Origin of the sequence: Pseudomonas sp. NGC7 (assembly GCF_047159675.1) — a bacterium.
Classification (GTDB): domain Bacteria; phylum Pseudomonadota; class Gammaproteobacteria; order Pseudomonadales; family Pseudomonadaceae; genus Aquipseudomonas; species Aquipseudomonas kermanshahensis.
On the sequence record NZ_BAAFZY010000001.1, the window covers coordinates 4,325,987 to 4,379,745 of the forward strand.

General features: G+C 62.3%; 61 protein-coding genes and 3 tRNA genes (1 of these 64 cut by a window edge). 39 read left to right on the top strand and 25 right to left on the bottom strand.

Annotated features, from left to right (window positions below):
• Positions 1 to 22, top strand: the end of a protein-coding gene (locus ACMCNM_RS19315; protein WP_099428869.1) for a RidA family protein. 401 nt of this gene lie to the left of the window's left edge; 22 of the gene's 423 nt are visible here — the last part of the coding sequence; its start codon lies beyond the left edge, outside the window; it ends in the stop codon at positions 20 to 22.
• 52 nt (positions 23 to 74) lie between these two features.
• The gene (locus ACMCNM_RS19320) at positions 75 to 1,370 is read left to right on the top strand and encodes an NAD(P)/FAD-dependent oxidoreductase (protein ID WP_186703295.1); all 1,296 of its coding nucleotides are present in this window, start codon (positions 75 to 77) and stop codon (positions 1,368 to 1,370) included.
• Between the two features lie 8 nt (positions 1,371 to 1,378).
• Here ACMCNM_RS19320 and ACMCNM_RS19325 read toward each other — a convergent pair whose 3' ends face one another.
• Complete coding sequence (locus ACMCNM_RS19325; RefSeq protein WP_412765195.1) at positions 1,379 to 2,149, bottom strand: SDR family NAD(P)-dependent oxidoreductase; 771 nt, start codon at positions 2,147 to 2,149, stop codon at positions 1,379 to 1,381.
• Between the two features lie 81 nt (positions 2,150 to 2,230).
• A complete protein-coding gene (locus ACMCNM_RS19330) occupies positions 2,231 to 3,064 on the bottom strand; it encodes a transporter substrate-binding domain-containing protein (protein ID WP_099454652.1) in 834 nt (277 codons plus the stop codon).
• A gap of 431 nt (positions 3,065 to 3,495) precedes the next feature.
• Between ACMCNM_RS19330 and ACMCNM_RS19335 the strand changes: the two genes are divergently transcribed.
• The 9 genes from ACMCNM_RS19335 to ACMCNM_RS19375 all read left to right on the top strand — a co-directional run bounded on the left by ACMCNM_RS19335 (position 3,496) and on the right by ACMCNM_RS19375 (position 12,196).
• Positions 3,496 to 4,317 (top strand): amino acid ABC transporter ATP-binding protein, encoded by an 822-nt coding sequence (locus ACMCNM_RS19335; protein WP_099454653.1) that lies wholly within the window; start codon positions 3,496 to 3,498, stop codon positions 4,315 to 4,317.
• A 10-nt stretch (positions 4,318 to 4,327) separates the two neighbouring features.
• Positions 4,328 to 4,999: an amino acid ABC transporter permease gene (locus tag ACMCNM_RS19340; protein WP_099454654.1), complete on the top strand. Its 672-nt coding sequence runs from the start codon at positions 4,328 to 4,330 to the stop codon at positions 4,997 to 4,999.
• A gap of 10 nt (positions 5,000 to 5,009) precedes the next feature.
• Positions 5,010 to 5,675 carry an amino acid ABC transporter permease gene (locus tag ACMCNM_RS19345; RefSeq protein WP_099454655.1) on the top strand — a complete coding sequence of 222 codons (666 nt, stop codon included), beginning with the start codon at positions 5,010 to 5,012 and terminating at the stop codon, positions 5,673 to 5,675.
• A gap of 36 nt (positions 5,676 to 5,711) precedes the next feature.
• Positions 5,712 to 6,587, top strand: coding sequence for a dihydrodipicolinate synthase family protein (locus tag ACMCNM_RS19350; RefSeq protein WP_186680028.1), 876 nt, complete (start codon positions 5,712 to 5,714; stop codon positions 6,585 to 6,587).
• A gap of 126 nt (positions 6,588 to 6,713) precedes the next feature.
• A complete protein-coding gene (locus tag ACMCNM_RS19355) occupies positions 6,714 to 7,994 on the top strand; it encodes an NAD(P)/FAD-dependent oxidoreductase (protein WP_339551282.1) in 1,281 nt (426 codons plus the stop codon).
• Positions 7,991 to 9,472 (top strand): aldehyde dehydrogenase family protein, encoded by a 1,482-nt coding sequence (locus ACMCNM_RS19360; RefSeq protein WP_412765196.1) that lies wholly within the window; start codon positions 7,991 to 7,993, stop codon positions 9,470 to 9,472. The genes ACMCNM_RS19355 and ACMCNM_RS19360 overlap by 4 nt, the downstream gene beginning before the upstream one ends.
• Before the next feature lie 9 nt (positions 9,473 to 9,481).
• The gene (locus ACMCNM_RS19365) at positions 9,482 to 10,507 is read left to right on the top strand and encodes a proline racemase family protein (RefSeq protein WP_412765197.1); all 1,026 of its coding nucleotides are present in this window, start codon (positions 9,482 to 9,484) and stop codon (positions 10,505 to 10,507) included.
• A gap of 54 nt (positions 10,508 to 10,561) precedes the next feature.
• On the top strand, positions 10,562 to 11,323 hold the full coding sequence (locus tag ACMCNM_RS19370) for a GntR family transcriptional regulator (RefSeq protein ID WP_238348894.1): 762 nt from the start codon (positions 10,562 to 10,564) through the stop codon (positions 11,321 to 11,323).
• 117 nt (positions 11,324 to 11,440) lie between these two features.
• The gene (locus tag ACMCNM_RS19375) at positions 11,441 to 12,196 is read left to right on the top strand and encodes an SDR family NAD(P)-dependent oxidoreductase (RefSeq protein WP_186680041.1); all 756 of its coding nucleotides are present in this window, start codon (positions 11,441 to 11,443) and stop codon (positions 12,194 to 12,196) included.
• 118 nt (positions 12,197 to 12,314) lie between these two features.
• Here ACMCNM_RS19375 and ACMCNM_RS19380 read toward each other — a convergent pair whose 3' ends face one another.
• A complete protein-coding gene (locus tag ACMCNM_RS19380) occupies positions 12,315 to 14,438 on the bottom strand; it encodes a TonB-dependent receptor family protein (RefSeq protein WP_412765198.1) in 2,124 nt (707 codons plus the stop codon).
• Between the two features lie 219 nt (positions 14,439 to 14,657).
• Between ACMCNM_RS19380 and ACMCNM_RS19385 the strand changes: the two genes are divergently transcribed.
• Together ACMCNM_RS19385 and ACMCNM_RS19390 are read left to right on the top strand one after the other, a co-directional pair.
• Positions 14,658 to 14,900 carry a DUF1654 domain-containing protein gene (locus ACMCNM_RS19385; protein ID WP_027596110.1) on the top strand — a complete coding sequence of 81 codons (243 nt, stop codon included), beginning with the start codon at positions 14,658 to 14,660 and terminating at the stop codon, positions 14,898 to 14,900.
• A gap of 6 nt (positions 14,901 to 14,906) precedes the next feature.
• Positions 14,907 to 15,599 carry an endonuclease gene (locus tag ACMCNM_RS19390; RefSeq protein ID WP_099454663.1) on the top strand — a complete coding sequence of 231 codons (693 nt, stop codon included), beginning with the start codon at positions 14,907 to 14,909 and terminating at the stop codon, positions 15,597 to 15,599.
• A 3-nt stretch (positions 15,600 to 15,602) separates the two neighbouring features.
• Here the strand turns inward: ACMCNM_RS19390 and ACMCNM_RS19395 are convergent, their stop codons facing one another.
• Together ACMCNM_RS19395 and ACMCNM_RS19400 are read right to left on the bottom strand one after the other, a co-directional pair.
• Complete coding sequence (locus ACMCNM_RS19395) at positions 15,603 to 16,028, bottom strand: GTP pyrophosphokinase (RefSeq protein WP_027596108.1); 426 nt, start codon at positions 16,026 to 16,028, stop codon at positions 15,603 to 15,605.
• 177 nt (positions 16,029 to 16,205) lie between these two features.
• Complete coding sequence (locus ACMCNM_RS19400) at positions 16,206 to 16,775, bottom strand: SPOR domain-containing protein (RefSeq protein WP_027596107.1); 570 nt, start codon at positions 16,773 to 16,775, stop codon at positions 16,206 to 16,208.
• Between the two features lie 341 nt (positions 16,776 to 17,116).
• Between ACMCNM_RS19400 and ACMCNM_RS19405 the strand changes: the two genes are divergently transcribed.
• The 5 genes from ACMCNM_RS19405 to ACMCNM_RS19425 are packed head-to-tail and all read left to right on the top strand — an operon-like array spanning position 17,117 to position 21,621.
• Positions 17,117 to 17,635, top strand: a complete 519-nt coding sequence (locus ACMCNM_RS19405; RefSeq protein WP_027596106.1) for a TRAP transporter small permease — start codon at positions 17,117 to 17,119, stop codon at positions 17,633 to 17,635.
• Positions 17,635 to 18,918, top strand: a complete 1,284-nt coding sequence (locus ACMCNM_RS19410) for a TRAP transporter large permease subunit (protein ID WP_027596105.1) — start codon at positions 17,635 to 17,637, stop codon at positions 18,916 to 18,918. Before ACMCNM_RS19405 ends, ACMCNM_RS19410 begins: the two co-directional genes overlap by 1 nt.
• A gap of 27 nt (positions 18,919 to 18,945) precedes the next feature.
• A complete protein-coding gene (locus ACMCNM_RS19415; protein WP_085273087.1) occupies positions 18,946 to 19,941 on the top strand; it encodes a TRAP transporter substrate-binding protein in 996 nt (331 codons plus the stop codon).
• Between the two features lie 50 nt (positions 19,942 to 19,991).
• Complete coding sequence (locus ACMCNM_RS19420; protein ID WP_085273086.1) at positions 19,992 to 20,795, top strand: carbon-nitrogen hydrolase family protein; 804 nt, start codon at positions 19,992 to 19,994, stop codon at positions 20,793 to 20,795.
• A gap of 25 nt (positions 20,796 to 20,820) precedes the next feature.
• Positions 20,821 to 21,621: an HpcH/HpaI aldolase family protein gene (locus ACMCNM_RS19425; RefSeq protein ID WP_027596102.1), complete on the top strand. Its 801-nt coding sequence runs from the start codon at positions 20,821 to 20,823 to the stop codon at positions 21,619 to 21,621.
• 63 nt (positions 21,622 to 21,684) lie between these two features.
• Here ACMCNM_RS19425 and ACMCNM_RS19430 read toward each other — a convergent pair whose 3' ends face one another.
• Complete coding sequence (locus tag ACMCNM_RS19430; RefSeq protein ID WP_027596101.1) at positions 21,685 to 22,584, bottom strand: LysR family transcriptional regulator; 900 nt, start codon at positions 22,582 to 22,584, stop codon at positions 21,685 to 21,687.
• A 112-nt stretch (positions 22,585 to 22,696) separates the two neighbouring features.
• On the opposite strand from ACMCNM_RS19430, the gene ACMCNM_RS19435 reads away from it, so the two are divergent.
• Genes ACMCNM_RS19435 through ACMCNM_RS19450 form a run of 4 tightly spaced genes read left to right on the top strand, consistent with a single transcriptional unit; the run spans position 22,697 to position 26,386 of the window.
• Positions 22,697 to 23,365 carry an RraA family protein gene (locus ACMCNM_RS19435; protein ID WP_412765199.1) on the top strand — a complete coding sequence of 223 codons (669 nt, stop codon included), beginning with the start codon at positions 22,697 to 22,699 and terminating at the stop codon, positions 23,363 to 23,365.
• Between the two features lie 47 nt (positions 23,366 to 23,412).
• The gene (locus ACMCNM_RS19440) at positions 23,413 to 24,480 is read left to right on the top strand and encodes a TRAP transporter substrate-binding protein DctP (RefSeq protein WP_186703305.1); all 1,068 of its coding nucleotides are present in this window, start codon (positions 23,413 to 23,415) and stop codon (positions 24,478 to 24,480) included.
• Positions 24,477 to 25,112, top strand: coding sequence for a TRAP transporter small permease subunit (locus ACMCNM_RS19445; RefSeq protein ID WP_412765200.1), 636 nt, complete (start codon positions 24,477 to 24,479; stop codon positions 25,110 to 25,112). Before ACMCNM_RS19440 ends, ACMCNM_RS19445 begins: the two co-directional genes overlap by 4 nt.
• Positions 25,106 to 26,386 (top strand): TRAP transporter large permease, encoded by a 1,281-nt coding sequence (locus ACMCNM_RS19450; protein WP_412765201.1) that lies wholly within the window; start codon positions 25,106 to 25,108, stop codon positions 26,384 to 26,386. Before ACMCNM_RS19445 ends, ACMCNM_RS19450 begins: the two co-directional genes overlap by 7 nt.
• A gap of 46 nt (positions 26,387 to 26,432) precedes the next feature.
• Here the strand turns inward: ACMCNM_RS19450 and ACMCNM_RS19455 are convergent.
• Positions 26,433 to 26,509: transfer RNA gene (locus ACMCNM_RS19455), tRNA-Val, on the bottom strand.
• Positions 26,510 to 26,757: 248 nt separating this feature from the next.
• A tRNA-Val gene (locus ACMCNM_RS19460) sits at positions 26,758 to 26,834 on the bottom strand.
• A 201-nt stretch (positions 26,835 to 27,035) separates the two neighbouring features.
• On the opposite strand from ACMCNM_RS19460, the gene ACMCNM_RS19465 reads away from it, so the two are divergent.
• Entirely contained in the window at positions 27,036 to 28,319 is a 1,284-nt protein-coding gene (locus tag ACMCNM_RS19465; RefSeq protein ID WP_027592660.1) for an NAD(P)/FAD-dependent oxidoreductase, read from the top strand.
• 62 nt (positions 28,320 to 28,381) lie between these two features.
• Here ACMCNM_RS19465 and ACMCNM_RS19470 read toward each other — a convergent pair whose 3' ends face one another.
• Positions 28,382 to 29,125, bottom strand: a complete 744-nt coding sequence (locus ACMCNM_RS19470) for a peptidase C39 family protein (protein WP_412765202.1) — start codon at positions 29,123 to 29,125, stop codon at positions 28,382 to 28,384.
• A gap of 164 nt (positions 29,126 to 29,289) precedes the next feature.
• On the opposite strand from ACMCNM_RS19470, the gene ACMCNM_RS19475 reads away from it, so the two are divergent.
• Positions 29,290 to 29,466 carry a hypothetical protein gene (locus ACMCNM_RS19475; protein WP_412765203.1) on the top strand — a complete coding sequence of 59 codons (177 nt, stop codon included), beginning with the start codon at positions 29,290 to 29,292 and terminating at the stop codon, positions 29,464 to 29,466.
• A 128-nt stretch (positions 29,467 to 29,594) separates the two neighbouring features.
• On the opposite strand, the gene ACMCNM_RS19480 is transcribed toward ACMCNM_RS19475, so the two are convergent.
• Positions 29,595 to 30,347, bottom strand: coding sequence for a TerC family protein (locus ACMCNM_RS19480; protein WP_027592662.1), 753 nt, complete (start codon positions 30,345 to 30,347; stop codon positions 29,595 to 29,597).
• A gap of 28 nt (positions 30,348 to 30,375) precedes the next feature.
• The gene (locus ACMCNM_RS19485) at positions 30,376 to 30,615 is read right to left on the bottom strand and encodes a hypothetical protein (protein WP_027592663.1); all 240 of its coding nucleotides are present in this window, start codon (positions 30,613 to 30,615) and stop codon (positions 30,376 to 30,378) included.
• A 134-nt stretch (positions 30,616 to 30,749) separates the two neighbouring features.
• Here ACMCNM_RS19485 and nhaR point away from each other — a divergent pair, with 134 nt between their 5' ends.
• From nhaR to ACMCNM_RS19500, 3 genes are all read left to right on the top strand, one after another.
• Positions 30,750 to 31,643 carry a transcriptional activator NhaR gene (nhaR, locus tag ACMCNM_RS19490; protein WP_085273080.1) on the top strand — a complete coding sequence of 298 codons (894 nt, stop codon included), beginning with the start codon at positions 30,750 to 30,752 and terminating at the stop codon, positions 31,641 to 31,643.
• Between the two features lie 82 nt (positions 31,644 to 31,725).
• Positions 31,726 to 32,937 (top strand): serine/threonine transporter SstT, encoded by a 1,212-nt coding sequence (gene sstT / locus ACMCNM_RS19495; RefSeq protein ID WP_099428857.1) that lies wholly within the window; start codon positions 31,726 to 31,728, stop codon positions 32,935 to 32,937.
• A 134-nt stretch (positions 32,938 to 33,071) separates the two neighbouring features.
• Positions 33,072 to 33,719 carry a YceH family protein gene (locus ACMCNM_RS19500; protein ID WP_264309266.1) on the top strand — a complete coding sequence of 216 codons (648 nt, stop codon included), beginning with the start codon at positions 33,072 to 33,074 and terminating at the stop codon, positions 33,717 to 33,719.
• A 5-nt stretch (positions 33,720 to 33,724) separates the two neighbouring features.
• Here the strand turns inward: ACMCNM_RS19500 and ACMCNM_RS19505 are convergent, their stop codons facing one another.
• The 3 genes from ACMCNM_RS19505 to ahpC form a co-directional block, all read right to left on the bottom strand.
• Complete coding sequence (locus ACMCNM_RS19505) at positions 33,725 to 33,913, bottom strand: hypothetical protein (protein ID WP_027592667.1); 189 nt, start codon at positions 33,911 to 33,913, stop codon at positions 33,725 to 33,727.
• Between the two features lie 59 nt (positions 33,914 to 33,972).
• Entirely contained in the window at positions 33,973 to 35,535 is a 1,563-nt protein-coding gene (ahpF, locus tag ACMCNM_RS19510; RefSeq protein WP_412765204.1) for an alkyl hydroperoxide reductase subunit F, read from the bottom strand.
• 124 nt (positions 35,536 to 35,659) lie between these two features.
• Entirely contained in the window at positions 35,660 to 36,223 is a 564-nt protein-coding gene (ahpC, locus tag ACMCNM_RS19515) for an alkyl hydroperoxide reductase subunit C (RefSeq protein ID WP_027592669.1), read from the bottom strand.
• 34 nt (positions 36,224 to 36,257) lie between these two features.
• Here ahpC and ACMCNM_RS19520 point away from each other — a divergent pair, with 34 nt between their 5' ends.
• Positions 36,258 to 36,389: a hypothetical protein gene (locus tag ACMCNM_RS19520; protein WP_264083905.1), complete on the top strand. Its 132-nt coding sequence runs from the start codon at positions 36,258 to 36,260 to the stop codon at positions 36,387 to 36,389.
• A 117-nt stretch (positions 36,390 to 36,506) separates the two neighbouring features.
• Here the strand turns inward: ACMCNM_RS19520 and gorA are convergent, their stop codons facing one another.
• From gorA to ACMCNM_RS19550, 6 genes are all read right to left on the bottom strand, one after another.
• The gene (gorA, locus tag ACMCNM_RS19525; protein WP_412765205.1) at positions 36,507 to 37,862 is read right to left on the bottom strand and encodes a glutathione-disulfide reductase; all 1,356 of its coding nucleotides are present in this window, start codon (positions 37,860 to 37,862) and stop codon (positions 36,507 to 36,509) included.
• A 97-nt stretch (positions 37,863 to 37,959) separates the two neighbouring features.
• Positions 37,960 to 38,799, bottom strand: a complete 840-nt coding sequence (gene galU / locus ACMCNM_RS19530) for a UTP--glucose-1-phosphate uridylyltransferase GalU (RefSeq protein ID WP_027592671.1) — start codon at positions 38,797 to 38,799, stop codon at positions 37,960 to 37,962.
• A 47-nt stretch (positions 38,800 to 38,846) separates the two neighbouring features.
• Positions 38,847 to 40,208 (bottom strand): UDP-glucose dehydrogenase family protein, encoded by a 1,362-nt coding sequence (locus ACMCNM_RS19535; protein ID WP_412765206.1) that lies wholly within the window; start codon positions 40,206 to 40,208, stop codon positions 38,847 to 38,849.
• Between the two features lie 126 nt (positions 40,209 to 40,334).
• Positions 40,335 to 41,249, bottom strand: a complete 915-nt coding sequence (locus tag ACMCNM_RS19540) for a c-type cytochrome (RefSeq protein WP_412765207.1) — start codon at positions 41,247 to 41,249, stop codon at positions 40,335 to 40,337.
• Entirely contained in the window at positions 41,246 to 41,896 is a 651-nt protein-coding gene (locus ACMCNM_RS19545; RefSeq protein ID WP_186681141.1) for a c-type cytochrome, read from the bottom strand. Before ACMCNM_RS19545 ends, ACMCNM_RS19540 begins: the two co-directional genes overlap by 4 nt.
• Before the next feature lie 145 nt (positions 41,897 to 42,041).
• A complete protein-coding gene (locus tag ACMCNM_RS19550; RefSeq protein WP_027592675.1) occupies positions 42,042 to 42,401 on the bottom strand; it encodes a hypothetical protein in 360 nt (119 codons plus the stop codon).
• A gap of 160 nt (positions 42,402 to 42,561) precedes the next feature.
• Here ACMCNM_RS19550 and ACMCNM_RS19555 point away from each other — a divergent pair, with 160 nt between their 5' ends.
• The 8 genes from ACMCNM_RS19555 (at position 42,562) to csrA (ending at position 48,339) form a co-directional block, all read left to right on the top strand.
• Positions 42,562 to 42,864 carry a DUF1883 domain-containing protein gene (locus ACMCNM_RS19555; RefSeq protein WP_027592676.1) on the top strand — a complete coding sequence of 101 codons (303 nt, stop codon included), beginning with the start codon at positions 42,562 to 42,564 and terminating at the stop codon, positions 42,862 to 42,864.
• 7 nt (positions 42,865 to 42,871) lie between these two features.
• Positions 42,872 to 43,042, top strand: coding sequence for a hypothetical protein (locus tag ACMCNM_RS19560; RefSeq protein ID WP_186681143.1), 171 nt, complete (start codon positions 42,872 to 42,874; stop codon positions 43,040 to 43,042).
• A gap of 51 nt (positions 43,043 to 43,093) precedes the next feature.
• Entirely contained in the window at positions 43,094 to 44,170 is a 1,077-nt protein-coding gene (locus tag ACMCNM_RS19565) for an NAD(P)H-dependent flavin oxidoreductase (protein WP_412765208.1), read from the top strand.
• A 106-nt stretch (positions 44,171 to 44,276) separates the two neighbouring features.
• On the top strand, positions 44,277 to 45,035 hold the full coding sequence (gene modA, locus ACMCNM_RS19570) for a molybdate ABC transporter substrate-binding protein (protein ID WP_186681147.1): 759 nt from the start codon (positions 44,277 to 44,279) through the stop codon (positions 45,033 to 45,035).
• A complete protein-coding gene (modB, locus tag ACMCNM_RS19575) occupies positions 45,035 to 45,715 on the top strand; it encodes a molybdate ABC transporter permease subunit (protein WP_027592679.1) in 681 nt (226 codons plus the stop codon). The genes modA and modB overlap by 1 nt, the downstream gene beginning before the upstream one ends.
• A 1-nt stretch (position 45,716) precedes the next feature.
• Entirely contained in the window at positions 45,717 to 46,808 is a 1,092-nt protein-coding gene (modC, locus tag ACMCNM_RS19580; RefSeq protein WP_412765209.1) for a molybdenum ABC transporter ATP-binding protein, read from the top strand.
• A gap of 57 nt (positions 46,809 to 46,865) precedes the next feature.
• Complete coding sequence (locus tag ACMCNM_RS19585) at positions 46,866 to 47,888, top strand: DNA topoisomerase IB (RefSeq protein WP_027592681.1); 1,023 nt, start codon at positions 46,866 to 46,868, stop codon at positions 47,886 to 47,888.
• 253 nt (positions 47,889 to 48,141) lie between these two features.
• Entirely contained in the window at positions 48,142 to 48,339 is a 198-nt protein-coding gene (csrA, locus tag ACMCNM_RS19590; protein ID WP_023381281.1) for a carbon storage regulator CsrA, read from the top strand.
• 46 nt (positions 48,340 to 48,385) lie between these two features.
• On the opposite strand, the gene ACMCNM_RS19595 is transcribed toward csrA, so the two are convergent.
• Genes ACMCNM_RS19595 through ACMCNM_RS19605 form a run of 3 tightly spaced genes read right to left on the bottom strand, consistent with a single transcriptional unit; the run spans position 48,386 to position 51,362 of the window.
• The gene (locus ACMCNM_RS19595; protein ID WP_412765210.1) at positions 48,386 to 48,739 is read right to left on the bottom strand and encodes a response regulator; all 354 of its coding nucleotides are present in this window, start codon (positions 48,737 to 48,739) and stop codon (positions 48,386 to 48,388) included.
• Between the two features lie 11 nt (positions 48,740 to 48,750).
• A complete protein-coding gene (locus ACMCNM_RS19600; RefSeq protein ID WP_412765211.1) occupies positions 48,751 to 50,196 on the bottom strand; it encodes an ATPase domain-containing protein in 1,446 nt (481 codons plus the stop codon).
• Positions 50,197 to 50,225: 29 nt separating this feature from the next.
• Entirely contained in the window at positions 50,226 to 51,362 is a 1,137-nt protein-coding gene (locus ACMCNM_RS19605; protein ID WP_412765212.1) for a two-component system sensor histidine kinase NtrB, read from the bottom strand.
• 275 nt (positions 51,363 to 51,637) lie between these two features.
• Between ACMCNM_RS19605 and ACMCNM_RS19610 the strand changes: the two genes are divergently transcribed.
• Positions 51,638 to 51,722, top strand: a tRNA-Leu gene (locus tag ACMCNM_RS19610).
• Between the two features lie 104 nt (positions 51,723 to 51,826).
• Complete coding sequence (locus ACMCNM_RS19615) at positions 51,827 to 52,240, top strand: DoxX family protein (protein WP_099454684.1); 414 nt, start codon at positions 51,827 to 51,829, stop codon at positions 52,238 to 52,240.
• A gap of 1 nt (position 52,241) precedes the next feature.
• On the opposite strand, the gene ACMCNM_RS19620 is transcribed toward ACMCNM_RS19615, so the two are convergent.
• A complete protein-coding gene (locus ACMCNM_RS19620) occupies positions 52,242 to 52,439 on the bottom strand; it encodes a hypothetical protein (RefSeq protein WP_085273068.1) in 198 nt (65 codons plus the stop codon).
• Positions 52,440 to 53,222: 783 nt separating this feature from the next.
• Between ACMCNM_RS19620 and ACMCNM_RS19625 the strand changes: the two genes are divergently transcribed.
• Positions 53,223 to 53,474 carry a hypothetical protein gene (locus ACMCNM_RS19625; protein ID WP_027592687.1) on the top strand — a complete coding sequence of 84 codons (252 nt, stop codon included), beginning with the start codon at positions 53,223 to 53,225 and terminating at the stop codon, positions 53,472 to 53,474.
• Between the two features lie 45 nt (positions 53,475 to 53,519).
• Here ACMCNM_RS19625 and ACMCNM_RS19630 read toward each other — a convergent pair whose 3' ends face one another.
• Positions 53,520 to 53,699, bottom strand: a complete 180-nt coding sequence (locus ACMCNM_RS19630) for a hypothetical protein (protein ID WP_369124820.1) — start codon at positions 53,697 to 53,699, stop codon at positions 53,520 to 53,522.
• Positions 53,700 to 53,759 lie beyond the last annotated feature (60 nt).

Consider the following 53,759-nt stretch of genomic DNA (forward strand, 5'->3'; position numbering starts at 1 on the left):
GCTGATCCGCCTGGGCGAGTGATCCGCCAGCCTTGAACCGCAACATTCCGTTCACACTGCCGCCGAGTGAAGCCATGCCCCCCGTCATCGACCCTGTGCACACCCCTACCACCCACCCTCAGGCCACGAGCGTGGTGATCATCGGGGGAGGCATCATCGGCCTGACCGCGGCCCTTACCCTGGCCGAACGCAACATCCCTGTGGTGCTGCTGGAGAAGGGGCGCCTTGCGGGCGAGCAGTCGTCGCGCAACCTGGGCTGGGTGCGTAAGACCAACCGCCATGCCCACGATATTCCGTTGGCCCTGGCCGCCGACCAACTGTGGGCGAAAATGCCAGAACGGGTCGGCAGCGATGTCGGCTACCGGCAAGCAGGCATCATGTTCATCGGCCGCAACGACACGCAGATGGGCATGCACGAAAGCTGGCTCAAGAGCGTCGAGCACCTTGGCCTGGACTCTCGGCTGCTCAGCAACAAGGAGATTGCCAACAAGGTGCCCGGCGGCCGTGCCGACTGGGCCGGGGGCATCTACACCGCCTCGGACGCGCGCGCCGAGCCGACCCTGGCCGCCAGCGCCATCGCCCGTGCAGCGATCGCCAAAGGCGCGGTGCTCGTGGAAAACTGCGCGGTGCGCACGCTGGTCACCGCCGCTGGCAGGGTCAGCGGCGTTGTCACCGAGCAAGGCGAGATTCGCTGCGACCAGGTATTGCTAGCCGGCGGCTTGTGGTCTCGCAAGTTTCTCGGCAACCTCAATATCAACCTGCCCACCCTGCCGCTGACCTGTTCAGTACTGCGCACCCACCCGCTGGACGGCCCGACCGACATTGCCGTGGGCGCACCGGACTTTTCCTTCCGCAAACACAAGGATGGCGGCTACATCATTACCCAGCGCGGGGCGCTCGATGCATTCCTGACCCTGGATCACCTGCTGCTGGGCAGGCGTTACCTGCCGCAACTGCGGGCACAGCGTGACTTTTTGCGCATCAGCTTCGGTAAGTACTTCTTCAAGGACCTGGCCCTGGCCCGGCGCTGGAGTGCCTCCCAGGTGACGCCCTTCGAGCGCGTCAGGGTTCAGGACCCACAGGCCAACACGGCATTGAACGATGAAGCCCTGCGTAACCTGAAAGCAGCTTGGCCAGTGTTCGAGCAGGCCCGGATCGCCTCCGCCTGGGCAGGCACGATTGACGTCACCCCAGACTCAAACCCCGTGATCGGCCCGGTGCCGGCCATTCCCGGCCTGACCTTGGCGACCGGGTTTTCCGGGCATGGCTTCGGCACCTCGCCGGCAGCGGGCCAATTGGCGGCGGACTTGGTTTCGCAGTCACCCACGTTGATCGACCCGAGCCCCTATCGGTTCGAGCGCTTCGCCTAAGCGGCGCCTCATCGGATGTAACTGCCGCCGTTCATATCCAGCGTCGCGCCGTTGAGCGACGCCTGGGACGGGCGCAAAGTGAACGCCACCAGCTCGGCGATTTCAGTCGGGCTGGCCATACGCCCAAGGGGGATGTCTGCCACGGCGGCGGCTTCGCCATGTTGGGCGACAAACTGTTCCGCCATGTCGGTGCGCACCCAACCCGGGGCAATCGCCACCGCCACCACACCCTGCCCCGCCACGCTACGGGCCAGTGATTTGGTCAAGTTGATCAGCGCGGCCTTGCTGCTGCCGTAGGGCAATGCCTCGGCGGCATAACCTCGCTGGGCGGCGCGGCTGGCCATGTTGACGATACGCCCGCCGCCATGGGCACCAAAATGCGCCACTGCTTCACGGCACAAGTCGGCTGCGGCGAAGAAGTTGACTTGAAACTCGCGACGCCACGCCGCCCGCCATTGCGCTGAGGGCGCATCCAGCGGGACCTCGGTGCGGATGCCTGCGTTGTTGACCAGGCCATGGATGCGCCCACCGGCCAGCTCAAGGGCGGCATGCCACAGGGCCTCGGGGCCGGTGTCCTGGCTCAGGTCACCCTGCACGGTCCAGCCCTTGCCCGCGATCCGCTCCAACAGGGCCTCGGCACCTTTGGCATCGCGGCTGTAATGAATCAGCGGCTTGGCACCCTCGGCCGCCAGTTGTTCGACAATCGCGGCGCCAATACCCCCTGACGCTCCCGTGACCAGGACTACCTGCCCATGCAGGGGCCGTGTGCGTTCACTCATGAAGTTCACCTTCTTTCTATGCAGCCCAGAAAAATGCCGCGTGCCTGGCTGCAGGCGCGCGGCATGACGCAGTGTTACGCCCTACTTGGCAGCGTTGGCCGCCAGCGAAGCGTTGTCGACCAGCTGCTGGATTTCACCGGTGTCGCGTCGCTGCCTCAGGTAGATGTTCAGCACTTCAAGGTCGGCCGCCGTGATGTCCCGGCGTACACCGAATGAAACGCCCTGCTTGGCCAGTGCAGGCTTGGGCAGTATCTCGCGGGTCCAGTCAGGGTTGGCCAGGGCAAACAGGTGGTTGGTGTCGCTGGCATCGACCAGCACATCAGCACGTTTGGACATGACCGCCAGGCGCGCTTCGTCCATGCCGGGCAAACGCATGATCTTGCCATTGCGCACGACCGCGCTGATGGCCTTGTCCTGGGCTGTGCCAGACATCACCGCGAACGTCACGTCCGGTTTGTCGAGGGTGGCGATGTCGTCCTTCACGTCTGCGAGCTTGGGGTTGTTCTTGTTGACCAGCAGCGACACCTGATAGTCGGTTGCCGGCACGGTGAATGCGACCGCCAAGGCACGTTCCGGGGTCTGGTTCAGGGCCATAGCCAGGTCCCACTTGCTGCTTTGCAAGCCCGCCACCAGGTTGTCCCAACTGGTGTCGACGAACTCCACCTTGACCTTGAGCACCTTCTCGCCGAAGTCCCGGCATAGGTCGACGAAGTAGCCGCTGTAGGCGCTAGTGCTGGCGTCTCGCATCACGTACGGCGCTGCCACGGCGGCGCCACAACGCAACACCCCGGCTTTTTGCACGTCTTGCCACAGCGAAGTCTCAGCGGCCTGGGCCGGCGCTTGAGCCAGCAGTGCGGCACAAAGGCTGGCACTGGCCAACAGCGCGTTGAACGAAGAGCGGACGGAAACAACCATTTTTGACCTCACTGATAATCATTGTTGTTGGCAGGAAGGTAAGGCGTTTATCTGCATGCTTGTATGTATGCAATGCTGTACTCACAGTAGAAAGGGTTGAGCTGGCCTGTCAATAGCCGTTTGGAATGCTGATGAAAAATTTTCCGCTTACGCATGTGTTGACAGGCTCAGCGAAATCACACTAGCCTGAATACAACGCTGCATACATAGCGGCACTCATTAGAATTATCGCGCTCTTTTTTGCTTGCTCTTCTGCCTACAAAAACAATCACCGGAGAGACTCAAAATGCCACGCCCCCCTTTCCCCGCCGTCCCGTGTCTCGCTGCAATTCTGCGGCTGCTGCCTAAAACACAGCGGGCCTGAAAGCCCGGTAACGCCTGCTGACATGCCGAGGGCCCTGGCCAGGGGCGACCTCGCGGAGACGACTGTCATGAACACGCCTCATTTAGTGGCTGCCCAGCCACTGACTTCGCTCACCCCGAATTCCGTCAACGGCGGTGATTTCATCCAGCTGCGTGACGTTCGCAAGGCCTATGGCGAGCAACTGGTGGTGATGGACCAGATGAACCTGGACATGCGCGCCGATGACCGGCTGGTGATCATCGGCCCATCCGGCAGCGGTAAAAGTTCGTTGCTGCGGGTGTTGATGGGCCTGGAAGGTATCCAGGGCGGCACCATCCGCTTCCAGGGCAAGCCCTACATCGATGGCTGCCGCAAGCAAGGCAAGCCGCTGGATGAAACCCTGCACAAACAGATCGGCATGGTGTTCCAGCACTACACCTTGTTCCCGCACCTCTCGGTGCTGGGCAACCTGATCCTCGCCCCGGTCAAGGTGCATGGCCTGAGCAAGGCCGAGGCCACCGAAAAAGCCCGCGCCTACCTCGCCCGGCTGGGCCTGGAAAGCAAGCTGCACGCCTACCCCAGCCAGCTTTCCGGTGGCCAGAAACAACGTGTGGCCATCGCCCGCGCACTGATGCTCGAACCGCGGCTGATGCTGTTCGACGAAGTCACCTCGGCACTCGACCCGGAAATGGTCATCGAGGTGCAGAACGTGATGCTGCAGCTGGCCGAACAGAAGATGGCGATGGTCATCGTCACCCACGACATGCACTTCGCCCGCCACATCGCCACCCGCGTGGTGTTCTGTGCCAACGGCAAGGTCGTCGAGCAGGGCCACCCAGACCAGCTCTTTACCGCCCCGCGCGAACCCCGTACCCGCGAGTTTCTGGAAAAAGTCCTGCACCTGGACTGAGGGCGCTCCGATGAACTACCAATTTGACTTCCACTTCCTCAATGGCAGCCTGCCGGCCCTGCTCGACGGCCTCAAGGTCACCCTCGAGCTGGCCCTGGTGTCCAACCTGATCGGGCTGGTGTGCGGTTTCGTGCTGTGCCTGATGGCCCTGAGCCGATGGTTCTTCATCCGCTGGCCGGCGCAGCTGTTCATCGAGTTCTTCCGCTGCACCCCGGCGCTGTTGCAGATCGTCTGGTTCTTCTACTGCGTTCCGATGCTGTTCGACGTGTTCATCGACCCGATCGCCATGGGCTTCCTGGCCCTGGGCTTGAACCTTACGGCATTCAATGCCGAGGCCTACCGCGCGGGCGTTCAAGCGGTACCGCGCGAGCACCTCGATGCCTGCGTGGCACTGGGCCTGAAGCCCTGGCAGCGCACGCTGTACGTGGTGTTGCCGCAATCGCTGCGCAGCGCCTTGCCGGTGCTGATCACCAACGGCATCGGCACCCTGCAGCAAAGCGCGCTAGTGGCGATCGTCGCCGTCGCCGACCTGATGTACGTCGGCAAGAGCCTGGCCACCGAGGCTTATCGCCCGTTGGAAACCTACACCCTGATCGCCCTGGTCTACTTCGCCCTGTCCCTTCCGATCGCCCAGCTGGTGCAGTGGTTCGAGCGACGCCAGGACCTGGCTGCCCAGCGCTGAGGAGACAGCCATGCCACTCGATTTCTCGGTTGTTCTGAACTACTGGCCAGTGCTGTTGAAAGGCCTGGCCCTAACCTTGGCATTCACCGGTATCTGCGCCCTGCTGGGCAGCCTGCTGGGCTTTGTGGTCAGCCTGCTGCGCCAGGTCAAGACGCCGCTGCTGCGCCTGCCGCTGACCCTGTACGTGGAGTTTTTCCGCGGCACGCCACTGCTGATCCAGCTGTTCTGGGTGTTCTTCTGCTTCCCGGTGGTCTTCGGCCTGAACATCCCGCCCTATGCCTCGGTGTTGATCGCCCTGACCTTGTTCATGGGGGCAATCACCAGCGAGACCTTCCGCGGCGCGCTGAAGTCCATCGCCAGCGAACAGCACGACGCCTGCACCGCCCTGGGCCTGACGTCAAAGGTGAAGGTGCTCTATGTGATCTTCCCCCAGGCACTGCTGCGCGCCGTGCCCCCGCTGCTGTCGAACGTGGTCAGCCTGTTCAAGGAGAGTGCGTTGATCTCCTCGGTTGGGGTCGCCGACTTGATGTTCGTCGGCCAGAACATTTCCAACAGCACCGCCCGCCCGGTCGAGTTCCTCTCGGCTGTGGCCGTCATCTACTTCCTCGTGGCCTTCCCGCTGACCCGCCTGGTCGGCGTGGTCGAAGGGCGCCTGCTGCGTCGCTACGCCTACTGACCTGACTGATCTGAAACCAACCCCGGAGACGACATCATGAAACTCAACGGTATCCTGCCTGCCTTGGTCACCCCTTTCGACGCCGCGGGCAAAGTCGATCACGACACCCTGGCCTCGATCCTCGAGCATCAACTGGCCGCAGGGGTCAGCGGTTTCGTGCCACTGGGCTCGACCGGCGAATACTATGCACTGGCCAATGACGAACGCCGTCAGATACTGGCCACCGTCAAAGAGGTGGTAGGTGACCGCGGCACCCTGATCGCGGGGGCCAACGGTTCGTGCACCCGTGAAGTGCTGGAGCAGATCAAGCAGACCGTCGACGCTGGCTACACCAACCTGCTGATTGCCCCGCCGTACTATGCGCTGCCGTCCCAGGAAGAGCTGCTGGCCCACTACAACACCATCCTTCAGACCTTTCCCGAGATCAACGTGGTGCTCTACAACTACCCCATCCGCACCAACGTCGAAGTGGGCCTGGACGTGATCGCGGCGCTGCACCAACACCCGCGTGTGATCGGCATCAAGGAAAGCAGCGGCAACCTGTTGCGTGCCATCGAGATCGGTGAGAAATACAAGGGCATGCAGTTGTCCTGCGGCTCGGACGACCAAGCGCTGGACTTCTACCTGTGGGGCGCCGACAGCTGGATCTGTGGCCCGGCGAACATCTTCCCGGAGAAGGTCGTGGCCTTCCACAAGGCCTTTACGGCTGGCGATATCCGCGGTGCCCAGCAAGTGATGCGCAGTTTGTTCCCAGCCATGGCCAACCTGGAAAGCGGCAAGTTCGTGCAAAAGGTCAAGTACGGGGCGGAGCTGGCAGGCTTCAAGGTTGGCAATGCCCGTGCGCCGCTGCTGCCGCTGACCGATGAAGAAAAGGCCGAGTTCCGCACGGTATACGAAGCTTCGCAGCAATAAGTGCCAGGGGCCGCTTTGCGGCCCATCGCGGGCAAGCCCGCTCTCACAAGGAGCGGCGCAAACCTGTAGGAGCGGGCTTGCCCGCGATCGAGGGCGCAGCCCTCGCAACAACGTAGAGCCTGCACCATGAACAACCCGCACCCTTCAGCGCAACAGGCCATCGTCATCGGTGGCGGTATCGTCGGCGTCTGCTGCGCGCTGTACCTGCAGCGCGACGGCCACCGGGTCACCCTGGTCGACCCCGCCGCCCCTGGCGACAGCACCGCCAAGTGGAGCTGCGGCCAGATGGCGGTCAGCGAAGTCATCCCGCTGTCCAAGCCTGGCATCTTGATGAAAATTCCTGGCTGGCTGCTCGACCAGAAAGGCCCCCTGGCCCTGCGCCCCAGCGCACTGCCTGGCATCCTGCCGTGGTTTCTGCGGTTCCTGGCCTGCGCGCGCACCTCGAAGATCAACCAGATCGCGCAAGACATGGCCCGGCTCACCCAGCATGTCTACGACGACTATGCGCCGTTGCTGAACGCCTGCCCCGACAAGACCCTGCTAGGCGACCGCCCCATCCTTGAGGTATTCGACTCCCCGGCCGGGCTGGCCCACGAACGCCCTCACCTGGACCTGCGCAAGCAGCTTGGGTTCAAATCAGAAGAGCTGGACGGCGCGGCCATCGCTGACCTGGAGCCGGCCCTGGCGGGCAAGTTCCAGCATGGTTTGCTGTTCCCCGACTGGCGCGCCGTCAATGACACCGAAGGGTTTATCGCGGCCCTGACCACAAGTTTCATTGCCCAAGGGGGCGTGCGCGTGCGCCAAGCCGCGGTGAAGATCGACCACACCCACGACCGCGCCACCGGCGTGACCCTTGCCGACGGCACGCGCTTGCCGGCCGAGCAGGTTGTCGTCGCCGCCGGTACCGGTGCCCGCGCGTTTTTCGACACCCTTGGGGTCAACATCCCGCTGGCTGGGATTGCCGGCTACCAGGCGGTATTGCCCCAGCCTGGGGTTGAGATCCGCCATTCGGTGATCTATGCCGACGGTGGTTTCTGCTTTGCCCCCATGACCCGTGGCCTGCAGATTGGCGGCACCCTCGAGTTCGCAGCGCCAGGCGCCGAACCGAACTTCAAGCGCGCCGAGATCATCATGGAAAAGGCACGCCGGGTACTGCCGCAACTGAACACCCAAGGCATGCAGTTTGGCGTCGGCTACCGGCCCTTCCTGCCGGACACCAAACCCGTCATCGACCGCGCACCACGCCTGCACAACGTGGTCATGGCCTTCGGGCATGGCCAACTCGGCCTCACCCTCGGCGCCACCACCGGCCGCCTGGTTGCCGACCTGGTCGCGCAACGCACGCCCGCACAAGACCTGAACGCCTTCAGCGCCCGACGTTTCGCACTCATTGGAGGAGCAGCATGAATCGCTACGACCAGTTTTACATCAATGGCCAATGGGTCAGCCCCATCCTGGGCGCACGCTTCCCCTCTTTCGATCCCAGTGACGAAAGCCTGATCGCGCAGGTGGCGTCTGGCAGTGCAGAAGACATCGACGTGGCCGTCAAAGCAGCTCGCGTTGCCTTCGACGAAGGCCCATGGCCGCGCCTGAGCGGCGCCGAACGTGGCGCCTACCTGCGCAAGATCGCCGAGGGCATCCGTGCCCGCCAGGAACAATTGGCCACCCTTGAAGTGCGCGATAACGGCAAACCCTTTCCGGAAGCGATGTGGGACATTGGCGACACAGCGGGCTGTTTCGATTTCTACGCCAACCTGGCTGAAGAACTGGATGAGAAACGCGAAAAAAACGTCGCGCTGTCCGATGACCGTTTCAGCTGCGTGGCGCGCAAGGAACCCATCGGTGTTGCCGGCGCCATCGTGCCCTGGAATTTCCCGATGCTGATGGCCGCGTGGAAGATCGCCCCGGCGCTGGCGGCGGGCTGCTGCATCGTCCTCAAGCCCGCCGAGCAAACCTCGCTGACCGCGCTGGAGCTCGCGCGCATCGCCGATGAAGCCGGCTTGCCTGCCGGTGTGCTGAACATCGTCACCGGCCCCGGCACCACCGTCGGTGCAGCGCTGACCGCGCACCCCGGCGTAGACAAACTGGCCTTCACCGGCAGCGTGCCGGTCGGCAGCCGCATCATGCAAGCGGCCGCACAGGACATCAAGAACGTCACCCTGGAGCTGGGCGGCAAGTCGCCATTCGTGATCTTTGCCGACAGCGATATCGAAGCTGCGGTCGAGTGGATCATGTTCGGGATTTTCTGGAACAAGGGCGAGGTCTGCTCGGCCACGTCACGGGTGCTGGTAGAGCGTTCGGTGTACGAGCCGTTGCTGGCACGCCTTGCCGAAGAAACGCGCAAGATCAAGATCGGCAACGGCATGGAAGAAGGCGTGCTGCTCGGCCCGCTGGTCAACCGTAACCAGTACGATGGCACCCTGCGCGCCATCGCCCGGGGCCTGGAAGAAGGTGCCCGCCTGGTGGTGGGCGGCGAGCGCCCAGCACACTTGGACAAAGGCTTCTACCTGCAACCCACAGTGTTCGCCGACGTGCCGGAACACAGCTGGATCTGGAACGAAGAAATCTTTGGCCCGGTGGTGTGCATCCGCCCCTTCGACAGCGAACAGGAAGCGATCGACGCGGCCAACAACTCACGCTTCGGCCTGGGCGCCGCGGTCATGTCCAAAGACCTGGCGCGCTGTGAGCGCGTGGCCCGCAAGTTCCGCGCAGGTATTGTCTGGATCAACTGCTCCCAGCCGACCTTTACCGAAGCCCCCTGGGGCGGTTACAAGCAAAGCGGGATTGGCCGCGAGCTGGGTGAATGGGGCCTGAACAACTACCTCGAAACCAAGCAGATCACCCGCTACGACAGCGAACAGCCTTGGGGCTGGTACATCAAGTGAGGTAACGCCATGCGTTGGAAACAGACCCTGCAACTGGCCGAAGTGCACTGCGAGGGCGAAATCGGCAAGGTCATCACCGGTGGCGTTTTGGGCATCCCCGGCGCCAGCATGCTGGACAAGATGAACTACATCAACGAGGTCGACGACAGCCTACGGCGCCTGGTGACGCTGGAACCGCGTGGCTGCCTGCAGATGTCGGTGAACCTGCTGCTGCCGCCGACCCACCCTGATGCACACGCCGGGTTCATCGTGCTGCAGGCCGACAAGGCCCACCCGATGTCCGGCAGCAACTGCATCTGCGTGGTCACCGCCCTGCTCGAACTGGGCATGGTGCCGATGCAGACGCCAGAAACCACCGTGGTGCTCGACACCCCGGCCGGCCTGGTCACCGCCCGTGCCCAGTGCGCGGACGGGCGCTGCCTGAGCGTGTCGCTGGACATGGTGCCGGCGTTCGTCGAGCACCTGGACCTGGCCGTCGAGACAGAAGCGTTCGGCACGATCAAGCTCGATGTGGCGTTTGGGGGTGTGTACTACGCGCTGGTAGACGTCGAGCAGACCGGGTTGTCCATCAACCCGGAGAATGCCCGGGCGTTGGCCGACGCCGGTGTGGCGTTGAAAGACGTGATCAATCGACAGCTGAACATCCAGCACCCGTTGCTGCCGTCGGTCAACGAGGTGGCGTATGTGATGTTCCGCAATCGCCTTGATGAGCGCACCTACCAAACCTGCACGACCCTGCCGCCTGGCCGGGTCGACCGCTCGCCGTGCGGCACCGGCAGCTCGGCCAACCTGGCCACCTTGGCGGCACGCGGCCTGGTGCAGACGGGTGACGAGTTGGTGTCGCGCTCGACCATCGGCGGGCAGTTCCAGGTCACCCTGCTCGGGCATACCGAGGTCGCCGGCCGGCCTGCGGTGCTGCCGCGGGTAACCGGGCGCGCCTGGCTTTATGGGCTGCAGCAACTGGGGGTGGACCCGGATGACCCGCTGGCGGCCGGGCTCATGCTCAGCGATACCTGGGGCGCGGGGACTGCCTGAGCCGCAGCGGCCTCTCGCCGGCACGGCTGCGAAGGGGCCTGCAGCGCACTGCAGATGAAAACAACAAAGACCGGCCTGTATGATACGACCGAGCCCAACCGAGACCTGATGATGGCCAAAGACACCGAAACCGAAGGCGCGCCACGTCGCCACAGCGGTCGCTACATATACGAGGAACTGCGCAAGCAGATCCTCACCCTCAAGCTCAAACCGGGCGTGCAACTGGACGAAGTCTCACTGGCCGCGCAGTTCGGGCTCTCTCGCTCACCGGTGCGTGATGCATTGGCACGGCTCATCACCGAGGGGCTGGTGGTCATCCTGCCGAACCGCACCACCTTGGTCACCCCCTTCGAGATCGAGGAGTTCCCCAATTACATCTCGGCCCTGGACCTGATCCAGCGCGCCGTCACCCGCCTGGCTGCAACCCAGCATCGCGCAGAAGACCTGGACGCCATCCGCAACGCCGACGCGGCGTATCTGGAGGCCGTGACCAGTGGCGACTTCCAGGCCATGTCCGAGCTGAACAAGGCCTTCCACATGGCCATCGCGCAGGCCGGGCGCAACCCCTACTTCATCAACTACTACGAACGCCTGTTGAGTGAAGGCCAGCGCCTGCTGCACCTGCACTTCGACCACGTGGTCAGTTCGGCCACCGCCCACCGCCTTGGCCGTGACCACGATGAAATGATCGAGGCCATTGCCGCGCGCGATGCCGATGCCGCAGAAGCTGCGGCGCATGAACATACGATGCTGTTCCAGCGCCGGTTCCTGGATTACCTGCAGCAGAACCTGACAGCGCGCATGTCCATCGCCTGACCCCCTTATCAGCACCCGCTGACACCGCCAGGGCTGAGACCGCTCAGCCCTGTTGACACACTCACACCCTTTATCAGCCTGCATGCAAACCTGCATACATTAAATCAGGAGTCGAAAATGCAAAGATTCGTGAACAACGTGGCGATCGTGACCGGTGGCGCTGGCGGCATCGGCTCTGCCATTGCTGGCCGGCTGGCCAGCGAAGGCGCAACGGTGGTGGTCAGTGACGTCAACCTCGAAGCAGCAAAGGCAGTGGCGCAGGCCATTGAGCAGGCCGGCGGCAAGGCGCACGCCATCGCGGCGGACATCGCGTCGGGCGAGGCCTGCCGGGGCTTGGTGCAAGAGGTCGCAGCAACGTTCGGGCGCATCGATGTGCTGGTGAACAACGCCGGCATCAACCGTCGCGGCAACCTGCTGGCCTTGAGCGAAGAGGATTGGCACAGCAGCTTTGCGATCAACCTGGATGCCATGTTCCACCTGTGCCGGGCCGTGCTGCCTGGCATGATCGAAGCGGGGGGTGGCGCGATCGTCAACACGGCCTCGCAGTGGGGCCTCTACCCGGCACCTGGGCATATTGCCTACAACGTCACCAAGGCGGCGGTGGCGTCGTTTACACAAAACCTGGCGCGCGACTATGCGCCGCATAAAATCCGGGTCAATGCGGTATGCCCCGGCGAGATCCACACGCCCATGCTTGAAGCCGGCGTGCTGCGGTCGGGGCGCACCATCGCCGACCTGGACCGCATGGTCCCGTTCGGGCGCATCGGCAAACCGGAAGAGGTCGCCGCCCTGGTGGCCTTCCTGGCTTCGGACGAGGCGGCGTTCATGTGCGGCTCGCTGGTCGAGATCACGGGCGCGCAAGCGGTGGCCTGACTGCAGCATGCACCCCCAGGTTAGGAGCAGCCTTGTGCTGCGAAGTGGCCGGTAGCAGCAGTAAAGATCACTGTGCTACTACCGGCCTCTTCGCAGCACAAGGCTGCTCCTACCTCTATCAGCGGAACTGATACTCCAACCCGGCGCCCGCATACCACGAACGCCCCGGCGCAGCTTCGTAGTAGCGTGCGTTGCCGTCACCCACGATCACCGACCCCACATACTGCCGATCAAACAGGTTGTCCAGGCGGATCAACTGGTGGAACGTCCACGGCCCGGCATGCTGTTCGAAGCGCGTCCGCCAGTTGAAGACGGTATAGGCCGGCGCCGGTTTTGCGGTATTGCTGTCCTCCACATACACCTTGCTGCGGTACTGCCCTTCAACCCCCATGCTGACAAACGTCGCTGGCTTCCACACGAGCTCGCCGAACAGGTTGTCAAGCGGCACGCCCGGCAGGCGGTTGCCATCCTCGATGGTCTGCGTGCCTTGGGCGAAGTCTTCGGCGTAGCGGGCATCGGTGCGGGTGTACACCACGGTCGTCTGCCACTGATCGCTGAGGTCGCTGTGCAGGCTCGCCTCAAACCCGCGGCGCAAGGTCTTCCCGGCGTTTCGGTAACTGGTACGGCCGTCGGTGGCGCTGGCCACCACGATTTCGTCATCCGTATGGATTTCGTAAACCGCGGCGTTGAGCCGGGTACGTTCGCCGAGCCGGTATTTGACGCCCACTTCATACTGGGTGCTGGAGGCAGGCTTGAGCCCGAAGTTGAAGCGTTCAACCAGGCCAGGGGCGTAGGCCATTTCGGCCTGGGTCGGGGTCTCGAAACCCTTGCCGACACTCACGTAACCACGTACATCCGGCGTAAACGCATACATCACCGACAGCGATGGCGTGTTCTGCTGGTACGTGTTCTTGCCACTGGAATCGCCATTGGCCAGGTAGTGGTCATCGACGCGCATTTGCATCGAGCTGTGGCGCAGGCCAAGGTCAGTGGTCCAGTTGCCGAGTTCCCAATGCGCCTGGATGTAGGGGTCCAGGCTGGTGGCGGTGTCTTGCTCGTCACGCCGCAGCTCACCTTTGACGCCCAGCGTGTCGCCGCTGAAGTTCTGGAAGCCGCGGCGGTCGTCCTTGCTCTGGTCATAGTCGGCGCCAACCGTGACCGTGAGGTTGCCGGGGGCGGCTACAACCGGCTGTATCCAGCGCAAGGTGCCGCCGTGAAACGCACGGTCGAAGTCCACTACCCCACCGCCACGCTGGCTGTTGGAGGCCACTGTCTTCGGAATGGACAGGTACTGCACGACGCTACGCTGCCCCGCGTAGAGGTTGAACTGCAACGTGGCATCGCCGAAATAGCGCTCGTAGTTCATGCCCAACTGCTGATGGTCGATGCTCTTGCGGGTGTTGTAGATATCCGCCACCGCCGCGGTGGAACGAGGGTCATGTTTATAGGCGTCCCAGGTTTGCCCCAGCGGGTCTTGCGTGTTGTTCTGTTCGAGGCTGCTGTAGATCAGCGCCAGGCGCGAGTCAGCGTCGGGCCTTACGTGCACCTTGGCGAAGGTCTGGTCGCGGCGGGCGGCGCTGTGGTCACGGTAACCGTCGGTGTCCATGCGCGATGCATCGAGCAAGAAGCCGGCGGTTTCGTTGCCGCCCTCGGCCGACAGGTGATTCTTGTTGAAACCGTCGCTGCCAAAAGTGGTTTCGGCCCCTACCCTTGCAGGCCCCTGCCCGTCCCGGCTGAACATCTGGATAACGCCGCCGGCGTTGCTCCCGTACAGGGTCGCTGCGGGGCCGCGCAACACTTCGATGCGATCGGCCACATCCAGGTTGAGCGAGGCGGCCTGCCCCTGGCCGTCTGGCGTGCTGGCAGGGATACCATCGCTCAGCAGCTTGAGGCCGCGAATACCAAAGGCCGAACGTGCGCCGTAACCCCGCGATGACACTTGCAGGTCTTGCGCATAGTTCTGCCGGTTTTGCACCACCAGGCCCGGTACCTTGGTCAGCACTTCTGAAAGATTGACGCCCAACTGGCCGTCGGTCCCGTGGGAAAGGTCCACGGTATCGATCGAAAAAGGCAGGTCGAAACTGCCGGTTGGCGCGTAGGCGCCAGTGACCACCACCGGGTCGGTGATCACGACATCGACTGCCTCGGTGCTGGCATGGCTCAACGGGCTGATGCTGCCGGTCAGCAACAGGGTCAAGCCTGTGCGCAAGGGGGCAGGTCGATGCAAACGCAATGGGTACATGTGAAGCTTCCTGAAGCTTGGGCCTGACCGATTTCGCGTCATGCCCAAGGCGTCACTGCTGTGTCCAGGCACAGAGCGCGCGAATGAATGCGGAGAGGTGATGGCACAGATGGTACCAATCCTTCACCTCGGCCACACACTCTTTTGCCTCACAGGCAGTTGCGAATTTACTTACGGTGAAATACTGTACGCACATACAGCAAAAACAAGGAAATGCCTGTGGCCAGCACCTCCTCAGCAACACCGAGCAGCTATGAACAACTGGGCGTACGTATCCAGAAGATCATCAACAGCCCCACTGCCCAACGCAGCCGTGCAGCGCTGATCTTCCGCCTGGAGCAAGAGTCCCCGGATGACTGGGAGACCCTGCTCGAAGAAATCGCCGAGAACGACAACGTCACCCTCGCCCATCGCGACGATGGCGGCGTGCAGATTTTCTGGACCGTGCCCAAGGAAGACTGACTGCGCATGAGAGTTTCGCTTTTCGCTGCAGCCTGCCTGCTGTTGTCCACCCCGTTCGCCCATGCCGATGCCCCACGCACGTTCCAGGAGGCCAAAAAGGTCGCCTGGAAGCTGTACGCGCCACAATCGACGGAGTTTTATTGCGGCTGCAAGTACAAAGGCAACAAGGTCGACCTGGCCTCTTGCGGCTATACACCGCGCAAGAATGCCCAACGGGCTTCGCGCATCGAATGGGAGCACATCGTGCCGGCCTGGCAGATCGGCCACCAGCGCCAGTGTTGGCAGGACGGTGGGCGCAAGCAGTGCTCGCAGCACGATGAGGTGTACAAGCGCGCCGAGGCCGACCTGCACAATCTGGTGCCCAGTATCGGTGAGGTCAATGGCGACCGCAGCAACTTCAGTTTCGGTTGGCTGCCTCAGCAGCATGGCCAGTACGGCAGTTGCCTGACCCAAGTCGACTTCAAGGCCAAGAAGGTCATGCCACGCCCTTCGATCCGCGGCATGATCGCACGCACGTACTTCTACATGAGCAAGCAGTACAACCTGCGCTTGTCGAAGCAGGACCGGCAGCTGTTCGAAGCGTGGAGCAAAACGTACCCCCCGCAGGTATGGGAGCTGCAGCGCAACCAGCAAGTGGCCTGCGTGATGGGCCACGGCAATGCGTTTGTCGGGCCAGTGAACCTCAAGGCCTGCGGCTGAAGCTCAAGCCAGTGTCTGCAGGTAGGCGCTGGCCTCCCGGTAACGGGCCAGCCGCGCCAGGTCGGCGGGGCCAGGAACTGGGATGCGCGAGAGGTCGCTGTTATCGGCCAGGTCGGCCAGTTTGACGGTGCGCGCCAACGGGTCACCACCAAGGCGCTGGACGAAGTCTTGGTAAGACTCGCCATCACGCCGGCTCAGCGCCAGCAGCGCGGCAAGAATTTTCAGTGCAAAGCCTTCACGCGCCAAGTCGGACAGGGTCATCGGCGTGTCTTCAATTACATCATGAAGCACCGCGACGATCCGCTGCTCGGGCGTGGAAACCCGCATCATCACACGTAGCGGGTGCAGGATATAGGCCGCCCCACCCTTGTCGTATTGCCCTTCATGCGCCCTGGCAGCCACGGCAATGGCCCGCTCCAGTGTAGACATGAGGCCCTCCCCGTTCAGCTCTCCCAGTGCAAGCATAGCCCGCACGGGCATATACGCCCAGCCTTTGTAGGCGCAGCCTTGTGCTGCGAAGAGGCCGGTGCAGACGCCCTGTATTCAGGTGGCTGCACCGGCCTCTTCACAGCACAAGGCTGCGCCTACACGGTGTGGGTTGTGGGGTTAGCGCTGGGCACCATGCTGGATGACCACCGAATCGGTGCCCAGCTTGGCCATCACCTCGGCCTTGCGCGCCTCGGCCTCTTCCTTGGTCGGGAATGGCCCCATCAACACCACCGGCTTGCCGTTGCGGTATTCGACCGAAGACGGGATACCCTTCTCGATCAGGCGCGCCGTCATGTCGCTCAAGGCGCCCATGTTCGCCCCCTGCACCACTTCGACATCCCAGCCTTCCGGGGCCGGCTCACCGGCCAGCGCCTCGGCGCGGCGCTGCAAGTCGGCACCACCGCACAGCTCGCGGATACGCAGGTTGTTGCCGCTGTCGTCGACGATGATCTCGTATTGGCCATCACGCTTGATCGCCACGTAGCTGCGGTAGGCTTCGTATTGCCCGGCGTCGTCCTTGCCGCGAACCTGACCGCAGATGGTGCCATGGGTGTCGATCCGCACGTTGCCGAACTTGGCAGTCTTGGGGTTGTGCAGGTGCTCGGCCACCTGTTTGTGCACGCCTTCGACTTCGTTCTCACAGCCCGCCAGGGCGAGCACTGCCATTACCACAGCCAGTTTGCGCACGCGTGTACCTCCAGATTCGAAGAGGCGGATTCTAGCATGCCGCCCCCGGGCAAGGACCGCGACCATACGTTACACCCTGCTACCGCGATGCGCCGACCACCGCCCCCTGCGCAGCCACGGCCCGCGCACTGATCGCCATTTCTTATCCCCCTGATAAAAAACTTGAGGCAGCCGAGACCGGGCGTTTCAGACAACAATCCACGCAGTCGTACGACGACGTATGTCCAATAATAAAAAGGTGACCCCATGCCCCGCTTACACCTAAAGGTGGATGTTGCTGTCCGCGCTCTCGCACCAAGCGCTTTCGGCGCTCCCTGGGCAGCTCTGCTCCAGGAGGCGCCATGAAAACACTGATCGATAGTTACTTTCTGGTTCTGAAAACGCTGGTGATCGCCTGCCTTGTGGCCATCACCTGCCTAATTTTCACCAATGTCGTGCTGCGCTATGGCTTCAACTCGGGCCTGTTCTTCAGCGAAGAGATCTCCCGCCTGGCATTCGTCTGGCTGGTGTTTGCCGGCGCCCAACTGATGCTTCACGAAAACGGCCACATCGGTGTCGACATCGTCACCCGCCGGGTTTCGCCAGGTGTGGCCAGGTGCCTGCTGGCACTGACGCAACTACTCATGCTCTACGTGACCTGGCTGTTCCTTGACGGCAGCTGGAAGCAGACCGTGATCAACCTGCATGTCGGCGCCCCCTCCACCGGCATTTCCATGGCCTTGTTCCATGGGGCAGGCCTGGTCTTTTGCATCCTCAGCGGGTTGCTGATCTTCACCCAACTGGTCAGAAACCTGATGGGCACCCTTCCCGCGCACACCCCGGCCGAGCCCTCGGCAGCCGAACACGGAGCAGTCGAATAATGGCCCTGTCAGTCTTCGTCGGCGTGCTGATGGCCGCCATCTTGATCGGCGCCCCCATCGCCTACGCCCTGATCCTCTGCGGCGTGGCCCTGATGTGGCTGCTGGGCCTGTTCGATGGCCAGATCATCGCGCAGAACATCATCAATTCGGCAGGCAGCTTCCCCCTGCTGGCCATTCCGTTGTTCATCATCGCTGGCGAGGTCATGAACAGCGGTGGCCTGTCCAAGCGCATCATCAAGCTGGCCATCACCCTGGTCGGCCACCTGCGCGGCGGGCTCGGCTACGTCACCATCTTCGCCGGCGTGCTGCTGTCCAGCCTGTCGGGTTCGGCACTGGCCGACGCCGCCTCGTTAACCGCCCTGCTGCTGCCGATGATGGTCCTCGCCGGCTACAACCGCGACCGCTCCGGCGGCCTGATCGCCTCGGTATCGGTGCTTGGCTCAATCATCCCGCCCAGTATCGGGTTCGTCGTGCTGGGCGTCGCGTCCGGCCTGTCGATCACCAAGCTGTTCCTGGCCGGCATCGCCCCCGGGCTGATGATCGCCGCCGCCCTGGTCGTGGCCTGGTGGCTGATGTCGCGGCGCAACACTGACGTCGAATTGAGCCCGAAGGCCAGCGGCAAAGAGCGCCTCAAGGCTTTGGTCGACAGCTTCTGGGCATTGATGCTGCCGGTGATCATCGTGGTCGGCCTGCGCTTTGGCGTGGTCACCCCCACCGAGGCCGGTGCAGTGGCCAGCGTCTATGCACTGCTGGTGTCGTCGTGCATCTACCGCGAACTGAGCCTCAAGTCGCTCAATGACCTGCTGCTGCGCGCCGGCAAGACTACCGCCGCCGTGATGTTCCTGGTCGCCGCCGCCTCGATACCGGCCTGGATGATCACCATCGCCGATATCCCCGGGCAGATCATCGACCTGATCCAGCCGGTGATGGACAACCCGCGCCTGCTGATCGTGGTGCTGATGCTGTTGATCCTGGTGATCTCGATGGTCATGGACCTGACCCCGACCGTGCTGCTGCTCGCCCCCATCCTGGTACCGGTGGTGACCGCGGCGAACATCGACCCGATCTACTTCGGCGTGCTGTTCATGATCAATTGCTCGATCGGCCTGATCACCCCGCCCGTGGGCACGGTGCTCAACGTGGTCTGTGGCATCGGCAGGATGCGCTACGAAGCGCTGCTCAAGGGCACGTTCCCGTTCCTGATCGCCGAAGTCATCGTGCTGTTCCTGCTGGTCATCTTCCCCGAACTGGTCACCGTCCCTGCCCAGTGGTTTGGCCACTGATCCCCACAACAATAAAAGGTACACAGCATGAAGAAACTCGCCGTCATCGCCGCCCTGTTGCTTTCCAGCAGCCTGAGCATGGCCGCCGACTACAACGCGCGCGTGATCAAATTCGCCGCCACCAGCCCCAAGGGCACGCCACCGGCCATCGGCATGGAGCTGTTCGCCAAGAAAGTGCAAGAACGCAGCGATGGCAAGATCAAGGTGCGCACCTTCCCCAATGGCGTGCTGGGTGGCGACGTGCAGGTGCTGTCGTCGCTGCAAGGTGGCGTAGTGGAAATGATGACCTGGAACGCCGGGCTGATGATCAACCACGTCACCGACTTCGGCATCCTCGATTTCCCGTTCCTGTACACCGACACCGCCAAGGTGGATGCCATGCTCGATGGCGAAGTGGGCAAGATGCTCACCGACCAGCTGCCTGAGAAAAACCTGGTAGGCCTAGCGTTCTGGGAGCTCGGCGTGCGCAACCTGACCAACAACGTGCGCCCGGTGCAAAACCTGGAAGACATCGCGGGCCTGAAGATTCGTGCCCAGCAATCGCCGTTGTTCCTCGACGTGTGGGCGGCGTTGGGCGCCAACCCCACCCCGCTGCCCTTCACCGAGGTGCACACGGCGCTGGAAACCGGCACCGTGGATGGCCAGGAAAACCCGGCGGCGCTGATCCTCGCCTCGCGCTTCAACGAGGTGCAGAAGTACCTGAGCCTGACCCGGCACAACTACAACCCGCAGATCGTGCTAATCAGCAAAACCTTCTGGGACACCCTCAACCGCGACGAGCAGCAACTGCTCACCGAGGTCGCCCAGGAAGTGCGCCTGGAGCAGCGCCGGATCTCCCGCGAGGCCGACATCAAGGCCATCGCCGACCTGCGCAGCGATGGCATGCAGGTTAACGACCTGCCGGCCGAAGAGCTCGCACGCATCCAGGCCAAGATCCGCCCTGTGGTCGACAAGTACGCCGCCCAGATCAACCCCGAATTGGTCAGCAAGGTCTACCAGGCCATGGGCTACCAGGCGCAGTGACGCTACCCGCGCCGCCCCCGCGGCGCCCTCTATTGCCAATAAGGAACAGCATGAAAATCTCCGTCGCCCAGATTCACCCGGTGGCCGGCAACCCGGCGCGCACCCTTGAAAAAGTCGCCGAACTGGCACGCCAGACCGCCGCCGAAGGTTCACGCCTGATCGCCTTCGCAGAATGCCTGATCACCGGTGGCGCCTTCGACAGCCGCGAAGACCTCGAGCGCGGCGCCATCACCCTCGACGCCCTGGCGCCATTGCTGCAGGTATCGGCACAGAGCGGCATCCTGATCGTGGTCGGGTTCTACGAGCGGCATGAGGCCTCGGTCTACAACACCGCCGCGCTGATCGGCCCGCAGGGCATCATCGGCCTGCACCGCAAGCGCCATCTGCCATTCATGATCGGCGACCGCTTCACCGACCGCCCCAGCGAGTGGACACCGCCGGTATTCGACACCGAGATCGGCCGTATCGGCTTGGCCATCTGCTATGAAATCCGCTTCCCCGAGGTAGTGCGCACGCTGGCGCTCGAAGGCGCCGACATTGTCGTGCTGCCCGCCGCCTGGCCCGAGCAGGCGCGCATGCTGCCGGACATTTTCAGCACCGTCCGCGCGGCAGAGAACATGGTCTATTTCGTCGCCCCCAACCGCAACGACATGGATGAAGGCATGCAGTTCATCGGCACCAGCCACATCATCGAACCCTCCGGCAAGACCTTGGTACGCGCAGGGCTCGAAGACGGTGTGTACAGCGTCGAGATCGACCTGGCCAAGGCCCGCAACAAATCGCTGATCCGCGACCCTGGCGTGTTCGAAGTGCACCCGTTCCGCGACCGGCTGCCCGAAACCTACCGCATCTGATACCCGCCAAAGGCAGACCTCAAGCATGAACCCAAACACCCCACACACATCGCTGAAGGCCCGCATGGCACGCGGTACCACCTTTGGCATGAACATCTACAGCACAGCCTGCATGGCCATCGAAGTGGCCGGCAACTGGGGGCTGGACTTTGTCTTCATCGACGCCGAGCACACTGCGCTGGGTGTCGACAGCCACATGGAAAAACTCTTGCTGGCCGCCAACAGCGCCGCCATCCCCGGCCTGGTGCGGGTGCGTGGCACGCTGGAGTGGGACATTCGCAAGGCGCTGGAAATGGGCGCGGCGGGCGTGATCGTGCCGCAGGTGCACACAGCGGCGCAGATGCGCGAGATCATCCGCTACAGCAAGTTCCCCCCGCTGGGGCGCCGCGGCGGTGACAGCTCGGTGCGCTCGGCAGGCTACGCCGGGCCTGGCTTCGACTGGGCCACGTATACCCAGGCAGAGAACACCCGCAGCGTGATCGTGCCGATGGCCGAGAGCTACGAGTTCTTTGACAACATCGATGAAATACTCGATGTGGAGGGGATCGACGCCGTGCATTTCGGCCCTGCCGACTACTCCCTGTCGCGACAATTGCCGGTCGACTATCGCCTGGGCAACCCGGAAGTGCTGCAACGTTTGCAGTTGCTGATCGAGAAATGCCACGCCCGCTCGATCCAGGTGATGGTGCCGTGCTTTCCCGCAGACCAGGCCACGGCGCAACGCTTGATCGAAATGGGCAGCGACATGCTGTTGATGGGCAGTGACCTGTCCTGGCTGAACCAGGCCGGGCAACAGATAGCGGCCGTGAAACACGCATTGGCTTAAATGCCGGCCGGCCAGGGTGCATGTGCCCGGCCGGCCCTATTGCTGCCTTATAAAAGCGACTAACTAATCAACCAAGAAATTCTGTTTGACCAAGGTCGCGCGAATAATCGACACCAAGGTGTCGAGTTGCATATCCGGGCGTTCGGTCAAATAGGACAGGCAGAACTTGGCTGGCGGAATCGGCGGATCGCACGGCAAAGTCTTCAGCATATCCACGGCCAACATGTCGCGAATCAATGGCACCGGCAAAATACCAATGGCATGCCCCGCCGAGACCATCTTGGCAATAAAGGCCAGCGAATTGCTTGAATGAAAGGCATGGCTGACCGATCCACTTTCTTTCAGCCAGCGGTCCACCACTGAATACAGTGTCGAGGGCGCACTGTGGGTTACGATCGAATATTGCCGGGCATGTTCCGCCAAAAAAGGCCCCTGGGCCACGTCCAGGTGCCGCGCGGCCACCCACTGGAAGGTCATCCAGCCGAGAAACACATCGGTCACATCCTCACGCGTGGCCGGGTTGGTCAGCAGCGCGATGTCGAGTTCGTGATCGTTCAGCTTGCGGTTGAGCACGGCGCCGACGTCGATGGAAATCTCCAGGGTGATCTCCGGGAAGTGCGCCTTTATATCGCTGATTACCGCGGTCAGCCCGACCATGGCCGAGCACTCGTCCGCGCCCAGGCGCAAGCGCCGGTGCTTTTTTTGCTGCGCGGCAAATTGCTCGAGTTGCGTGCTGTTGTTAAGCACCAGTTCGGCATGGCGCAAGGCGGTATGGCCGTCTGCGGTGAGGCTCATGCGCTGCTTGCTGCGGTCGAACAACTTGACGCTGAGCAGCGATTCCATTTCCTTGATCCGCGCCGACACCGCAGGTTGGGTCAGGTGAAGATGGCGGGAGGCCGCGTGAACACCCCCAAGGCGGGCGGTCCAGTAGAACGCCTCGATCTGCATCAGCGTAATACGCATGATAAAAACTGCTCCGGTAACTGCTTACGGATTTTTATTATCGACCGTTCGGCGTGCTTGTTAGGATGACCGAAACCCTTCGAAAAAGCATCCGGCATAACAAGAACTTCCTATGTATATTATCGAAGCACTGCCCGCCCCGATCAGCGCCACCGAACTTGAAGTACTGATCAACGCCGAACCGGCAACGATCGGCCACTTCATTACCCACGGTATTGCCAACCCCCACATCAAGGCCCACTTTCAGAATGTGCGGGCCGTCGGTACTGCGGTCACCGTGAGGATGCCCGGTAACGATGGCGGGATTTTGCACTACGCCATGGGCTGCGTGCGCCCAGGCGACTTCCTGGTGGTAGACCGCTGCGGCGAGCGCATAACCGCCGCACTGGGCGGCGCCATGGCGTACGCCGCCAAGCAGGCTGGCGTGGCCGGGATCATCGTCGATGGCTATGTCACCGACCTGGGCGAAATCCGCGAGCATGGCGTGCCTATGTGGTCCCGCGGCGCCAGCGCGATCACCACCCGCGTGATCGGCCAGGAGGGCGAGTTCTGCACGGCCATCCAATGTGGCGGGGTGATTGTCCACCCCGGCGATGCGGTGGTGGCCGACGAAAACGGCATGGTGTTTCTGCGCCCGGGCCAGGTCATCGAACTGGCTCAGCGTGCCATCGACTTCCAGCGCAACGAAAAGCACACACTGGCGCGGTTGGCCAAGGGTGAGAAGTTCCCTGATATCGTCGGCTCGCGGTCGACCATCGAGGCTGCGTCCCGCCCACGCTGACTTAACATCGCCTGAAGTAGCTCCCGAACAAGAACAAGAGGACTACCGTGAACTTCAGCTCCCTGCTCATCCCCTTGGCGCTCGGCGCGCTGCTCAGTCATTCGCCCGCGTTTGCGGACACGCCTGCGCCGCAACAAGCGCCGCCCGTGATCCGCTTCAACGTGGTCGGCGGTGGCAGCCACAACTACACGTTCCGCGCGGTTGAACAGCCGTTCTGGAACCAGACATTGCCAGCGCAATCGCAAGGCAAGGTCACCGCGCAGTTGCTGGGATTGTCGGAGAGCGGCCTGAAAGGGCCGGAGATCATTCGCCTGATGCGTTTTGGCGCAGTCGATATCGGCATGGGCGTGTTCGCCTTCGTGGCCGGCGACGATGCCACCTTCGAGGGCGTGGATCTGCCCGGCCTGGCCGATACCATCGACACCGCCCACACCATCGCCGACGCCTACAAGCCGGTGCTGGAACAACGCATGGCCGAGCGCCATGGCATCAAGCTGCTGGCCACCGTGCCGTATACCGCGCAGGTGTTCTTCTGCCGCGACGCCGTGCACGCGCTGGCCGACCTGCAGGGCCGTAAAATCCGCACACGCGGGCGCAACATGGCCGAACTGGTCAAGGCTATCGGTGCCGCGCCGGTCACCCTGCCCTTTGCCGAAGTGGTGACCGCCATGCAAACCGGCGTCATCGACTGCGCCATCACCGGTATTGGCTCTGGCAATGCCGCCAAGTGGTACGACGTTGCAGGCTACCTCTACAACCTGCCCGTCGATTGGTCGATCGGCTTTTATGGCATCGGCCTGAAGCGCTGGCAGCAACTGCCGCCCGAGGTGCAGCAATTGCTGCAGGCGCAATCGCAGGTGCTGGAAGACGCCTTGTGGCGCGAGACCGCCAATGAAAACCGCTATGCCGAAGCCTGCAATGTCGGCAGCCCTGATTGCCAGATTCACCACCCCGCGCACATGACCGCCTCGGCCCCGACCGCCAGCGAAAAACAGGCGCTGCGCCAGGCTGCGCTGCACATCGCCAATGACTGGGGCAAACGCTGCGGCGGCCCTTGCGTGGCGCGCTGGAATGCCACCGTGGGCGATGCCATCGGCATGCGCCTCGCCCCATGAGCTACCTTGCCCCGGAGACTACCGACATGCACACCGCCCGCTCAGGCATGGGTGTCATCAACACCATTGCCAAAGCCAGCACCTGGGTCGGCGGCTTCGCCCTGCTCGCCTGTGCGTTGCTGATCAGCATCGACTTGATCTTGCGCAAGGCCCTGGGTGTTTCCCTGGGCGGCGCCGATGAAATGGCCGGGTACGTGCTGGCGATCACCAGTGCCTGGGCGTTTCCAGTCACGTTGCTGAAACGCGCGCACATACGCGTGGACATCCTCTACACGCGCCTAGGCCTACGGCCCAGGGTGGCACTCGACCTGTTCGCCCTCACCTGCATGGCGCTGCTGGTCAGCACCTTGGCCTACCACGCAGGGAACGTGCTATGGGACTCCATCGAATACCGTTCGGTATCGAACACGCCCTTGCAGGTACCACAATGGATACCCCAGTCGCTGTGGTTCGCCGGCTACCTGTTCTTTGCCCTGACCCTGGCGAGCCTGGCGATCATCTGCCTGGGCCACTTGCTGAAGGGCCGCTGGCACGCTATCAGCACACTGATCGGCATCAACTCGGTGGAAGAGGACATCCAGGCAGAACGTTACCCAGACAGCACCACGGGCAAGGAGCGCACGCCATGCTGAGCCTTACCCTGTTCATGCTGCTGGCGCTATTGGCGTTGAGCGTTGCCGCCGCCGTCAGTGTCGGCCTGCTGGGGATGTCGCTGTCGCAGCTGTTCTCGACGCTGCCGTTGAGTAGCGCCATGGGCGAGATCGCCTGGAATACCAGCAGCGAATTCCTGCTGGTGGCGATCCCTTTGTACATCCTGATGGGTGAGCTGCTGGTGTGTTCAGGCGTCGCCGGACGCATGTACCAGGCCGTCGAGAAGTGTCTGTCGTGGTTGCCGGGTGGCCTGATGAATTCGAACATCGGCGCCAGCGCACTGTTCGCCACCACCAGCGGCTCCAGCGTGGCAACCGCCGCTACCATTTCGACCCTGGCCATCCCTGAACAGGAACGCAAAGGCTACAACGCGCCGCTGTTTCTCGGTTCGATTGCCGCCGGCGGCACGCTGGGCATCCTGATTCCGCCCTCGATCAACATGATCCTGTTTGCCTTGATCGCCAATGTGTCAGTGCCCAAGCTGTACCTGGCCGCGACGCTTCCCAGCATCATCCTGAGCATGCTGTTCATCGCACTGATCGTGGTGGCGTGCCTGATTCGGCCACAGTTGGGCGGCCGCAAGGAGACTACCCGCTGGGCCGAGCGCCTGGCCTGCCTGCCTGACCTGCTGCCGCCGCTGGCCATCTTCGCCCTGGTGATTGGTTCGATCTACAGCGGTTTCGCCACGGCCAGCGAATCAGCCGCGCTGGGGGTGCTGAGTGCCTTTGGCCTGGGCCTGTGGCGCCGGGCATTCACCTGGCAAAGCCTGGGCCAGGCGTTCGAGGCTACCCTGCGCACCACCGGCATGATTATTTTCATCACCCTGTCGGCGTTCTTTCTCAACTTTGTGCTGGCGTCCATCGGACTGACCACCACACTGGTCAATTTTGTCACCGACCTGAACCTGTCGCCGATGGCCACACTGCTGGCGATCATCCTCTTCTACATCGTACTGGGCTGTTTCATGGACACATTGGCCATGCTGATCACCACCGCGCCACTGATCGTGCCGATTGTCGTCGCCTTGGGCTTCGATCCGCTATGGTTTGGAGTGGTGTTGATCGTGTTGTGCGAGATGGGCCAGATTACGCCGCCGTTCGGCATGAACCTGTTTGTGGTGCAGAGCATTCGTGGGCGGGGCAACTTCATGGACGTGGTGTACGGCGCGCTGCCGTTTTGCCTGGCGTTACTGGTGCTGATCGCGCTGTTGATCGCTTTCCCGCAACTGGCGCTGTGGTTGCCGGCGGCTTTCTAGCAGGCAATAAAAAAGGGCGATCTGTGTAGATCGCCCTTTTTCGATTTGGTAGGCACAATTGGACTCGAACCAACGACCCCCACCATGTCAAGGTGGTGCTCTAACCAACTGAGCTATGTGCCTGTCGTGTGGTGCGCATATTAGACATCGAATGCGTACCTGTAAAGCGTTTTTTTCAGAAAAATCAAAAACTTTCAGCTTTGCTGCGCTACCGGGTTTTGTAGGAGCAGCCTTGTGCTGCGAAAGGGCCCGAGTGGTCACCGCAGATCAATGTCAGCGGGATTGGCCTCTTCGCAGCACAAGGCTGCTCCTACAGTAAAACGCGTGCGCATTAAAAAAGGGTGACCCTTGCGGATCACCCCTTTTCGATTTGGTAGGCACAATTGGACTCGAACCAACGACCCCCACCATGTCAAGGTGGTGCTCTAACCAACTGAGCTATGTGCCTGTCGTGTGGTGCGCATTCTACGCAATCCAAAAACCCTGTCAACACTTTTTTTCGTGCTAACTCACTGAATCTTAACCTCTTTATAGAAAGGCTTCGGCGACAGCCGGGTAAAGGATTTTTAACGGACGACTAGCGGGTGTTTATTATTATTGATAGCATCGCTACATTCGTTAAAAATATAAAACACGAGGTTCCTCGAGCATGGCCAACACCCCCTACCCCCAGTCCTACTACGCCGCCTCGGCTAACCCGGTGCCGCCACGTCCGGCGCTGCAGGGTGAGGTGGAAACCGATGTGTGCATCATCGGCGCCGGCTACACCGGCCTGTCCAGCGCCCTGTTCCTGCTGGAAAACGGCTTCAAGGTCAGCATCGTCGAAGCGGCCAAGGTCGGCTTCGGCGCATCCGGCCGCAACGGTGGCCAGATCGTCAACAGCTATAGCCGTGACATCGACGTGATCGAACGCACCGTCGGCCCCAAGCAGGCACAACTGCTGGGCCAGATGGCGTTCGAAGGTGGCCGCATCATTCGTGAGCGCGTCGCCAAGTACAACATCCAGTGCGACCTTAAAGACGGTGGCGTATTCGCTGCCCTCACCTCCAAGCAGATGGGCCACCTGGAGTCGCAAAAGCGCCTGTGGGAACGTTTTGGCCACAATCAGCTGGAGCTGATGGACCAGAAGCGCATCCGTGAAGTCGTCGCCTGCGACAGCTACATCGGCGGCATGCTGGACATGAGCGGCGGCCACATCCACCCGCTGAACCTGGCCCTGGGCGAAGCTGCCGCGGTCGAATCGCTGGGCGGCATCATTTATGAGCAGACCCCGGCCGTTCGCATCGAGCGTGGCGCCAACCCGGTCGTTCATACGCCACAGGGCAAAGTGCGCGCCAAGTTCATCATCGTCGCCGGTAACGCCTACCTGGGCAACCTGGTGCCAGAACTGGCCTCCAAGTCCATGCCGTGCGGTACTCAGGTGATCACCACCGAGCCCTTGGACGCGGACCTGGCTCGCACCCTGCTGCCGCAGGACTACTGTGTCGAAGACTGCAACTACCTGCTCGACTACTACCGCCTGACCAGCGACAAGCGCCTGATCTTCGGTGGTGGCGTGGTCTACGGCGCACGCGACCCAGCAAACATCGAGGCGATCATCCGTCCGAAGATGCTCAAGGCCTTCCCGCAGCTGCAGAACGTGAAGATCGACTACGCCTGGACCGGCAACTTCCTGCTAACCCTGTCGCGCTTGCCTCAGGTCGGCCGCATTGGCGACAACATCTATTACTCCCAGGGCTGCTCGGGCCACGGTGTGACCTACACGCACCTGGCAGGCAAGGTGCTGGCCGAGGCGCTGCGTGGTCAGGCCGAACGTTTCGACGCGTTCGCCGGCCTGCCGCACTACCCGTTCCCGGGTGGCCAGATGCTGCGTGTACCGTTCAGCGCCATTGGTGCCTGGTACTACAGCCTGCGCGACCGCCTGGGCTTCTGATACCTCTGTAACATCGCACCGGCCTCTTTGCGGGTAAGCCCGCGAAGCGGCCGGTGCGCGGCTTACCGCCCCAGGCTGATCACCGCCTGTTTGGCGGCGACTTCCTGCCCTGCGCGGGCAAGCTCGTCGGCAGCCTGCAACCAGCGTTGCCGGTCTACCTGGGCGGGCAGTTGCCGCGGCGGTTGCAGCAGCACCGCCCAACTCCCCTGCTTGGCCCAGGCCGAGGCAAAGTCATCAAAGGCCATCAGTTGCCGACGGTGCATGCCTGAGCGCAACAGTACGCGTTGCTTGTAGCGGTCATAACCGATCAGCACGGCGTAGCGTGGCTCGCTCCACCAGGCCGAACCCTCCTCATAACGCAGCAACACCGGGTTGCCCGCCGCCACTTGTGTGAGCAAGGCGTCCAGTTGCTTGTCCAGCGTATACACCACCATGCCGTAGTCGCGTGCGACGCGGGGGATACTGGTATCCAGGGTCTCGGCGCCTTGGGGCAGGTTCAAAGGTTTGTCCAGCAGCCCGGGGGTGATCGGCGCGCCCTGTTGCGAAAGCAGCGCCGCCAAGGCCATGGCGCCGCTGTGGTTGGCGTTACCCCGGTAGAACGGCACGCTGCTGATTTCAACCCGCTGCGGAAGGCCTTTGAGGCTGGCGGGCGGTGCGCTGGCGCAACTGGCCAGGCTGACTGCCACCAGACCAGCCAGCAGCAACCGGCGTGGGGCTGAAGCCAGCGATTTGAAGGAAACTTGCTCCATGGGCACTCGCTTGTTCCGATGCCAGGCAGGCAGCGCCCGGCTCTGGGCACCGATCATAGGGCCCACAGGTGCGCGGGTATAGTCCGACAGCGGCTTGTAGCGAATCGGCCTCAGCAATAGACCTAAGGTCAATGGAACGTCACAAGGGGCAGGCTAGACTAATGAAGTGTCTGTAAGGCGAGTTCTGGCTGACAGCGCTGGCCCGAGAGAAGGAGGCACACATGAGCCTGACCCTGGCAATCCTCATGCTGGTAGGTATGTGGCTAAGCGTCGCAGCCGCCATGCTGTGGGGTGTACTGCGTATCGTACGGCGTCATTCCCATAATCACCTGCCACCGCAGGGTGTGGCCGAACCTCAGGCCGTGCGCGGGGCGCGGCGGCAGGTAGAGGCACATTAAACGCACGTATTTGATGAATACCTGTGGGAGCGGGCTTGACCCGCGAATGGGGCCATGCGGTGGTTGGCACCGGCTTCGCCGGTGTTCGCGGGGCAAGCCCGCTCCCACATGGCCCCGCTTTTTCTAGATCAACCCTCAGCCGCTTCGCGCTTCATCCGCGCCCGGCGAGCCATGATGTTGAGGATCTCGATCAAGGTCGAGAACGCCATCGCCGCATACACATACCCTTTCGGCACGTGAGCGCCCATGCCTTCGGCGATCAGGGTCATGCCGATCATGATCAGGAAGCCCAGGGCCAGCATCACCACGGTCGGGTTGTCATTGATGAACTTGGCCAGCGGGTCGGCCGCCACCAACATCACGATCACAGCAGCGATCACGGCAATGATCATGATCGGCAAGTGTTCGGTCATGCCCACGGCGGTGATGATGCTGTCGATCGAGAAGACGATATCCAGCAACAGGATCTGGCCAATGGCCGCAGCGAAGCCCAAGGTGATGGTGGAGCCGGCCTTGGATTCTTCCTTGGCACCGTGCGGGTCGACGTTTTCGTGAATTTCCTTGGTCGCCTTCCACAGCAGGAACAGGCCACCGGCGATCAGGATCATGTCCTTCCACGAGAAGCTATGGCCGAACACATCGACCACCGGCTCGGTCAGTTGGACGATCCAGGCCACGGTGCTGAGCAGCGCCAGGCGCATGACCAAGGCCATGCTGATACCAATGCGCCGCGCCTTGGAGCGGTACTCCAGGGGCAGTTTGTTGGTGAGGATGGAGATGAAGATCAGGTTGTCGATACCCAGCACGATCTCCATGGCCACCAGTGTGGCGAGGGCGACCCAGGCGGTCGGGCTTGCGGCGAGTTCCAGCAAATATTCCATTTAATCAATCCTGCATCGGGTCTTGGGGTCAGATGTCCTGGGTCTTTTCTTGCTTTTCAACGTCTTTTGGCGGCTGGCCTTCGCTGCCGATGGCATCGCTCAGGGCCTGCTGCGCCGCTTCGTTGGTCTTGTCGATGGCCTGCTTAGCCGACTGGGCCGCCTGGTCGAGCATCTGCTGGGCGGATTTTTCGGCCTGATCGCAGCCGGCCAGGGTGAACAGGGCCAGGGCCAACACCAAAGGCGTGCCAATGGATTTAAGCTGCAACATGGGTTCCTCGCTTGTCGATATTCCGGCGGCGCACGCAGCGCCTGATGGAGTCGCATTCTAAAGAGGCCAATACATCAGGAAAATTCGTATTTTCAGCGGTTATACTTCGGTTTTTACGAATCGAGAAAAAACCGATGCTCAACTACCGCCAGTTGCACTACTTCTGGGCCGTGGCCAAGACCGGCAGCATTGCGCGGGCCAGTGAGCAATTGAACCTGACCCCCCAGACCATCAGCGGGCAGATCAGCCTGTTCGAGCAGACCTATGGCCTGGAGCTGTTTCAACGGGTCGGGCGGCAACTGGAGTTGACCGAGACCGGCCGCCAGACGCTGGTATATGCCGAGCAGATGTTCCAGATCGGCGGCGAGCTTGAAGCGCTACTGCGTGCCGGCCCACAGGAACAGATCCTGTTCCGTGTGGGCGTGGCCGACGTGGTCCCCAAATCCATCGTCTATCGCCTGCTGGCGCCGACCATGGAGCTGGACGAGGTGCTGCGCATCAACTGCCGCGAAGACAAGCTCGAGCGGCTGCTGGCAGACTTGGCGATCCAGCGCCTGGACCTGGTCATCTCCGACAGCCCGATGCCCAGCCACCTGGACATCAAGGGCTACAGCCAGAAGCTGGGCGAGTGCGGCCTGAGTTTCTTCGCCACACAGGCCTTGGCACAACGCCATGCCGGCCCCTTCCCGGCCTGCCTGCAAGATGCGCCGCTGTTGATTCCAGGCCAGGAAACCGTGGTGCGCAGCCGGTTGCTGCGTTGGCTGGGCGAGCAACAGGTGCAGCCGCGCATCGTTGGCGAGTTCGACGACAGCGCCTTGATGCAGGCATTCGGGCAATCGGGCAGCGGCATTTTCGTCGCGCCCAGCGTCATCGCCGAGGAGGTGTGCCGCCAGTATGGTGTGCAGTTGATCGGGCAGACCGAGGCGGTGCATGAGTCGTTCTACGCCATCTCGGTGGAGCGCAAGGTCAAGCACCCGGGCATCGTGGCCATTACCGAGGGGGCACGGCGGGAGCTGTTTCACTGGTAATTTTTCCCACTTCATTGCCGGCAAGCCCTACAGCGGTCTGTGGTAAAGTCCCGCCCTTTCAAAAACCGAGACTGCGCTGCACATGACCCCTGTCTTCCGCCTCCTCAACCGCACCAGCCTGGTGACGCAGATCGTCATCGGCCTGCTCGCGGGCATCGCCCTGGCACTGCTGGCGCCCGACGTCGCCCGCAACCTGGCCTTCCTCGGCAAGGTGTTCGTCAGCGCCCTCAAAGCCGTGGCGCCGATCCTGGTGTTCATCCTGGTCATGGCCTCGATCGCCAACCACCGCCATGGCCAGGAAACCCACATCCGCCCGATCCTGTGGCTGTACCTGCTGGGTACCTTTGCCGCAGCCGTGGTGGCCGTGGTGGCCAGCATGCTGTTCCCGTCGCACCTGGCACTGAGCGCCGGCGACGCCGCCCTGAGTGCACCGGGCGGCATCACGGAAGTGCTGCAGAACCTGCTGCTGAGCGCCGTCGACAACCCGGTCAATGCCTTGCTCAACGCTAACTTCATCGGCGTGCTGACCTGGGCGATCGGCCTGGGCGTGGCCCTGCGCCATGCCGGCGAAACCACCCGCACTGTGGTCGAGGACCTGTCCAACGGCGTGACCCTGATCGTGCGCGTGGTCATCCGCTTCGCCCCGCTGGGCATCTTCGGCCTGGTCAGCGCGACCCTGGCCCAGTCGGGCTTGAGCGCCCTGCTCGGCTACTTGCACCTGCTGGCCGTGCTGATTGGCTGCATGCTGTTCGTGGCCCTGGTGATGAACCCGCTGATCGTGTTCTGGAAGATTCGCCGCAACCCGTACCCACTGACGTTGTTGTGCCTGCGCGAAAGCGGTATCACGGCGTTCTTCACCCGCAGCTCGGCCGCCAACATCCCGGTCAACCTGGCACTGTCGGAGCGCCTTGGCCTGCATGAAGACACCTATTCGGTGTCGATCCCCCTGGGCGCGACCATCAATATGGCCGGCGCCGCGATCACCATCACCGTGCTGACCCTGGCGGCGGTGCACACCCTGGGTATCCCGGTCGACTTGCCGACTGCGGTGTTGCTGAGTGTGGTGGCAGCGGTCTGCGCGTGCGGCGCTTCGGGCGTAGCGGGTGGTTCGCTGTTGTTGATTCCGCTGGCTTGCAGCCTGTTTGGCATCCCCAGCGAGATCGCCATGCAGGTGGTTGCCGTGGGCTTCATCATTGGCGTGCTGCAGGATTCGGCCGAGACTGCGCTGAATTCTTCGACCGATGTGCTGTTCACGGCAGCGGCGTGCCAGGCTGAAGAGCGGCGCGGGGCTTAAGCGTGTTGGGGCCGCTTGGCGGCCCTTTCGACCAGCCCGATGCCTCGGCAAGGCCGTTCAACAAGCGCTGCCAATTGCCTAATGCAGCGGCTTTACCTACGCTAGTGGCCTTTTCCTCGCAATGAGACTGGGCCATGTCAGAACACGAAACCGCAGGTGAAGGCCGTTTCAACAGCACCGAGATTCGCATTCTCGGCTCGCTGATCGAAAAACAGGCCACCAGCCCGGAAAGCTACCCACTGACTCTCAATGCCCTGGTCCTGGCCTGTAACCAGAAGACCAGCCGCGAGCCGGTGATGAACCTCACCCAAGGCCAGGTCGGCCAGGCCTTGCGCGCACTCGAAGGCCAGGGCATGACACGCTTGCAGATGGGCAGCCGCGCCGACCGCTGGGAGCAGCGCGTGGACAAGGCCCTGGAATTGGTGCCGGCGCAGCTGGTGCTGATGGGCCTGATGTTCCTGCGGGGGCCGCAAACCCTCAACGAACTGCTCAGCCGCAGCAACCGCCTGCACGACTTCGACGACACTGAACAAATCCAGCACCAGCTGGAGCGCCTGATTTCACGGGATTTGGCTTTGCACCTGCCGCGCCAGGCAGGCCAACGCGAAGACCGCTATACCCATGCGCTGGGTGACCCGGCAGAAATCGAGGCGATTTTGGCTGCGCGCCAGCAGGAGGGGGGCGCCCGCAGCAGTGGCGGGAGTGTTTCGGAGGAGCGCATAGAGGCCTTGGAAGCCCGGATTGCAGCGCTGGAGGCGCGCCTGGCCGAGCTCGAAGGCTGAGCCCTTTAGTGCTCGGGGTCGGGGAAGTTGCGGCAGCTTTTGCGCTCGGCCAGTTCTTTATCGCTGGGGCGCTGGTCGACGAACACAGTGCGGCCGTCGGCGTAGATTTCCAGATAGCCCCAGTGCAGGTCCTGCTCCTTTTGCCCGGGCTTGGGTGGCACTAGCCACCAGGGTTCGCGGCTGATCAGGGTCATGGGTGAGATTCCTGAGGGTGTCTGGGGTAATCATAGACACCCTCAGGCTTGCGCTTGGCTTACGCCGGCGCCGAGGTGCGGATCAGGTGATCGAAGGCTGCCAGCGAAGCCTTGGCGCCCTCGCCTACTGCGATGACGATCTGCTTGTACGGCACTGTGGTCACGTCACCGGCGGCAAACACGCCTGGGATGTTGGTCGCGCCCTTGGCATCGACAATGATCTCGCCACGCGGCGACAGCTCGACCGTACCTTTCAGCCAGTCAGTGTTCGGCAGCAGACCGATCTGTACGAAGATGCCCTCCAGCGCCAGGTCATGCAGCTCATCGGTGGTGCGATCCTTGTAGCGCAAACCGGACACTTTCTCACCATTGCCCAGCACTTCGGTGGTCAGCGCACTGGTGATCACCTTGACGTTCGGCAAGCTGTGCAGCTTGCGTTGCAACACGGCGTCAGCACGCAGTTGGCTGTCGAACTCGATCAGCGTCACCTGGGCGACAATGCCGGCCAGGTCGATGGCCGCTTCCACACCAGAGTTGCCGCCGCCGATCACCGCCACGCGCTTGCCCTTGAACAGCGGGCCGTCACAATGCGGGCAGTAGGCCACGCCGCGACCGCGGTATTCCTGTTCACCCGGCACGTTCATTTCGCGCCAGCGGGCACCGGTGGCCAGGATCACGGTCTTGGCCTTGAGCGAGGCACCACCGGCCAGGCGTACTTCGTGCAGGCCGCCGTCGGTGGCAGGGATCAACGCCTCGCCGCGCTGCAGGTTCATGATGTCGACGTCATACTGCTTGACGTGTTCTTCCAGCGCGGTGGCCAGCTTCGGCCCTTCGGTTTCCTGCACTGAAATGAAGTTTTCGATGGCCAGGGTGTCGAGCACCTGCCCACCAAAGCGCTCGGCGGCAACACCGGTGCGGATGCCTTTGCGCGCGGCATAGATCGCCGCCGCGGCGCCGGCTGGGCCACCACCGACCACCAATACGTCGAATGCGTCCTTGGCGTTGATCTTCTCGGCCTGGCGGGTGCCGGCGCTGCTGTCGATCTTGCCCAGAATCTCTTCCAGGCCCATGCGGCCCTGGCCAAACACTTCGCCGTTCAGGTAAACGCTCGGCACCGCCATGATCTTGCGCGCTTCGACTTCGTCCTGGAACAGCGCGCCATCGATGGCCACATGGCGTACGTTGGGGTTGAGCACCGCCATCAGGTTCAGCGCCTGGACCACGTCCGGGCAGTTCTGGCACGACAGCGAGAAGTAGGTTTCGAAGGTGAATTCGCCTTCCAGCCCTTGGATCTGCTCGATCACGTCGGCGCTGGCCTTGGATGGGTGGCCGCCGACTTGCAGCAGCGCCAGCACCAGGGAGGTGAATTCGTGGCCCATGGGGATGCCGGCGAAACGCAGGCTGATGTCAGCCCCCGGGCGGTTGAGCGAGAACGAAGGACGACGAGCGTCGCTTCCGTCCGCGCGCAGGGTAATCAGGTTCGACAGGCCGGCGATTTCCACCAGCAGGTCGTGCAATTCGCGGGACTTCGCGCCGTCGTCGAGGGAGGCAACGATCTCGATCGGCTGGGTGACCCGCTCCAGGTAGGTTTTCAGTTGCGATTTAAGCGTGGCGTCCAACATACGGGCGATTCCTTTTTCAATCTTCAGATACAAAAACGCCCAGGCAGCAGCGCCCGGGCGTTTGGCGGGGCGGTAGGTATTTCAGCTTTGGCGGCTGCTTACCGCCCGCGACTGGCGCACGACCTTAGATCTTGCCAACCAGGTCCAGCGACGGTGCCAGGGTGGCTTCGCCTTCTTTCCACTTGGCCGGGCAGACTTCGCCTGGGTGGGCGGCAACGTACTGGGCAGCCTTGACCTTGCGCAGCAGCTCGCTGGCGTCACGGCCTACACCACCGTCGTTGAGTTCGACGATCTTGATCTGGCCTTCTGGGTTGATCACGAAGGTACCGCGATCGGCCAGGCCGGCTTCTTCGATCAGTACGTCGAAGTTGCGCGAGATGATGTGGGTCGGGTCACCGATCAGCGGGTATTCGATCTTGCCGATGGTGTCCGAAGTGTCGTGCCAGGCTTTGTGGGTGAAGTGGGTGTCGGTGGACACGCCGTAGATCTCGACGCCCAGCTTCTGGAACTCGGCGTAGTTGTCAGCGAGGTCACCCAGTTCGGTTGGGCAGACGAAGGTGAAGTCAGCCGGGTAGAAGAACACGACAGACCACTTGCCTTTCAGGTCGGCTTCGCTGACCTGGACGAACTCGCCTTTGTGGTAGGCAGTGGCGTTGAACGGTTTGACTTGGCTGTTGATGATAGGCATGAGAGACGCTCCTTCATGGGGTTGGAATCAGTTGATGGAGAGAATCCTAACCGTTCATCCCAATGAAGGCTCATTGGCAAAGCTGATGCTGCTGATTGGTTTTGGCTATAACCAGGGTTTATTAATAGAAGAGATTGCGCTGAACAACCAGCTGCTGCTTGTGTAGGAAAACCCTGTGGGAGCGGGTTTACCCGCGAACACCGGCAAAGCCGGTGCCATACACCGCGTTGTATTCTTCGCGGGTAAACCCGCTCCCACAGGGTGGTGTCGTCACACGCGATTATCAGCGGGTAACGGTACGCATGGTCACGAACTCTTCGGCCGCCGTCGGGTGCACGCCGATGGTCTCGTCGAACTGCTGCTTGGTCGCCCCGGCCTTCAGCGCAATCCCCAGGCCCTGGACGATCTCACCGGCATCCGGCCCAACCATGTGGCAACCCAGGACCTTGTCGGTCTCGGCATCGACCACCAGCTTCATCAGGGTCTTTTCCTGGATGTCGGTAAGGGTCAGCTTCATGGCCCGGAAACGGCTCTCGAAGATCTGCACCTTATGCCCGGCTTCCAGCGCCTGTTCTTCGGTCAGGCCGACGGTACCGATCGGCGGCTGGCTGAACACTGCGGTGGGGATGTTCTGGTAGTCCACCGGGCGGTACTGCTCGGGCTTGAACAACCGCCGTGCAACGGCCATGCCCTCGGCCAGGGCCACGGGGGTAAGCTGCACCCGGCCGATCACATCGCCAATGGCGAGGATCGATGGCGCGGTGGTCTGGTACTGGTCGTCGACGCGAATGTAGCCGCGGGCATCCAGCTCGACGCCGGTGTTTTCCAGGCCCAGGTTGTCCAGCATCGGCCGGCGACCGGTGGCGTAGAACACGCAGTCGGCAACCAGCTCGCGGCCGTCCTTGAGAGTGGCCTTGAGGCTGCCGTCATCCAGCTTGTCGATACGCTGGATGTCCGCATTGAACTGCAGATCGAGGCCACGTTTTTCCAGCTCTTCTTTCAGGTGCGTGCGCACCGAGCCGTCGAAGCCACGCAGGAACAGGTCGCCGCGGTACAGCAAGGTGGTGTCGGCACCCAGGCCCTGGAAGATGCCGGCAAACTCGACGGCAATGTAACCACCGCCCACCACCAGCACACGTCGTGGCAGTTCCTTGAGGTAGAACGCCTCGTTGGAGGTGATGGCCAGTTCCTTGCCTGGGATGTCTGGCACCTGCGGCCAGCCACCGGTGGCGATGAGGATGTGCTGGGCCGTGTAGCGCTGGCCGTCGACGTCCACTTCGTTGGCGCCGGTCAGCCGTGCATGGCCTTGCAACAAGGTCACCCCGCTGTTGACCAGCAGGTTGCGGTAGATGCCGTTGAGGCGCTCGATTTCCCGGTTCTTGTTGGCAATCAAGGTGCCCCAGTCGAAATGCCCTTCTTCCAGGGTCCAGCCGAAGCCTGCGGCTTGTTCCAGCTCGTCAGCGACGTGCGCGCCATACACCAGCAGTTTTTTCGGCACGCAGCCGACGTTTACGCAGGTACCGCCCAGGTAGCGGCTCTCGGCCACTGCCACTTTCGCGCCAAAGCCCGCGGCAAAGCGCGCAGCGCGCACACCGCCGGACCCGGCACCAATCACGAACAGATCAAAATCGTAGGCCATTTATTCAGTCTCCTAGGCTGGCGCCCAGCATACCGCCGTTGGCCGCCGCAAACAAAAAAGCCACCCCGAAGGGTGGCTCTCAGACCTGCCAGGCTTATCAGTAAGCCTTGCCCGTCTTGTAGTAGTTCTCGAAGCAGAAGTTGGTCGCGTCGATGTAGCCTTCGGCGCCACCGCAGTCGAAACGCTTGCCCTTGAACTTGTAGGCGATCACGCAGCCATCTTTGGCCTGCTGCAGCAGGGCGTCGGTGATCTGGATTTCACCGCCTTTGCCCGGCTTGGTGTTGGCGATGATATCGAAGATATCCGGGGTCAGGATGTAGCGGCCAATGATCGCCAGGTTCGATGGCGCGTCTTCAGGGGCCGGTTTTTCGACCATGTCGGTGACGCGGAAGATGTCGTCGCGGATCATCTCGCCGGCGATCACGCCGTACTTGTTGGTTTCCTGCGGGTCGACTTCCTGGATGGCAACGATCGAGCAGCGATACTGCTTGTACAATTTGACCATCTGGGTCAGAACACCGTCACCTTCCGGGTTGACACACAGGTCGTCAGCCAGGACAACGGCGAACGGTTCGTCGCCGATCAGCGGACGGCCGGTGAGGATCGCGTGGCCCAGGCCCTTCATTTCGGTCTGACGGGTGTAGGAGAAAGAGCACTCGTTGAGCAGACGACGGATGCCGACCAGGTATTTTTCCTTGTCGGTGCCCTTGATCTGGTTTTCCAGCTCGTAGCTGATGTCGAAGTGGTCTTCCAAAGCACGCTTGCCACGGCCAGTCACGATGGAGATCTCGTTCAGCCCGGCATCCAGCGCTTCTTCAACGCCATACTGGATCAGCGGCTTGTTGACCACCGGCAGCATTTCCTTGGGCATGGCTTTGGTAGCGGGCAGGAAGCGGGTGCCGTAGCCGGCGGCCGGGAACAAGCATTTTTTGATCATATACGTCCTTAACGAAGGCTAGGCCTGTGGAATTCGGCGCAGTCTAATCAGGCGGCAGTCACCTTACAATGCCCCACCTGAGGCCGACCGATGCCATGATAGAGATAACCCAGTGTAGATAGTTCCTGAGCATCGTAAATATTGCGACCATCGAATACCACTGGCATGCGCATAAGCCCCCGCACCCGTAGGAAGTCCGGCTGCCTGAATTGCTTCCATTCGGTCACCAGTACCAAGGCGTCCGCGCCTTCGACGCAGGCGTAAGGGTCTTCGCTCAGGCGCAGTTGGCCAGTGGCCAAGGCGTGCGGGTAGCGACATGCCATGCCGCCCAGCGCCACCGGGTCGCAGGCCTGTACCCGCGCACCGGCCGCCAGCAAGGCGTCGATCAGTACCAGGCTGGGCGCCTCGCGCAGGTCGTCGGTACCGGGTTTGAAGGCCAACCCCCACAGCGCCACGCTACGCCCACGCATGAAGCCGCCAAAATGCTGGTGCAGCGCCTTGAACAGCAAGGTTTTCTGCGCTTCGTTACGGGCTTGCACCGCCTGCAGGATACCCGCCGGGTAGCCAAGCTGCTCGGCGGTGCGGATCAGCGCCCGGACATCCTTGGGGAAGCACGAGCCGCCATAGCCACACCCGGCATAGATGAAATGGCTGCCGATGCGCCGGTCGCTGCCAATGCCTCGTCGCACCTGCTCGATATCCACGTCCAGCTGCGCGCAAAGCCCGGCCAGCTCGTTGATGAAGGAGATCTTGGTGGCCAGAAAGGCATTGGCGGCGTATTTGCTGAATTCGGCGGCGCGCGGCGCCATCAACAGGATGCGTTCACGGTTACGCACAAACGGCGCATACAGCCGCTGCAGGCACTGGCTGGCGGCTGCGCTGTCGGTGCCGATGATGATGCGGTCCGGGCGCATGAAGTCTTCCAGGGCGCTACCCTCCTTGAGAAACTCGGGGTTGCTCGCCACCTCGACAACAAAGCCTGCGCCACGCTCGCGCAGGCCAAGCGCAATGTGCCGGGCTACGCGTTCCGCGGTGCCTACGGGAACAGTCGACTTGTTCACCACCAGGCACGGGTGGGTCAGGTGTCGCCCCAGGCTGTCGGCCACGGCCAGCACATGCTGCAGGTCGGCTGAGCCGTCTTCCTGGCTCGGTGTGCCCACTGCGATGAACACCACCTCGGCGGCGGCCAGGGCTTGCTGCCAGTCATCGCTGAAGGCCAGCCGGCCCGCCTGCATGGCGCTGTGCAACAGCGCCTGCAGGCCTGGCTCGTGGATCGGGCAGTGGCCTTGGCGCAGTTGCATCAGGCGCTGCGGGTCGCGTTCCAGGCAGACCACGCGATTGCCCATTTCGGCAAAACAGGCCGCCGTCACCAAACCAACATACCCCGCCCCGATCACACAGAGTTCCATGGCCGCGCTCCTTGAGGATGATGGCGGCCATTGCAACCCGGCAGTGGTTGCAGGGCGGTGACGGGTAGATGACAAAAACGGTTGTTGCCTGTGCTGGCCCGCGAAGAGGCCAGCACAGCAACCCTATCAGCTACCGGTTCCCTGCCCGATCAGCACCCCCTCGACCTTCTGCCCATACAGGTTCACCCCGTCATTGGCATGAAACTTCAGCCGCGTCTTCTCGATAGAGCCGTCCACCAACCGCGGGTCCTGCGGCCGCTCATGGCGGTTGATCCATGCCGCCACATCCCAGGCCTGTTCATCGCTCAGGCTGCCAGGCTTGCCCAGCGGCATGTTGTATTTGATGAAGGACGCCGCCGTATTGATACGGTGCATCCCGGCACCCCAGTTGTAGGAGTCTTTGCCCCACAACGGCGGCATCACATACTCGCCGGCCACCTGCTGCCCTTCGCCATTGTCGCCGTGGCAAATTGCACACTGGTCACGGTAGACCTGCTGACCACGCTTGAAGTCGTAGCCACCCTTGGGCTGAGGGACATCCGGGTAGCCGCGCCCGGCGATCTCCACGCCTGTGGGCGCCTTGGTCGACAACCAGTAGGCATACACCGACAACGCCGTCATCTGCGGGCTGTCTGCCGCCGGTGGCTTGCCATTCATGCTGAACTGGAAACACCCCTGAATGCGCTCGGCATAGGTGTTGACCTTGTCATTTTTCTTGCGATAGGCCGGGTACATCGGATACGCACCCCACATCGGCGCGGAATGGGCCAGGCGCCCCTGATCAAGGTGGCAGTTGCTGCAGTTCATGCCGTTGCCCACGGCATCCGGCATCAGCCGCCGGGTATCGACAAACAGCGCATGGCCCTGGCGGACCATCTTGCCAAAGGCATTGTCCGGCAACTCGCTCTCGGCAGGCGGCACGAACTGCGGCGCGGCCTGCACGCCCGGCACTTTCAACTGCGACTGGTCTTCCATGGCGATCGGGGCTGCCTGGGCACTGCCCATGGCCAACAGCAGCACGGCTGGAATCATCGGCTTCATGGCGTGACCTCCGGGTGGGCGGGACGGGCGAAGAACGCGGCAATCGCCTTGACCTCGTCATCGGTCATGGCCTTGGCCACGCCGACCATCAGTTGGTTGGGGTCATTGCTGCGGCTGCCGTCGCGCCAGGCATTCAGTTGGGCTACCAGGTAAGCCGCAGGCTGGCCTGCAAGCGGAGGGAAATGCTCACCCACGCCGCTGCCGCCTGGGCCGTGGCATTGCACACATCCTGGAATCTGCCGCCCCCAGTCGCCATACAGTGCCAGGCGCGTGGTGGGGTCATCGGCTATCTGCTGGCGGCGCAGATCGGCTGCTGGCTCAGCCGGGAGGCTGGCCAGGTAGGCACTGACGGCTTTGATTTCGTCGTCGCTCAGGGCCTTGGCAAGCGGTTCCATGACCGGCTGCTTGCGGGTGCCATTGCGCCAATCCTGCAATTGCTTGCTGAGGTAACCGGCCGGCAGGCCGGCCAAGCGAGGGAACCCGGCAGCGGCAATGCCCTTGCCGTCTGGGCCATGGCAACCTATACAGGCCATGGCGGCGGGGTTCGCCCCACCCTGGGTGAAGATCTTCTGGCCATCGGCGGCATGCGCCGTGGGCCAGGCCAGGATCAGCAGGCTGCCGATCACGACTCGACTCAACGGGGTCATCACGAATCTCCATTTCTTTTGTTATAAGCTTAGGCTTAAAAAACATAAGCAAATGGATACTAGACCCGTAGGGCAAGTCGCAACAACGCCAACACCGACCAGGTGACAGCGATTGGCCGTTTAACCGCGCATCCGTTGCGCCAGATCAATGGCCAGAAATGCATTGCGTCGCTGCGGTGCGCACATCACCCAGGCGCAACGGGAAGTTGTTCAACCGTTCATGCAATTTGATGCTGCTGCCGCTGCCACGCGAGTCGATATCGACCAGTGCCGCCGGCCCAGCCCCGGCCGTGAGCTTTTGCGGGACGATCAGGCGCAAGCCATCACCACGTTGCTCCTCGACCAACGGATCACGGGTATCGGCCAGCTTCTGCTTGACGCAATCGGCGTATTCACGCGGTGTCTTGCCAGACATCACATCCAGCGTTTCATGCGACTGCTCAAGCTCCGAAACGCTGACACAGCCCCCAAGCCCCAGGAACAACGCCGCCACCATCCACTTCATTTGCAGCACCTCTGCCATCAAGAATCCAGTTCGACCACAGCCACGCCTGTTTGCTCCCTGCTTTGGCAGAATTATCTACGCCTGGCCATCGAGCGCGGCAGCTTAGCGTGACATCGTGGTATCTTTCGCCTTTGCAGATCCAAACCTTGCGGAGCATCACATGAAATTCGTACACCAGCGCGAGCACCTCAACGAGGACGATATCGTCGTCATCGAGTGCTCCCAGCGCTGCAACATCCGCCTGATGAACGACGCCAACTTCCGCAGCTTCAAAAATGGCGGTCGACACACCTACCATGGTGGTGCCTTCGACAAGTTCCCGGCCAAGATCACCGTTCCAAGTACCGGTTTCTGGAACATCACCCTCGATACCGTGACCACGCGCCCGATCTCGGTAACGCGCAAGCCGACCTTGACCCACAAGATCAAGATCATCCGTCGCTCGTCGTCGAAACTCAGATAAGACCGCCATGACCCAGACCATCAAGTACGTCATCAAATACAAACTCGACGGCGCGCGCCGTTGGGATTTCGCACTCATGAGCGATGCCTCCCAGGAGCAGGCGCTGCAAGCGCTGCGCAAGATCCACGGCGACGACGCCGAAAAGATCAGCGACATCCAGGTCAGCAAGGCCCTGTAAACGCCCCGCAGGTACTGCCGCACCGATCACGCCGTCCGCAAGGAGACCCGCATGAGCCCTTGGCCCGACCGCCGTATTCTCGATCTGCTGGGCATTGAAGTGCCTATTCTGCAGGCGCCGATGGCAGGTGCGACGGGCTCGGCCATGGCCATTGCCGTGGGCGCTGCTGGCGGCCTTGGCGCACTGCCCTGCGCCATGTTGAGCAGTGACCAGGTACGTGATGAGATCGAAGCGTTCCGCGCCGCCTGCCCTGCGCGGCCGCTGAACCTGAACTTCTTCTGCCACCAACCACCACCGCCCGACGCGATCCGCGAGGCGCGCTGGAAGCAGGCACTCAAGCCTTACTACAACGAGGTGGGTGCCGATTTCGACGCCCCTACCCCGGTCTCCAACCGTGCGCCATTCGATGAGCAAAGCTGCCAGCTGGTCGAGCAGTTGCGCCCTGAAGTGGTGAGCTTTCACTTTGGCCTGCCCGAGCCCCACCTGCTGCAACGGGTCAAGGCCAGTGGTGCCAAGGTGCTGTCCAGTGCTACCACGGTGGAAGAAGCGCTATGGCTGGAGCGTAACGGCTGCGACGCGATCATCGCCATGGGCTATGAAGCGGGCGGCCATCGCGGCATGTTCCTCAGTGAAGACATCACCAGCCAGATTGGCACCTTCGCCCTGGTGCCACAGATCGTCGACGCGGTCACGGTACCGGTGATTGCAGCCGGGGGCATCGCCGACCACCGTGGCCTGGTCGCGGCCCTTGCGTTGGGCGCCTCGGCCGTGCAGATTGGCACGGCCTACCTGTTCTGCCCCGAGGCCAAGGTGTCTGCGGCTCACCGCCGCGCGCTGGACACCGCGCCCGCCAGCGACACGGCCCTGACCAACCTGTTCACCGGCCGCCCAGCGCGGGGCATCAACAACCGCATCATGCGTGAGCTGGGGCCGATGAGCGACCTGGCACCGCGCTTCCCGCTGGCAGGTGGCGCATTGATGCCACTGCGTGCAATCACCGACCCGCAAGGCAACAGCGACTTCAGCAACCTATGGTCGGGCCAGGCGCTGCGCTTAGGCAGGCACATGCCGGCAGCTGAGCTGACCCAGGAAATTGCCAGCAAGGCACTGCAAACGCTATCGCGCTGAACAGCACGTGCAGGCCATTACCGCCGTCGTCGTCCAGCCCCCTTCCCGGCCAATGGCCTATCGCTATATAGTTCACGCTATAACGATAACCCAAGGAGCTGTCTTCATGCGTATCCGCCCATTCCACCTGGCCGCCACTGCACTGGCGAGCCTGATCTGCCTTAACACTGCCTGGGCCGACGAAGTCCAGGTCGCGGTCGCAGCGAACTTCACAGCCCCCATCCAGGCCATAGCCAAAGACTTTGAAAAGGACACCGGCCACACGCTGGTCGCCGCCTATGGTGCTACCGGGCAGTTCTACGCCCAGATCAAGAATGGCGCGCCGTTTGAAGTATTCCTCGCCGCCGACGACAGCACCCCGGCCAAGCTCGAGCAGGAAAAGGAAATCGTCCCAGGCTCGCGCTTCACCTACGCCATCGGCACCCTGGCCCTGTGGTCGGCGAAAGAAGGTTACGTGGATACCAAGGGGGACGTGCTGAAGCAGAACACGTACAAGCACCTGTCCATCGCCAACCCTAAAGCCGCCCCCTACGGCCTGGCCGCGACCCAGGTGCTCGACAAGCTGAAACTGACCGAGGCCACCCAGGGCAAGATTGTCGAAGGGCAGAACATCACCCAAGCCTTCCAGTTCGTGTCCACCGGTAATGCCGAGCTGGGCTTCGTCGCGCTGTCGCAAATCTACAAGGACGGCAAAGTCACCAGCGGCTCGGCCTGGATCGTGCCGTCCAACCTGCACGACCCGATCCGCCAGGACGCTGTGATACTCAACAAAGGCAAGGACAGTGCCGCTGCCAAGGCGCTGGTCGAATACCTGAAAGGCCCGAAAGCCGCCGCGGTAATCAAATCCTACGGTTATGAACTCTGATGCCACTGGACGCCAGTGACCTGGGTGCCATCTGGCTGACCATCAAACTGGCCAGCCTGACCACCTTGATCCTGCTGATCGTCGGCACGCCCATCGCTTGGTGGCTGGCGCGCACGCGCTCTTGGCTGCGTGGGCCGGTGGGCGCGGTGGTGGCCCTGCCGCTGGTGCTGCCACCGACGGTCATCGGCTTTTACCTGCTGATCGCCCTCGGGCCCCATGGCTGGCTTGGCCAGGCCACCCAGGCATTGGGGCTGGGCAGCGTGGTATTCAGCTTCAGCGGGTTGGTGATCGGCTCGGTGATTTACTCCATGCCCTTTGTGGTGCAACCCTTGCAAAACGCCTTTGGCGCCATCGGCCAGCGGCCGCTGGAAGTCGCTGCCACCCTGCGCGCCAGCCCATGGGACACCTTCGTCCATGTGGTACTGCCGCTGGCCCGCCCCGGGTTCATCACCGCCAGCATTCTGGGCTTTGCCCATACCGTGGGCGAGTTTGGCGTGGTGCTGATGATCGGTGGCAACATCCCCGACAAAACCCGCGTGGTCTCGGTGCAGATCTTCGATCACGTCGAGGCCATGGAGTATGCGCAAGCCCACTGGCTGGCCGGTGCCATGCTGGTGTTCTCGTTCTTGGTGCTGCTCCTACTGTACGCTGGGCGCCGCGGCAAAGCTGGCTGGAGCTGAAATGACTGCATCGATTGTGGCGCGCCTGAAGCTGGCGCGCGACGACTTTACCCTGGATGTCGACCTGCAACTGCCTGGGCGCGGGATCAGCGCGCTGTTCGGCCATTCCGGGTCTGGCAAAACCTCCTGCCTGCGCTGCCTGGCGGGGCTGGAGCGCGCCGCCAGCGCCTACATCGAAGTAAACGGCGAGGTCTGGGAAGACAGCAGCCGCGGCTATTTTCAAGCGCCTCACCTGCGCCCGGTGGGCTATGTATTCCAGGAAGCCAGCCTGTTCCCGCACGTGTCGGTGCGCGGCAACCTGGAGTTTGGCTGGCGCCGGGTTGCGCCCAGCGAGCGCAAGGTCAGCCTCGAACAGGCGTGCCAGTTGCTGGGCATCGGCCACCTGCTCGCACGTCGGCCCGCCACGTTGTCCGGCGGTGAGGCGCAGCGGGTCGGTATCGCACGCGCGCTGCTGAGCAGCCCACGGCTGTTGTTGATGGACGAGCCGTTGGCTGCCCTCGATGGGCCGCGCAAGCGCGAAATCCTGCCGTACCTGGAGCGCCTGCATGACGAGCTGGATATCCCGCTGGTGTATGTCAGCCATGCCCAGGACGAAGTAGCGCGCCTTGCCGACCACCTGGTGTTGCTGGAGCAAGGCCAGGCCGTGGCCAGCGGCCCGATTGGCGAAACGCTTGCACGCCTGGACCTGTCGCTGGCCCAGGGCGAAGATGCCGGGGTGGTGTTCGAAGGCCTGGTAGTCGGGCATGACCCCCATTACGACCTGCTCGACCTTCGCCTGCCCGGCAACGGCGCGCCGATACTGCGCATCGCCCACCCCGCTCACGTCATGGGCAGCACCCTGCGGGTAAAGGTGCAGGCGCGCGACGTGAGCCTGGCCCTGACGGCGGACAGCGCCTCCAGCATTCTCAACCGGTTGCCGGTACAGGTGCGCGAAACCCGCCCGGCAGACAATCCGGCCCATGTGCTGGTGAGCCTGGATGCCGGGGGCAATGCCTTGCTGGCGCGCATCACCCGCTTCTCGGCAGACCAGCTTGGCCTGCACCCAGGCCAGGCCCTGATCGCCCAGATCAAGTCGGTGGCTTTATTGGGCTGAGCAACCCTGACGCGACCGTTGTCCATTGATCAGAGACCTGATCGAGGCCTGCCGCCGATGCTCGACTGCCCCCTGCCCCGCACCCTGCATTACGTTGACGACAGCCAACCTGGCCTGAGCCGACGGCGCTGGCGCGACCGCTTCATCTACCTGGACACCGAGGGGCAGCGGGTTCGCGACGCCGACACCCTCGCACGCATTGCCGCACTGGTGATCCCCCCAGCCTACAGCGATGTGTGGATCTGCGCCGACCCGCAAGGCCATCTGCAAGCCACCGGCCGCGACGCCCGTGGCCGCAAGCAGTACCGCTACCATGAGCAATGGCGCGAACTGCGCGACCAGCACAAATACGGGCGCATGTTGGCATTTGCCCAGGCACTGCCGAAATTGCGCTCGCAACTGGAGACCCACCTGGCCAGACCGGGCCTGGACCGGGAAAAGGTGATGGCACTGGTCGTCAGCCTGCTGGACCACACCCTGATCCGCATCGGCAACCAGCGTTACCTGCGCGATAACCAGTCATACGGGTTGACCACGCTGCGCAACCGTCACGTCAAGGTGCAAGGCGGCACCATCCGCTTCCAGTTCCGCGGCAAGCGCGGCGTCGAGCACGATGTCACCTTGCACGACAGGCGCCTGGCCAACCTGCTCAAGCGCTGCATGGAGCTGCCGGGCCAAGCGCTGTTCCAGTACCTCGACGAAGAGGGGCAACGCCACAGCATCGGTTCCAGCGATATCAACCAGTTCTTGCAGGCGCTTACTGGCGCTGACTTTACCGCCAAAGACTACCGCACCTGGGCTGGCAGCAGCCTTGCGCTGAACCTGCTCAGGCCGCTGGCCTGGGAGCCGGAAACCGAAGCGAAACGCCAGGTCGCTGCCATCGTCAAGCAGGTCGCCACGCGCCTGGGCAATACCCCGGCGGTATGCCGGCGCTGCTACATCCACCCGGCCGTGCTGGAACACTTTGCCCTCGGCCGCCTGGCCAGTTTGCCCCGCAAACGTAATCGCAAAGGCCTGGATCCAGAAGAAGTGGCGCTGTTGTTATTTCTGCAGGCGCTGGAGGAACAGGACGATCATTGACACTGTCTATTTAGGCCATGATGCAGAGAAATTTCCCATCCGGGCTGAACCCCCCTATTCTTGCCACCGAGCACCTTCGCCGGGACACCGCTTGCGGCAGTTACCGGCGCCTGCACCTGAAGATACGCAACAGAATTTGTCTGTCGGGGAATTCCTATCCGCCGAAAGCGTCTTTAATGAGAAGGAAGAGGGACTGGCTCCCACCGCCGCGGCAATTAGCCCGACGGATTTCAACATTACCAAGGAGAACTACATGCTGATACTCACCCGTAAGGTTGGCGAAAGCATCGTCATCAACGATGACATCAAAGTCACCATTCTGGGCGTCAAAGGGATGCAGGTGAGGATTGGCATCGATGCACCGAAAGATGTTCAGGTGCACCGCGAAGAAATCTTCAAGCGTATCCAGGCTGGCAACCCAGCCCCGGAAAAACACGACGACTCGCACTGAGCAGCACTGCCTCAAGCCGCACGGACGCGCTTGATCGACCTGCGCCTCAGGTGCCCAGCAGTTCGCGCACCTTGGCGATCATCCTGTCCATATCGAAGGGCTTGTCGAACACCGCGGCGAACAACTCCGGGCATCCTTGGCTGGCCTGCGCGCCGCTCATGAGGATGACCGGCAAGTCGCTCAGCTGCAGCTCATCGCGCATCCTGCGTGCCAGCTCTTCACCATTGAGCAACGGCATCATGTAGTCGGTGATCACCAGCTCGACGCGTTTTTCCTTCAGTGCTTCCAGCGCCTTGAGGCCATTGCTCGCCTTTTCCACCAGATAACCTTCATCCTCCAGGGCAAAGCCGAGGATGTCGGCGATCAGGTATTCGTCATCGACGATCAGAATGGTGCTCATCAGCCGCCCCGTCACCCGCCACCTTGCTGCACTGGCGTCCCCGAGAGCACGCCGCTGGCGCCCTCGAAGGCCTTGCGCAAGGTAATGCCCTGCGGGCCGAGCAACAGCTCGTGCAGCGCGGGGTCATGGTGGCTGTCACGCACCTTGAGAATCGACAGCATGCGCCGCAGCTGGGAATCCAGTTCGACGAAACGCATCAGCATCAAGTTGTCGACGATGCTCGACAGGTCCGGTGCCGGGGCCATGATTTCCGACCCGAACATGTCACGCATCTCCCAGGTCAGCAGCACACTGACGTCTCGCGCCCGCAACTCGCCGGTCAAGGCGCGGAAAAACGCGTTGAGCCGAGTCGGGTCAATTGCCAGGCGGCTGAAGGCGCCCAGGCTATCGATCACCACACGCTTGCTGCCTTGGGCCTCGACGCGCTGAAGCAAGCGCGCGCCGACCTGGTCCAGCAAACCCTCCGTGGTGGGCTGCCAGCACAGCTGCAGCGCACCTTCGCGTTCCAGAGCGGCAAAATCGTAGCCAAGCGATAGCGCCTTGAGGCGCAGGCGTTCGGGTGTTTCGTAGAATCCAAAATGCACACCAGGCGCTTCTTTCGTGCACGCACCAAGAAAGGCCAGGCCCAGTGACGTTTTGCCAATACCGGAGGGCCCCATGATCAGGCTAACGGAGCCTGTAGCCAGCCCGCCGTCGAGCATTTCATCCAGGCTCGGAATGCCCGAAGAAACACGGCTCAGGCTGGCGTTGCCCAGGTGGCTGGGGTGGCTGAACAGCGATTCAAGACGTGGAAAAACATGCATGCCCGCTTCATCGATCAAGCATTCATGGCGCCCCGACAGGGCTGCGCTACCACGCGTCTTGCGCAGTTGAATATGGCGCACGGCACGGCTGCCCACCAGTTGCTCGCCCAGTTCGAGCACACCATCGACCATGGTGTGCTCCGGGCTACCCTCGTCCAGCCGGGCGCTGGTCAACAACAGCAGTGTGCAGCCGGCAAAGGCGGCGTGGCCTTGCAGTTCCGAGACGAATTTCTTGGTGTCCAGGGTCGTTTCGGCGCGCACGCGGGCATTGAGCACCCCATCGACGATCAGCAGGCTGGCCTGCTGCCGGTTGATTTCCTGGCGCAGCAGCTTGACCACGGCATCGAGCCCTTCCTGCTCCAGGGTATCGAAGGCACTGACAAATTGAATCTGGTCGCCCACCAGGGTCGGATCAAAAAACGCCAGCGTCCCAAGATATTGGAACAGCCGCTCGTGCGATTCACTGAGCAACGTCGCCACCAACACCCTGCCGCCACCCTGTACGTGGCCACAGGCCAACTGATTGGCGAGGATGGTTTTACCCGCGCCAGGCGGGCCTTGAACGATGTAGGACGCGCCCGCGACCAGCCCGCCCTTGAGCAGGGCATCGAGCCCTCCGATCCCCGTCACCAGCCGCTTGAGTGCTTGTGCCATGGTGTGTACCTGTAGAATTGGTGATCCGCTTATGGGTCACACGCGGGCAAATAAAGACGCATGCACGTGCCTTGGCCAGGCACGCTGTCGACGCTGATGGCGCCATTGCTCTGCTTGGCAAAACCGTAAACCTGGCTCAGGCCAAGGCCGGTGCCCTTGCCGAAGGCCTTGGTGGTAAAAAAAGGCTCGAAGATACGTGGCAGTACGTCGGGAGCAATCCCGCTGCCGCTGTCCTGCACCTCGAAGCACACATAACGGCCACGCAACCCTTCAACGTCCCCGGCCAGTTCAACAACATCGACCGCCAGGCCGATGCTGCCTTTACCCTCAATGGCGTCACGGGCGTTGAACAGCAAATTGAGCAGCACCATCTGCAACTGCCCGGCATCGACTTCGATGGCGGGCAGACTCGCGGGCAAATGGTGTTGCAGGTCGATTTCACTTGTCAGCGAATGCTCGAGCAAGCCACGCGTGGCAGCAATCAACTCCAGGGGCGCGATGCGCGTAACATCCAGCTTACGGTGGCGGGCAAAGCTGAGCAGTTGTTGGGTCAGCTCGGTGCCCCGCTCGCCGGCTTCGAGGATGTGATGCAACATGCGCTGGATGCGCTCCGGGTCGTGAGAGGTCAGGGCCAGCCGGGCGGAACTCAGGATGATCGTGAGCATGTTGTTGAAATCATGCGCCAGCCCGCCGGTCAGCTGGCCGAGCGCTTCTAACTTCTGCGCCTGGAACAGCTGCGCACGCACAGCGTCGAGCTGCAGTGCCGATTCGCGCCGGTCGGTAATGTCGCGGGTAACCTTGGCCAGGCCAATGATCTGCCCAAGGTCATCGCGAATCACATCCAGCGCGGCCAGCGCCCAGAATTGCGAGCCGTCCTTGCGCACGCGCCACCCCTCATCCTGCGCCACGCCTTGCTCAAGCGCCTGGCACAGCAAGCGCTCGGGGAGCCCTTGCGCGCAATCCTGGGGGGTGAAGAACAACGAGAAATGCTGGCCGATCACTTCATCGGCCCGGTAGCCCTTGATGCGTTCGGCGCCAGCGTTCCACGACACCACATGCCCCGTCGGGTCGAGCATGTAGATGGCGTAGTCAACCACCGATTGAACCAGCTGTTCATAGCGGTGCGCGGGCATGACAGGGTGTTCGAGACAGTCAGCTGAAACCATGCAGACTCCACAGGCACAGCGGGGAGGAATTGGGTTTAAGCAGGAGTGTCCTCTGCAGCCGCCCCCGTGGCAACTGATTGTCAGTGTTATCGATCGACGAGTACAGGCACTGAGGCGAATCCTGCTGCCTGCGGTCACGGCTAACTTCACCTTGATAATAGGTGCTGGAGTTGACTCAACTATAACAATGGGTTATAAAGCGCGCTTGAATGCAACGCGCTTTCTACTTAGTACATCTGCTTAGAAGCCCGCCGGTCGTCAAGGCCCATTCAAGTGCGAGTGTGGTGGAATTGGTATACACAGCAGACTTAAAATCTGTCGGCGTGAGCCTTGCGGGTTCGAGTCCCGCCACTCGCACCAAATTCCTTCGAAAAGGCGCCCTGGTGGCGCCTTTTTGCTGCCCAGCGGAAATCTTCGGTGCAACTGCTAGAGTGGAGCTTGTCCCTGTCCACTGGTATGCCGCCATGCGCTATTCCCTGTTCGATGGTCAACGCGACTTCATCATCCTGGTTGCCCGCATTCTGCTGATGATTCTGTTTGTTGTGTCCGGGTGGGCCAAGTTGACCGGCTTTGAAGGCACGGTCAGCTACATGACCTCCCTCGGCGCCCCTGCCCCTACGGTTGCCGCGGCCGTTGCGGTGATCATGGAGTTTTTCGTCGGCATCGTGCTGATTCTGGGGTTCTACACGCGCCCGCTGGCCTTCCTGTTTGCACTGTTCGTGCTGGGCACCGCATTGATCGGCCACCCGTTCTGGAACATGGTCGACCCCGAGCGCAGCGCCAACATGACCCAGTTCCTGAAAAACCTGAGCATCATTGGCGGCTTGCTGTTGCTGGCCGTGAGTGGCCCCGGCCGCTTCTCGCTGGACCGTCGCTGACTCACGCGTCTTCGCAGTCGTCGAACCAGGCTGGGTGATCACGTTCCTCATCATCGAGGTCATCCAGCGTTTCCTCATCCTCTTCGACAGGGTCTTCCGCGCCTTGGGCGTCTGCCTCGGGGTCGATGCCGTCGTAAAGGAATTCGTGGTCGAGCAGGTGGTCATGCTCGGGCTCGTGCAGATCGTCTTCGTCGCGCATGCGGGGCGGGCTCCTGGGATGGCGGGAGGCTTGTATAGGCTGAACAGGGGGCGAGGTCAATGGGTTGCGGCTTAATGCTGAGTTAACGGAGCGGGCGCAGCCTGCAGGCTCTCCCTTCAAACGTTATTTGCCCGCCTTTTCATGGCGGGCTTTTTTTTGGGGTGGTGATTTTTGATAGTGGGGCGAAGGGCCTGGCTTGAGATTTTTAGCGCCTTTGAAATCGAGCGCCGCCCGCGCGGCGCATCGCGAGCAACGCTCGCTCCTACGTTTGTTTCGGGCCAGTCATGCCTGTGGGGGCGGCGCGCGACCGCCTTGTTTGTACGACACGATATCAAGCCATGCGCCAAGGCGGTCGCGCGAGCCTGTCACAGGCGTTATTGGCCAAAAACAAACGTAGGAGCGAGCGTTGCTCGCGATGCGCCGCGCGGGCGGCGCTCGATCTTATAAGCGCAGAAGCTCCAACGCCTTACACTTCGCAGCTCACATTCCCCCCAGAATTGAACCCTACCCACACCAAAACGACAGCCTAATGACCCCCGCTTCACGTATTACCGACAATAGGGGCGGCACACTGACCTTGCTCCGTACGTTCTTTTAGCCCGCCCCTTGTAGGCGGGCTTTTCTTTGTCTGCCTCGTCCGACGCTGACCTACGAGCGCCCCCTTCAAAACGCACTAAGCTCCACTATCCGATACTCGGGTATTCGGCTTTTCCACACATTGCCCATCGTCGCTCTGGCGATCCACACCGACGTGCCGATTTTCGGCACAAAGAGGGTGCTCCAATGGCGACAATCGAGACAAAAGCGTTCGCTCGCGGGTTGCTCAAAGTAGAGAACTGCTGGCAGGCCTACATCCTGTCACGCCAATCCACCCAGGGGCTTGCCGGCCACGAACTCACGGCCGCGCAAGAAGCGTGCGACCGCGACTACATTCGGTTTCAGAACCAAAGCCAGCAGTTTTACGCCGAAGTGCGCAAGCGGGTAGGCGACGCTGAAAAGCTGGAAGCGGACTTGGCACGCTACCCACCTCAATAACGTTTCTTCAGCCGTCATTGGGGTCGCTGTGCGACCCCATTCGCCTTATCTGACGACTTTGGAGCTGGGCCACCTCGCCGATGGCAGCTTGGGGCCGACACGATCGGATGCACCAATGCCAGACGCCACTTCCTGGATGGCTCCGCCCTTAGAAAGGAATGCTTTGATCTGCTCGTCTAGCCGCAGGTGGGCTTTGTGCGTGGGGGACTGATGGGAGGCATTCATGACTGAACCTCGATAGAGGAGTCACTGAAATGCAGCAACTCGTTTGTCACTATACGCTGC

Coding starts and splice junctions, on each gene's coding strand:
- ACMCNM_RS19320 (WP_186703295.1), top strand. CDS start 75: ATGCCCCCCGTCATCGACCCTGTGCACACCCCTACCACCCACCCTCAG.
- ACMCNM_RS19325 (WP_412765195.1), bottom strand. CDS start 2,149: ATGAGTGAACGCACACGGCCCCTGCATGGGCAGGTAGTCCTGGTCACG.
- ACMCNM_RS19330 (WP_099454652.1), bottom strand. CDS start 3,064: ATGGTTGTTTCCGTCCGCTCTTCGTTCAACGCGCTGTTGGCCAGTGCC.
- ACMCNM_RS19335 (WP_099454653.1), top strand. CDS start 3,496: ATGAACACGCCTCATTTAGTGGCTGCCCAGCCACTGACTTCGCTCACC.
- ACMCNM_RS19340 (WP_099454654.1), top strand. CDS start 4,328: ATGAACTACCAATTTGACTTCCACTTCCTCAATGGCAGCCTGCCGGCC.
- ACMCNM_RS19345 (WP_099454655.1), top strand. CDS start 5,010: ATGCCACTCGATTTCTCGGTTGTTCTGAACTACTGGCCAGTGCTGTTG.
- ACMCNM_RS19350 (WP_186680028.1), top strand. CDS start 5,712: ATGAAACTCAACGGTATCCTGCCTGCCTTGGTCACCCCTTTCGACGCC.
- ACMCNM_RS19355 (WP_339551282.1), top strand. CDS start 6,714: ATGAACAACCCGCACCCTTCAGCGCAACAGGCCATCGTCATCGGTGGC.
- ACMCNM_RS19360 (WP_412765196.1), top strand. CDS start 7,991: ATGAATCGCTACGACCAGTTTTACATCAATGGCCAATGGGTCAGCCCC.
- ACMCNM_RS19365 (WP_412765197.1), top strand. CDS start 9,482: ATGCGTTGGAAACAGACCCTGCAACTGGCCGAAGTGCACTGCGAGGGC.
- ACMCNM_RS19370 (WP_238348894.1), top strand. CDS start 10,562: ATGAAAACAACAAAGACCGGCCTGTATGATACGACCGAGCCCAACCGA.
- ACMCNM_RS19375 (WP_186680041.1), top strand. CDS start 11,441: ATGCAAAGATTCGTGAACAACGTGGCGATCGTGACCGGTGGCGCTGGC.
- ACMCNM_RS19380 (WP_412765198.1), bottom strand. CDS start 14,438: ATGTACCCATTGCGTTTGCATCGACCTGCCCCCTTGCGCACAGGCTTG.
- ACMCNM_RS19390 (WP_099454663.1), top strand. CDS start 14,907: ATGAGAGTTTCGCTTTTCGCTGCAGCCTGCCTGCTGTTGTCCACCCCG.
- ACMCNM_RS19395 (WP_027596108.1), bottom strand. CDS start 16,028: ATGTCTACACTGGAGCGGGCCATTGCCGTGGCTGCCAGGGCGCATGAA.
- ACMCNM_RS19405 (WP_027596106.1), top strand. CDS start 17,117: ATGAAAACACTGATCGATAGTTACTTTCTGGTTCTGAAAACGCTGGTG.
- ACMCNM_RS19410 (WP_027596105.1), top strand. CDS start 17,635: ATGGCCCTGTCAGTCTTCGTCGGCGTGCTGATGGCCGCCATCTTGATC.
- ACMCNM_RS19415 (WP_085273087.1), top strand. CDS start 18,946: ATGAAGAAACTCGCCGTCATCGCCGCCCTGTTGCTTTCCAGCAGCCTG.
- ACMCNM_RS19420 (WP_085273086.1), top strand. CDS start 19,992: ATGAAAATCTCCGTCGCCCAGATTCACCCGGTGGCCGGCAACCCGGCG.
- ACMCNM_RS19425 (WP_027596102.1), top strand. CDS start 20,821: ATGAACCCAAACACCCCACACACATCGCTGAAGGCCCGCATGGCACGC.
- ACMCNM_RS19430 (WP_027596101.1), bottom strand. CDS start 22,584: ATGCGTATTACGCTGATGCAGATCGAGGCGTTCTACTGGACCGCCCGC.
- ACMCNM_RS19435 (WP_412765199.1), top strand. CDS start 22,697: ATGTATATTATCGAAGCACTGCCCGCCCCGATCAGCGCCACCGAACTT.
- ACMCNM_RS19445 (WP_412765200.1), top strand. CDS start 24,477: ATGAGCTACCTTGCCCCGGAGACTACCGACATGCACACCGCCCGCTCA.
- ACMCNM_RS19450 (WP_412765201.1), top strand. CDS start 25,106: ATGCTGAGCCTTACCCTGTTCATGCTGCTGGCGCTATTGGCGTTGAGC.
- ACMCNM_RS19465 (WP_027592660.1), top strand. CDS start 27,036: ATGGCCAACACCCCCTACCCCCAGTCCTACTACGCCGCCTCGGCTAAC.
- ACMCNM_RS19470 (WP_412765202.1), bottom strand. CDS start 29,125: ATGATCGGTGCCCAGAGCCGGGCGCTGCCTGCCTGGCATCGGAACAAG.
- ACMCNM_RS19475 (WP_412765203.1), top strand. CDS start 29,290: ATGAGCCTGACCCTGGCAATCCTCATGCTGGTAGGTATGTGGCTAAGC.
- ACMCNM_RS19480 (WP_027592662.1), bottom strand. CDS start 30,347: ATGGAATATTTGCTGGAACTCGCCGCAAGCCCGACCGCCTGGGTCGCC.
- ACMCNM_RS19485 (WP_027592663.1), bottom strand. CDS start 30,615: ATGTTGCAGCTTAAATCCATTGGCACGCCTTTGGTGTTGGCCCTGGCC.
- nhaR (WP_085273080.1), top strand. CDS start 30,750: ATGCTCAACTACCGCCAGTTGCACTACTTCTGGGCCGTGGCCAAGACC.
- sstT (WP_099428857.1), top strand. CDS start 31,726: ATGACCCCTGTCTTCCGCCTCCTCAACCGCACCAGCCTGGTGACGCAG.
- ACMCNM_RS19500 (WP_264309266.1), top strand. CDS start 33,072: ATGTCAGAACACGAAACCGCAGGTGAAGGCCGTTTCAACAGCACCGAG.
- ACMCNM_RS19505 (WP_027592667.1), bottom strand. CDS start 33,913: ATGACCCTGATCAGCCGCGAACCCTGGTGGCTAGTGCCACCCAAGCCC.
- ahpF (WP_412765204.1), bottom strand. CDS start 35,535: ATGTTGGACGCCACGCTTAAATCGCAACTGAAAACCTACCTGGAGCGG.
- ahpC (WP_027592669.1), bottom strand. CDS start 36,223: ATGCCTATCATCAACAGCCAAGTCAAACCGTTCAACGCCACTGCCTAC.
- ACMCNM_RS19520 (WP_264083905.1), top strand. CDS start 36,258: ATGGAGAGAATCCTAACCGTTCATCCCAATGAAGGCTCATTGGCAAAG.
- gorA (WP_412765205.1), bottom strand. CDS start 37,862: ATGGCCTACGATTTTGATCTGTTCGTGATTGGTGCCGGGTCCGGCGGT.
- galU (WP_027592671.1), bottom strand. CDS start 38,799: ATGATCAAAAAATGCTTGTTCCCGGCCGCCGGCTACGGCACCCGCTTC.
- ACMCNM_RS19535 (WP_412765206.1), bottom strand. CDS start 40,208: ATGGAACTCTGTGTGATCGGGGCGGGGTATGTTGGTTTGGTGACGGCG.
- ACMCNM_RS19540 (WP_412765207.1), bottom strand. CDS start 41,249: ATGAAGCCGATGATTCCAGCCGTGCTGCTGTTGGCCATGGGCAGTGCC.
- ACMCNM_RS19545 (WP_186681141.1), bottom strand. CDS start 41,896: ATGACCCCGTTGAGTCGAGTCGTGATCGGCAGCCTGCTGATCCTGGCC.
- ACMCNM_RS19550 (WP_027592675.1), bottom strand. CDS start 42,401: ATGAAGTGGATGGTGGCGGCGTTGTTCCTGGGGCTTGGGGGCTGTGTC.
- ACMCNM_RS19555 (WP_027592676.1), top strand. CDS start 42,562: ATGAAATTCGTACACCAGCGCGAGCACCTCAACGAGGACGATATCGTC.
- ACMCNM_RS19560 (WP_186681143.1), top strand. CDS start 42,872: ATGACCCAGACCATCAAGTACGTCATCAAATACAAACTCGACGGCGCG.
- ACMCNM_RS19565 (WP_412765208.1), top strand. CDS start 43,094: ATGAGCCCTTGGCCCGACCGCCGTATTCTCGATCTGCTGGGCATTGAA.
- modA (WP_186681147.1), top strand. CDS start 44,277: ATGCGTATCCGCCCATTCCACCTGGCCGCCACTGCACTGGCGAGCCTG.
- modB (WP_027592679.1), top strand. CDS start 45,035: ATGCCACTGGACGCCAGTGACCTGGGTGCCATCTGGCTGACCATCAAA.
- modC (WP_412765209.1), top strand. CDS start 45,717: ATGACTGCATCGATTGTGGCGCGCCTGAAGCTGGCGCGCGACGACTTT.
- ACMCNM_RS19585 (WP_027592681.1), top strand. CDS start 46,866: ATGCTCGACTGCCCCCTGCCCCGCACCCTGCATTACGTTGACGACAGC.
- csrA (WP_023381281.1), top strand. CDS start 48,142: ATGCTGATACTCACCCGTAAGGTTGGCGAAAGCATCGTCATCAACGAT.
- ACMCNM_RS19595 (WP_412765210.1), bottom strand. CDS start 48,739: ATGAGCACCATTCTGATCGTCGATGACGAATACCTGATCGCCGACATC.
- ACMCNM_RS19600 (WP_412765211.1), bottom strand. CDS start 50,196: ATGGCACAAGCACTCAAGCGGCTGGTGACGGGGATCGGAGGGCTCGAT.
- ACMCNM_RS19605 (WP_412765212.1), bottom strand. CDS start 51,362: ATGGTTTCAGCTGACTGTCTCGAACACCCTGTCATGCCCGCGCACCGC.
- ACMCNM_RS19615 (WP_099454684.1), top strand. CDS start 51,827: ATGCGCTATTCCCTGTTCGATGGTCAACGCGACTTCATCATCCTGGTT.
- ACMCNM_RS19620 (WP_085273068.1), bottom strand. CDS start 52,439: ATGCGCGACGAAGACGATCTGCACGAGCCCGAGCATGACCACCTGCTC.
- ACMCNM_RS19625 (WP_027592687.1), top strand. CDS start 53,223: ATGGCGACAATCGAGACAAAAGCGTTCGCTCGCGGGTTGCTCAAAGTA.
- ACMCNM_RS19630 (WP_369124820.1), bottom strand. CDS start 53,699: ATGAATGCCTCCCATCAGTCCCCCACGCACAAAGCCCACCTGCGGCTA.